Source organism: Dactylosporangium sp. NPDC050688, assembly GCF_040654515.1.
Classification (GTDB): domain Bacteria; phylum Actinomycetota; class Actinomycetes; order Mycobacteriales; family Micromonosporaceae; genus Dactylosporangium.
In genome coordinates this window covers 1-53,160 of record NZ_JBFAIC010000073.1, presented here as the reverse complement: position 1 = coordinate 53,160, position 53,160 = coordinate 1, and the positions used below count along the sequence as shown (strand labels likewise).

Annotated in this window: 50 protein-coding genes, 1 tRNA gene, 1 rRNA gene and 3 pseudogenes; 17 read left to right on the top strand and 38 right to left on the bottom strand. The window is 71.9% G+C overall.

Annotation, left to right across the window (positions count from 1 at the left end; translation table 11 throughout):
• The first annotated feature begins 352 nt into the window (after positions 1–352).
• Both AB0H83_RS43235 and AB0H83_RS43230 read left to right on the top strand, forming a co-directional pair.
• Positions 353–3,361: an NACHT domain-containing protein gene (locus AB0H83_RS43235; RefSeq protein WP_360106732.1), complete on the top strand. Its 3,009-nt coding sequence runs from the start codon at positions 353–355 to the stop codon at positions 3,359–3,361.
• Between the two features lie 181 nt (positions 3,362–3,542).
• Positions 3,543–3,767: pseudogene (locus AB0H83_RS43230) on the top strand (NAD-dependent epimerase); the annotation flags it as partial.
• A 709-nt stretch (positions 3,768–4,476) separates the two neighbouring features.
• Here AB0H83_RS43230 and AB0H83_RS43225 read toward each other — a convergent pair.
• Positions 4,477–5,697 carry a tyrosine-type recombinase/integrase gene (locus tag AB0H83_RS43225; RefSeq protein WP_360106729.1) on the bottom strand — a complete coding sequence of 407 codons (1,221 nt, stop codon included), beginning with the start codon at positions 5,695–5,697 and terminating at the stop codon, positions 4,477–4,479.
• A gap of 112 nt (positions 5,698–5,809) precedes the next feature.
• Positions 5,810–5,886, bottom strand: a tRNA-Pro gene (locus AB0H83_RS43220).
• Positions 5,887–5,981: 95 nt separating this feature from the next.
• Between AB0H83_RS43220 and AB0H83_RS43215 the strand changes: the two genes are divergently transcribed.
• Positions 5,982–6,389, top strand: coding sequence for a VOC family protein (locus AB0H83_RS43215; RefSeq protein ID WP_360106726.1), 408 nt, complete (start codon positions 5,982–5,984; stop codon positions 6,387–6,389).
• Positions 6,390–6,513: 124 nt separating this feature from the next.
• Positions 6,514–7,320 (top strand): hypothetical protein, encoded by an 807-nt coding sequence (locus tag AB0H83_RS43210; protein ID WP_360106723.1) that lies wholly within the window; start codon positions 6,514–6,516, stop codon positions 7,318–7,320.
• A 217-nt stretch (positions 7,321–7,537) separates the two neighbouring features.
• Here AB0H83_RS43210 and der read toward each other — a convergent pair whose 3' ends face one another.
• From der to AB0H83_RS43195, 3 genes are all read right to left on the bottom strand, one after another.
• Complete coding sequence (gene der, locus AB0H83_RS43205; protein WP_360106741.1) at positions 7,538–8,863, bottom strand: ribosome biogenesis GTPase Der; 1,326 nt, start codon at positions 8,861–8,863, stop codon at positions 7,538–7,540.
• A 98-nt stretch (positions 8,864–8,961) separates the two neighbouring features.
• Positions 8,962–9,633, bottom strand: coding sequence for a (d)CMP kinase (gene cmk, locus AB0H83_RS43200; protein ID WP_360106720.1), 672 nt, complete (start codon positions 9,631–9,633; stop codon positions 8,962–8,964).
• A gap of 64 nt (positions 9,634–9,697) precedes the next feature.
• Entirely contained in the window at positions 9,698–10,222 is a 525-nt protein-coding gene (locus tag AB0H83_RS43195; protein ID WP_360106717.1) for a MarR family winged helix-turn-helix transcriptional regulator, read from the bottom strand.
• Between the two features lie 92 nt (positions 10,223–10,314).
• Here AB0H83_RS43195 and AB0H83_RS43190 point away from each other — a divergent pair, with 92 nt between their 5' ends.
• On the top strand, positions 10,315–10,875 hold the full coding sequence (locus tag AB0H83_RS43190) for an NAD(P)H-dependent oxidoreductase (RefSeq protein WP_360106714.1): 561 nt from the start codon (positions 10,315–10,317) through the stop codon (positions 10,873–10,875).
• A gap of 69 nt (positions 10,876–10,944) precedes the next feature.
• Here the strand turns inward: AB0H83_RS43190 and AB0H83_RS43185 are convergent, their stop codons facing one another.
• Positions 10,945–11,916 (bottom strand): WYL domain-containing protein, encoded by a 972-nt coding sequence (locus tag AB0H83_RS43185; RefSeq protein WP_360106711.1) that lies wholly within the window; start codon positions 11,914–11,916, stop codon positions 10,945–10,947.
• Between the two features lie 64 nt (positions 11,917–11,980).
• On the opposite strand from AB0H83_RS43185, the gene AB0H83_RS43180 reads away from it, so the two are divergent.
• Positions 11,981–12,916: an ATP-binding cassette domain-containing protein gene (locus AB0H83_RS43180; RefSeq protein WP_360106708.1), complete on the top strand. Its 936-nt coding sequence runs from the start codon at positions 11,981–11,983 to the stop codon at positions 12,914–12,916.
• 85 nt (positions 12,917–13,001) lie between these two features.
• Positions 13,002–13,772: an ABC transporter permease gene (locus AB0H83_RS43175; protein ID WP_360106705.1), complete on the top strand. Its 771-nt coding sequence runs from the start codon at positions 13,002–13,004 to the stop codon at positions 13,770–13,772.
• 8 nt (positions 13,773–13,780) lie between these two features.
• Here the strand turns inward: AB0H83_RS43175 and AB0H83_RS43170 are convergent, their stop codons facing one another.
• The 4 genes from AB0H83_RS43170 to AB0H83_RS43155 all read right to left on the bottom strand — a co-directional run bounded on the left by AB0H83_RS43170 (position 13,781) and on the right by AB0H83_RS43155 (position 17,774).
• On the bottom strand, positions 13,781–14,608 hold the full coding sequence (locus AB0H83_RS43170; RefSeq protein WP_360106702.1) for a pseudouridine synthase: 828 nt from the start codon (positions 14,606–14,608) through the stop codon (positions 13,781–13,783).
• Positions 14,595–15,770 (bottom strand): SMC-Scp complex subunit ScpB, encoded by a 1,176-nt coding sequence (gene scpB, locus AB0H83_RS43165; protein ID WP_360106699.1) that lies wholly within the window; start codon positions 15,768–15,770, stop codon positions 14,595–14,597. Before scpB ends, AB0H83_RS43170 begins: the two co-directional genes overlap by 14 nt.
• On the bottom strand, positions 15,767–16,699 hold the full coding sequence (locus tag AB0H83_RS43160) for a ScpA family protein (RefSeq protein ID WP_360106738.1): 933 nt from the start codon (positions 16,697–16,699) through the stop codon (positions 15,767–15,769). The genes scpB and AB0H83_RS43160 overlap by 4 nt, the downstream gene beginning before the upstream one ends.
• A gap of 139 nt (positions 16,700–16,838) precedes the next feature.
• On the bottom strand, positions 16,839–17,774 hold the full coding sequence (locus tag AB0H83_RS43155) for a ParA family protein (protein ID WP_033359452.1): 936 nt from the start codon (positions 17,772–17,774) through the stop codon (positions 16,839–16,841).
• A gap of 169 nt (positions 17,775–17,943) precedes the next feature.
• Here AB0H83_RS43155 and AB0H83_RS43150 point away from each other — a divergent pair, with 169 nt between their 5' ends.
• The 3 genes from AB0H83_RS43150 (at position 17,944) to AB0H83_RS43140 (ending at position 21,153) form a co-directional block, all read left to right on the top strand.
• Complete coding sequence (locus AB0H83_RS43150) at positions 17,944–19,230, top strand: serine/threonine-protein kinase (protein WP_360106695.1); 1,287 nt, start codon at positions 17,944–17,946, stop codon at positions 19,228–19,230.
• Positions 19,231–19,334: 104 nt separating this feature from the next.
• A complete protein-coding gene (locus AB0H83_RS43145) occupies positions 19,335–20,018 on the top strand; it encodes a SigE family RNA polymerase sigma factor (RefSeq protein ID WP_360106693.1) in 684 nt (227 codons plus the stop codon).
• A complete protein-coding gene (locus AB0H83_RS43140; protein WP_360106690.1) occupies positions 19,948–21,153 on the top strand; it encodes a hypothetical protein in 1,206 nt (401 codons plus the stop codon). The genes AB0H83_RS43145 and AB0H83_RS43140 overlap by 71 nt, the downstream gene beginning before the upstream one ends.
• 693 nt (positions 21,154–21,846) lie before the next feature.
• Here the strand turns inward: AB0H83_RS43140 and AB0H83_RS43135 are convergent.
• Positions 21,847–22,089: a hypothetical protein gene (locus tag AB0H83_RS43135; RefSeq protein ID WP_360106687.1), complete on the bottom strand. Its 243-nt coding sequence runs from the start codon at positions 22,087–22,089 to the stop codon at positions 21,847–21,849.
• Positions 22,090–22,419: 330 nt separating this feature from the next.
• Positions 22,420–22,995, bottom strand: coding sequence for a TetR family transcriptional regulator (locus AB0H83_RS43130; RefSeq protein WP_360106684.1), 576 nt, complete (start codon positions 22,993–22,995; stop codon positions 22,420–22,422).
• 60 nt (positions 22,996–23,055) lie between these two features.
• Between AB0H83_RS43130 and AB0H83_RS43125 the strand changes: the two are divergent.
• Positions 23,056–23,262: pseudogene (locus tag AB0H83_RS43125) on the top strand (FAD-dependent oxidoreductase); the annotation flags it as partial.
• A gap of 137 nt (positions 23,263–23,399) precedes the next feature.
• On the opposite strand, the gene AB0H83_RS43120 reads toward AB0H83_RS43125, so the two are convergent.
• Positions 23,400–24,329 carry a site-specific tyrosine recombinase XerD gene (locus AB0H83_RS43120; RefSeq protein WP_360106681.1) on the bottom strand — a complete coding sequence of 310 codons (930 nt, stop codon included), beginning with the start codon at positions 24,327–24,329 and terminating at the stop codon, positions 23,400–23,402.
• Positions 24,330–24,595: 266 nt separating this feature from the next.
• Positions 24,596–25,711, bottom strand: a complete 1,116-nt coding sequence (ald, locus tag AB0H83_RS43115; protein WP_360106678.1) for an alanine dehydrogenase — start codon at positions 25,709–25,711, stop codon at positions 24,596–24,598.
• 175 nt (positions 25,712–25,886) lie between these two features.
• Between ald and AB0H83_RS43110 the strand changes: the two genes are divergently transcribed.
• Complete coding sequence (locus tag AB0H83_RS43110) at positions 25,887–26,618, top strand: RICIN domain-containing protein (protein ID WP_360106675.1); 732 nt, start codon at positions 25,887–25,889, stop codon at positions 26,616–26,618.
• A gap of 19 nt (positions 26,619–26,637) precedes the next feature.
• On the opposite strand, the gene AB0H83_RS43105 is transcribed toward AB0H83_RS43110, so the two are convergent.
• The 3 genes from AB0H83_RS43105 to arfB are packed head-to-tail and all read right to left on the bottom strand — an operon-like array spanning position 26,638 to position 28,432.
• The gene (locus tag AB0H83_RS43105; protein WP_360106672.1) at positions 26,638–27,273 is read right to left on the bottom strand and encodes an epimerase; all 636 of its coding nucleotides are present in this window, start codon (positions 27,271–27,273) and stop codon (positions 26,638–26,640) included.
• Between the two features lie 8 nt (positions 27,274–27,281).
• Positions 27,282–27,995 carry a hypothetical protein gene (locus AB0H83_RS43100; protein ID WP_360106669.1) on the bottom strand — a complete coding sequence of 238 codons (714 nt, stop codon included), beginning with the start codon at positions 27,993–27,995 and terminating at the stop codon, positions 27,282–27,284.
• A gap of 11 nt (positions 27,996–28,006) precedes the next feature.
• A complete protein-coding gene (arfB, locus tag AB0H83_RS43095; protein ID WP_360106666.1) occupies positions 28,007–28,432 on the bottom strand; it encodes an alternative ribosome rescue aminoacyl-tRNA hydrolase ArfB in 426 nt (141 codons plus the stop codon).
• A gap of 122 nt (positions 28,433–28,554) precedes the next feature.
• On the opposite strand from arfB, the gene AB0H83_RS43090 reads away from it, so the two are divergent.
• Both AB0H83_RS43090 and AB0H83_RS43085 read left to right on the top strand, forming a co-directional pair.
• The gene (locus AB0H83_RS43090) at positions 28,555–28,959 is read left to right on the top strand and encodes an ATP-binding protein (protein ID WP_360106663.1); all 405 of its coding nucleotides are present in this window, start codon (positions 28,555–28,557) and stop codon (positions 28,957–28,959) included.
• 9 nt (positions 28,960–28,968) lie between these two features.
• Positions 28,969–29,535 carry a GNAT family N-acetyltransferase gene (locus AB0H83_RS43085; protein ID WP_360106660.1) on the top strand — a complete coding sequence of 189 codons (567 nt, stop codon included), beginning with the start codon at positions 28,969–28,971 and terminating at the stop codon, positions 29,533–29,535.
• On the opposite strand, the gene AB0H83_RS43080 is transcribed toward AB0H83_RS43085, so the two are convergent.
• Both AB0H83_RS43080 and AB0H83_RS43075 read right to left on the bottom strand, forming a co-directional pair.
• Positions 29,517–29,900 (bottom strand): YchJ family protein, encoded by a 384-nt coding sequence (locus AB0H83_RS43080; RefSeq protein ID WP_360106656.1) that lies wholly within the window; start codon positions 29,898–29,900, stop codon positions 29,517–29,519. The genes AB0H83_RS43085 and AB0H83_RS43080 overlap by 19 nt on opposite strands.
• 1 nt (position 29,901) lies before the next feature.
• Positions 29,902–30,825 carry an AraC family transcriptional regulator gene (locus tag AB0H83_RS43075; RefSeq protein ID WP_360106653.1) on the bottom strand — a complete coding sequence of 308 codons (924 nt, stop codon included), beginning with the start codon at positions 30,823–30,825 and terminating at the stop codon, positions 29,902–29,904.
• A gap of 75 nt (positions 30,826–30,900) precedes the next feature.
• On the opposite strand from AB0H83_RS43075, the gene AB0H83_RS43070 reads away from it, so the two are divergent.
• Positions 30,901–31,374, top strand: coding sequence for an anthrone oxygenase family protein (locus AB0H83_RS43070; RefSeq protein WP_360106650.1), 474 nt, complete (start codon positions 30,901–30,903; stop codon positions 31,372–31,374).
• Between the two features lie 43 nt (positions 31,375–31,417).
• Here the strand turns inward: AB0H83_RS43070 and AB0H83_RS43065 are convergent, their stop codons facing one another.
• The 8 genes and pseudogenes from AB0H83_RS43065 to steA all read right to left on the bottom strand — a co-directional run bounded on the left by AB0H83_RS43065 (position 31,418) and on the right by steA (position 42,185).
• Positions 31,418–32,002: an NUDIX hydrolase gene (locus tag AB0H83_RS43065; protein ID WP_360106644.1), complete on the bottom strand. Its 585-nt coding sequence runs from the start codon at positions 32,000–32,002 to the stop codon at positions 31,418–31,420.
• 85 nt (positions 32,003–32,087) lie between these two features.
• Positions 32,088–33,797 carry a CTP synthase gene (locus AB0H83_RS43060; RefSeq protein ID WP_360106641.1) on the bottom strand — a complete coding sequence of 570 codons (1,710 nt, stop codon included), beginning with the start codon at positions 33,795–33,797 and terminating at the stop codon, positions 32,088–32,090.
• A 70-nt stretch (positions 33,798–33,867) separates the two neighbouring features.
• Complete coding sequence (locus tag AB0H83_RS43055; RefSeq protein WP_360106639.1) at positions 33,868–35,964, bottom strand: hypothetical protein; 2,097 nt, start codon at positions 35,962–35,964, stop codon at positions 33,868–33,870.
• Between the two features lie 25 nt (positions 35,965–35,989).
• Positions 35,990–37,087, bottom strand: a complete 1,098-nt coding sequence (locus tag AB0H83_RS43050) for a glycosyltransferase family 4 protein (RefSeq protein ID WP_360106636.1) — start codon at positions 37,085–37,087, stop codon at positions 35,990–35,992.
• 3 nt (positions 37,088–37,090) lie between these two features.
• Positions 37,091–38,671: a lipid II flippase MurJ gene (locus tag AB0H83_RS43045; RefSeq protein WP_360106633.1), complete on the bottom strand. Its 1,581-nt coding sequence runs from the start codon at positions 38,669–38,671 to the stop codon at positions 37,091–37,093.
• Between the two features lie 248 nt (positions 38,672–38,919).
• Positions 38,920–39,675: pseudogene (locus tag AB0H83_RS43040) on the bottom strand (hypothetical protein); the annotation flags it as partial.
• Positions 39,676–40,015: 340 nt separating this feature from the next.
• Positions 40,016–40,969, bottom strand: a complete 954-nt coding sequence (locus AB0H83_RS43035; protein WP_360106630.1) for a copper transporter — start codon at positions 40,967–40,969, stop codon at positions 40,016–40,018.
• Positions 40,970–41,012: 43 nt separating this feature from the next.
• Positions 41,013–42,185, bottom strand: a complete 1,173-nt coding sequence (steA, locus tag AB0H83_RS43030) for a putative cytokinetic ring protein SteA (RefSeq protein WP_360106627.1) — start codon at positions 42,183–42,185, stop codon at positions 41,013–41,015.
• A gap of 192 nt (positions 42,186–42,377) precedes the next feature.
• Here steA and AB0H83_RS43025 point away from each other — a divergent pair, with 192 nt between their 5' ends.
• The gene (locus AB0H83_RS43025; protein ID WP_360106624.1) at positions 42,378–42,593 is read left to right on the top strand and encodes a PASTA domain-containing protein; all 216 of its coding nucleotides are present in this window, start codon (positions 42,378–42,380) and stop codon (positions 42,591–42,593) included.
• A gap of 140 nt (positions 42,594–42,733) precedes the next feature.
• Here AB0H83_RS43025 and AB0H83_RS43020 read toward each other — a convergent pair whose 3' ends face one another.
• The 8 genes from AB0H83_RS43020 to AB0H83_RS42985 form a co-directional block, all read right to left on the bottom strand.
• Positions 42,734–43,006, bottom strand: a complete 273-nt coding sequence (locus AB0H83_RS43020; protein ID WP_360106621.1) for a hypothetical protein — start codon at positions 43,004–43,006, stop codon at positions 42,734–42,736.
• Positions 43,003–43,167 (bottom strand): hypothetical protein, encoded by a 165-nt coding sequence (locus AB0H83_RS43015; protein ID WP_360106619.1) that lies wholly within the window; start codon positions 43,165–43,167, stop codon positions 43,003–43,005. Before AB0H83_RS43015 ends, AB0H83_RS43020 begins: the two co-directional genes overlap by 4 nt.
• A 63-nt stretch (positions 43,168–43,230) precedes the next feature.
• Positions 43,231–43,410: an MOSC N-terminal beta barrel domain-containing protein gene (locus AB0H83_RS43010; protein WP_360106616.1), complete on the bottom strand. Its 180-nt coding sequence runs from the start codon at positions 43,408–43,410 to the stop codon at positions 43,231–43,233.
• A gap of 155 nt (positions 43,411–43,565) precedes the next feature.
• Positions 43,566–45,323: a DNA repair protein RecN gene (gene recN, locus AB0H83_RS43005; RefSeq protein WP_360106613.1), complete on the bottom strand. Its 1,758-nt coding sequence runs from the start codon at positions 45,321–45,323 to the stop codon at positions 43,566–43,568.
• Between the two features lie 39 nt (positions 45,324–45,362).
• Positions 45,363–46,256, bottom strand: a complete 894-nt coding sequence (locus AB0H83_RS43000; RefSeq protein WP_360106610.1) for an NAD kinase — start codon at positions 46,254–46,256, stop codon at positions 45,363–45,365.
• A 177-nt stretch (positions 46,257–46,433) separates the two neighbouring features.
• Positions 46,434–47,240 carry a TlyA family RNA methyltransferase gene (locus AB0H83_RS42995; RefSeq protein WP_360106607.1) on the bottom strand — a complete coding sequence of 269 codons (807 nt, stop codon included), beginning with the start codon at positions 47,238–47,240 and terminating at the stop codon, positions 46,434–46,436.
• On the bottom strand, positions 47,240–47,434 hold the full coding sequence (locus AB0H83_RS42990; RefSeq protein WP_360106604.1) for a hypothetical protein: 195 nt from the start codon (positions 47,432–47,434) through the stop codon (positions 47,240–47,242). Before AB0H83_RS42990 ends, AB0H83_RS42995 begins: the two co-directional genes overlap by 1 nt.
• 20 nt (positions 47,435–47,454) lie before the next feature.
• Positions 47,455–48,066, bottom strand: coding sequence for a hypothetical protein (locus AB0H83_RS42985; RefSeq protein ID WP_360106601.1), 612 nt, complete (start codon positions 48,064–48,066; stop codon positions 47,455–47,457).
• Positions 48,067–48,202: 136 nt separating this feature from the next.
• Between AB0H83_RS42985 and AB0H83_RS42980 the strand changes: the two genes are divergently transcribed.
• Positions 48,203–48,541 (top strand): SCP2 sterol-binding domain-containing protein, encoded by a 339-nt coding sequence (locus tag AB0H83_RS42980; protein WP_360106598.1) that lies wholly within the window; start codon positions 48,203–48,205, stop codon positions 48,539–48,541.
• Positions 48,542–48,698: 157 nt separating this feature from the next.
• Here the strand turns inward: AB0H83_RS42980 and AB0H83_RS42975 are convergent, their stop codons facing one another.
• The 3 genes from AB0H83_RS42975 to rrf form a co-directional block, all read right to left on the bottom strand.
• Positions 48,699–49,721 carry an HAD-IIA family hydrolase gene (locus tag AB0H83_RS42975; RefSeq protein ID WP_360106595.1) on the bottom strand — a complete coding sequence of 341 codons (1,023 nt, stop codon included), beginning with the start codon at positions 49,719–49,721 and terminating at the stop codon, positions 48,699–48,701.
• Entirely contained in the window at positions 49,714–50,778 is a 1,065-nt protein-coding gene (locus AB0H83_RS42970; RefSeq protein WP_360106735.1) for a hypothetical protein, read from the bottom strand. Before AB0H83_RS42970 ends, AB0H83_RS42975 begins: the two co-directional genes overlap by 8 nt.
• Positions 50,779–53,068: 2,290 nt before the next feature.
• Positions 53,069–53,160: ribosomal RNA gene (rrf, locus tag AB0H83_RS42965) — 5S ribosomal RNA — on the bottom strand; the annotation flags it as partial.

Genomic DNA, 53,160 nt, shown 5'->3' with positions numbered 1-53,160 from the left:
GCCGGACTTGATCTAGACACTCAAATCCTCGCAGGCCAGGTGCACCTTCTCTGCATCAACCCCCACCGATGACCAACCCGCCTGAATAGCCGAGGCCAGTGGGCGTGTCCGTCAGATAGTTGGCACCGGCCGCCGACGCAGGCTCGCCCCGCAAGACCATCGTTGCACAAGGCGCCGTCGCATCAGCCGGACTGCATCTTCCGGGTAAGAGTTATAAGCAGTGCTTACGCACTCAAATTAAACCAAATGGACATCTGGCTACTACGTCGGTTCACGATCCACCGTTGACTACTAGGAGCGCTCTAACTACAGTGCGTCACGCCGATCATTGATACCTCAGAGCGGAGATGTCATGGCAAGCCCCCCACGGTTCCTTGGCGCTCTTGCAAAGCTAGGCATGGCCGCGCTTCCACCTGCGGTGATCGGCGCATCGTTTTGGACTACCATTAAAAGTAATCCGTGGATTGCTATTCTCCTATTCCTCGCGTACGAGATCCTGGTATTGCTTTGGAGCTTCGGGTCAGAGGTCTTCGGGGAGCTTCGTAAGCGCTGGTCTCCCCTTACTGTGGACTGGGTCGATGCTACTCTCAGACAGAAACTTAGTCGGCATGAATCTAGGTATTTGAGATACCTCAAAGAAGCCAATTTCTACATGGACTTAAAGGGTTTTACGACTCGCGGCCCTTTCACGTCGACCTTGGATGGCTCCTTTGTTGATCTTACTCTACTGCCACAACCTACCAACATGGCGTCAAATGCAGTGGTAGACGCCGATGATCTCTTTCTGGGAGGAGCGCTTGAAGACAGAAATATTTCGGTCTGGGATCTTTTGCGTACTTCCGACGGGCGAACGATACCGCTGGCCATTGTAGGCCCGCCTGGCAGTGGTAAGACTACCCTACTAAAACATGTTGCCCTGACGCTTGCCCGACGGGAGAATCGGCGGGCCATTCCTGCCAAATTTCGCGACAAAATACCAGTGTTGCTTATTCTCCGCCAACATGCTGCACACATAGAAACAACTCCGAATTGCACTATAGCAGATATTACCAATTCATCCATGGCGCGCTCGGGAATCACAGAACCACAAGGTTGGCTTCTCAAACAGTTGAACGACGGTCGCTGCGTAATCCTGCTGGACGGGCTGGATGAAGTTGCTACACGTGAAGGCCGCCGAGCCGTCATAAACTGGGTTGAAGCTCAAATAGCGCGTTATCCGAATAACTATTTTGTACTTACATCCCGCCCGTACGCCTATACGCCATATCCAATCAATTCCGCAACATTCGCTAGAGTTGCACCCTTTACCGAAGGACAGATTGAACAGTTCATCAATCAGTGGTATCTCGACACAGAGCTACGCGCAAAGGCTGACGACACTCAGGGGATTCGTGACGAAGCGCTAACGGACGCGGCGGACCTTCTGCGGCGTCTTCGGAGGTCTGCTGCGCTGTACCGATTAGCGATTAACCCCTTGCTCCTAACGATGATTGCCAACGTGCATCGATACCGTGGCGCGCTGCCCGGCAGTCGGCACGAGCTATACCGTGAGATCTGTCAAGTGTTCCTTGGCAAGCGGCAAGAAGCTAAGCAGTTGGCGGTGGATTTAACTACTGACCAAAAGGAGTCAGTCCTTAGGCGGCTTGCATTTGAAATGATGAAGGGTCGCCAGCGAGATATCGAGATAACAGAGGCGGCAAGGCTTATAAAGTCACAGCTGGCTCGTGTCAGCCCTGGCGCAGGCCCAGAAGAGTTCCTAATTGAAATAGAGCAAACTTCTGGCTTGTTGTACGAACGAGAAGACGGTTTCTATAGCTTTGCCCATCTCACCTTTCAAGAGTATTTGGCCGCTGCCTACATTGCGGAGCACCACCAATCCGAAGTGCTTGCTGCTACGGTCTCGGACGACTGGTGGCGTGAAACCACGTTGATATTCGTCGCCCAGTATGGAGGAGACGAGATTGTAAGCGCGTGCTTGCGAGGAGATCGACCTTCTGCAACCGCAATTGCACTTGCGATAGACTGTGCGGCTGAAGCCCGAGAACTATCGCCAGAAATTCGCAGCTCACTTGAAAGACTTCTTGCGCGAGAAGCGATTGATGATTCGAGGCGGCGCTTGATCGCGCATGTCCTATTAATTCGCAAACTGCGAAACTCGGTCCGCGTCTCAGCCAATACGTGGTTATGCCCAGAGCCAGTTACTCAAGAAGAATTTGCCCTCTTCATTGAAGACTACAGTGGCACTATGCCCGCGAGCGACTTTACGTCTGCAACGCAGAGCGCGACCGTTCAGGTCGGCAACGCTGCCGTCGGCATGAGCAGAGAAACAGTTAGTGTGTTCGTCAACTGGTGCCGGTCAATGGTAGACGACGCCCGCCTTCCCACCACTGAGGAACTGGCCACGGTTCTGCAATCGAATGCAGCCATAGCAGGCATGAATCTTGCTTTCTGGACTACGCGCCATGGGGAGATTAGTCTCTTCAAATCACATCTAGAGCCGGTCGAAGAACTGCAGGAGTGGCTATCTGAACAACTCCTTTTAGACTGTACAAAAGTGGCAGACTGGGAGGAAAACAGCTCGGACCCAATGGTGGACAGATTGCTTCGAGAGATTCCTGGGCAATTCTCGACTCTAGCCAGCGTTGCCTTGGGCGTTGATTGCCGCAATGCACCGACCATACGCTTTACAAGTGCTCTTCGTGATGGCAATGATTTCTCCCTGTGGGAAGTTGTCACTGCCCGTGAAGTGTCAATTTCGCTAGGGTTGACGCATAACTCAAGTCAAATATTTGAAATGGAAGGGTTTGCAGAGATCGAGCAAGAACGGTTAATCAGCGACACGACCGCTTCTCTCCTTCATGGATATAACAATTTAAACGACGGCAGCCGAAACATACTTGCCAATGGTGTAGACCGCCTTCGACTACGAGAATTGGCAATTGACTTGGGTGGAGTCGATCCGCAAGTCGCCCCCTCTGCGGGACTTTGTGCAATGGTACAGGAACTAGTTGTAGTAGTTAGCGGCTTGTCAGCATCCCCGGAGAACGATAGATACTACGTGTGTGCACGTGTGGGAACCGCATGCCTCGCGCTTTCTATGCTCTACCGGCGCGCCGCGATGGAGTCGCTAGGACTCGAACTTGCTGTCTCTAGCGCCGAGGCGAAATGTTTTCTGCTACTAATCGAAATATTGGTGAACTTGGCACTACTTGAATGGCGCGCTCAAGACGACCTTCCCGCCAACGAGGCGGTAATTCTCGTAAAATCGCCTATGACGACCACGAATGCGCCTGTTCCACCACAGACTGCCCGGAATCGTAGAATCGCGCGGTCCTCTATTCTGCCAGCCAACCGTCAGTAGAGAGTGCCCGTCCTCCTCCGCAGGGGGCGTCACTGACTGGCGTGGTGTAGGAACCTCCAGATGCGCGGCCATCTCCGACACTGGTCGGCCCCCAGCGGAGGCCGGTGCTGGCGCGGTCGCACTGCTGACGGTGCGAGTCCGCTACGGAAAGGTGCGAAGCACGTCGGGCAGAATGGACCTCATGCGGCTCCTGATCCTCGGAGGAACGAGGTTCCTCGGCAGAGCGACCGCCGAGACGGCGTCTGCGGCCGGATGGGACGGCACGACATTCAACCGTGGGCGTTCGGGGTCAGACCTACCCGGCGTGCAGGCGATCCGGGGTGACCGAGGCGTGGCTGTCGACCTAGCCCGGCTCGCGGAATCGGGACCGTGGGATGCCGTTGTCGATACGTCCGGCTACGTGCCAAGGAACACGCTGGCGGTTGCACATGTCCTACGGCCGGTCGCCGACCCCCTATGCGCCGCTCGGCCGCTAACACGATCGTTCATCCACAGCGATCGGTCCCGGAAGCAGAGTCGGACACTACAAGATCATTTATATGGTGAATCCGGCCCATACAAGGTCGAACGGACGTCCATCGCTTTCAGCAGCACGGCTACGTAGCTACTGCCGCGCCGATTTCAGAAGTGCAGCATGCGCTGTCCGCCAAGCGGGCTGCCCGATCCCGAGGCAGTGCCGCTACTGAGTCGAGGTGAACCGGCGGCAGGCGGGTCACTCTCGCAGGTCCGTGGCGCGTGGGTCACGCCCTCAGCCGACCAGGCCGCCTTGAGCCAATCCTGCCGGCTGCGACTGAAGTCGTACTGATGCATGTCGCACAGTGGGGGCCTGTCCAACGGACGCCAGACGGACAAATGATCAAGGGCGCCTTCCCGAAATTCAGGAAAACGCCCTTTGACCTGGACTTATTCTCTGGAGTTGAGAGGACTCGAACCCCTGACCCCCTCGATGCGAACGAGGATGGGTTACTCGCTGACGCCGACATGAACGGCCAATTCTTCAGTCCACGCCGGCAGATCGAAAGGCTGCGACAGTTCCTGTTGCTGGTGGTGTGTGACGTGCAGTCCAGTTGGTCGTGGCCGCCGCGGACGAGGCGGCGGCCACAGTCTTCCCTCTCCTACGCCGCGCGGCGAATACGGCGGCGGGCGGCAGCCAGGCTCCGCGTGGGATGCGGGGTCGTGCCGGCTTGGCGGTTCTCAACCGGCGGTTCGGTAGAGCCGAAAATGGCCGTCTCCATCAGTTCCGCGGCCTTGCGCGCGCTCAGATCGAGCACGTGCGTGTAGACCTCGTCGGTCGTGCGCCCGCTGGCGTGACCGAGTCGGCCCTGCATGATGTGCTGCGGCACACCGGCATCGGCGCCGGCAGTAGCCGAGGTGTGTCGAGCGTCGTGCAGAGCGATCACCGGCACGCCGGCGGCAACACAAGCCCGCTCCCACTGCTGCGTCAGGTACCGCGGGTAATACGGCTGGCCATCCTCCCGGCAGAACAGGTACCGGCCATCCTCATACAGCTCCTCAGCGGCTTCCTTCTCCGCGTCCTGACGCACCAGGTGATCACGCAGCACCGCCACCGCAGCAGGCCCGATCGCCACCGAGCGCTTGCTCTTGCCCTTGGGCGCCTTCTCGATAGCACCATTGCGGGAGGTCGTCGTCCGCTGCCAGTACACCTGCACGACACCACCGTCCAGGTCCACGCGATCCCACTTCAGCCCGAGCAGCTCACCGCGGCGCAATCCACCGACGATGGCGAGCACCCACGCCGCGTACAACCGGTGTGCGGTGTGGTGGGCCAGGAACCGGCCGGCCTGCTCGGCGGTCCACACGCCCTTCCGACCGGCGGTCTCCCGCTGCTCCCGACGCGGCTTACGGACACCCTCGATCTCGATGTGCAGATCCGACAGGGCCTTCATCAACACCCGGTGCACGTTGCCCACCGTCGTGCGCGACAACGGACCGCCGCGCTTGCTCCCCCGCGTCAGCAGCGTCTTGTACAGGTCGTGGATGGCCCGCTTGTCGAGGGTGTACACCTGCCGGCTGCCCAGGTGGGGCACGATGTAGCACCGCACGATGTCGCGGTAGTTGCCGAGCGTCGTTTCCTGCACGTCCAACTCCCGCTCGCCGAGCCACTGCTCCAGCTCCGCGGCGAAGCTGCCGTCGGCGGCCAGGTCGGCGCGGGCGTAGGTCTTGCGGGCTTCGGTCTCCGCCTCGAGGGCGTCCTCCTGGCGGAGGAAGCCCTTCCGGTTCATCTGGCGACGCTTGCCGTCAGATGCCGGGGGCAGGTCGATGGTGAACTGCCAGCGCGTCTGGCCGCGGGACAGCTGGTAGCTAAAGATAGCCACGGGTCGATCTCCTCCGCTAACGGGGTGAGAACTCGACCGACTGTGCGCGATCTCCGTTAGCGGAACCGTTAGCGGAAACCAGGCAAGATCTTGAATCTTGCCTGGTCAGCCCTGGTCGGGACGGCGGGATTCGAACCCACGACCCCTTGACCCCCAGTCAAGTGCGCTACCAAGCTGCGCTACGTCCCGTGCACCCGGACGTCGTCCGGTGCAGCCGCTACAGACTAGCGCATCCCCTCCCCAGCCCGCGCACGAGTATCCCCCGTCCCGACTAGGGTGGCTTGATGCGGCTGGATCTTGTGACGATCGTGGTTGAGGAGTACGACCCGGCGATCCTCTTCTTCACCGAGGTGCTGGGTTCCGAGCTGGCCGAGGACTCGCCCTCGACGACGAACGCCGGGAAGGCCAAGCGTTGGGTCGTGGTGCGGCCGCCGGGTGGTGGCACGGGGCTGTTGCTGGCCAAGGCCGACGGTGAGCAGCAGCGCGAGGCGATCGGGGCGCAGGTCAAGGGGCGGGTCGGGTTCTTCTTGCAGGTGGACGACTTCGGTGCGGCGTTCGAGCGGATGCGGGCGGCCGGCGTCGAGTTTGTCGGGTCGCCGCGGTCCGAGGTGTACGGGCAGGTCGTCGTCTTCGTCGACATCGCCGGCAACAAGTGGGACCTGCTGGGACCGCCGGTCCAGAACGAGGGCTGAGGCCAGGACGAAGGGGTGACGCGGCACACATATCGTCCCGCACCCGTCACGGGCGCTCACGCGGCGTGACGTATCAGAGGCGTCACAGCGTGCTCTCTCTAGGTGACACCACTTGGAGGGCACCATGGGATACCTCACCCCACCGGTGGACGCTCCGCAGCGTCCCGACTCCAGCCAGGACCAGGCCGACGAGAACCTGAAGTCCCGGATCCTCTACCTGCGCTCGTTCCTGCTCATGCGCACCCTGATCGGCGTCATGGGGGTACTGCTGCCGCTGACCCTCCTGCTCGGCGACGGGTTCCTGTTCGAGGGCGGGAAACCCAGGGGGTCGCTCAGCGCGTACTACTACTCCGGCATGCGTGACATCTTCGTCAGCTGCCTCTGCGTCACCGCGTTCTTCCTGATCTTCTACAAGTTCTTCGAGCGGAACCTGGAGAACACGCTCAGCGTCGTCGCGGGTGTCGCGGCGGTGGGGGTGGCACTGTTCGCGACCGGGCGGCCCGGCGCAGGCACGGTACCGCTGTCGCCGCTGCAGGACAAGCTCGGCGAGGGCCTCGTCGAGCAGGTGCACTACGTGTGTGCCGCGACGTTCATCCTGAGCCTCGGCGTGATCAGCTACTTCTTCGGCCGCCGGGAGGGGGCCAGGTCGCAGCGCCGGGACGGGCACCGGGCGCGGTTCAGTCCGCGGTTCTGGCGGTCGTTCCACTACGCGTGCTCGGCCGGGATCGCCGGTGCGGTGGCGTACATCGCGCTGGCCAAGGTGTTCGGCTGGCCCGATGCGTACAGCCTCATCATCGGCGAGACCGTGGCGGTGTTGTGCTTCGGCGCGTCGTGGCTGGCGAAGGGGCTCGAGATCGACGTCCTGGGCAGCGCGGCGGCGGCCCGGGACCAGATCACGGCGGGTACGACCGAGGAGACGGCAGCAGCCTAGGTGCGGCCGAGAACACAGGGTGCGGCTGAGGAGACGGCGGCTGCAACCCAGGTGCGGCCGAGGTGCGCGCCTCATCCGGGGCGCGCACCGGTCGAACTCGCGGGCATGGGGCTGACCGTCTTCGCCGTGCTCGTCGTCGTGGCCGTGGCCGCCGAGGCGCTGCTGCCGCGCCGCCCCACGCCCAAGCCGCACGAAGCCCCGGACGCCCCGCAGCGGGCTACTTCTTCCCGCGGGGGCTGTTCTTCTTGCGGGGCTTCACGGTGATGTGGATGGGGGTGCCGAGGAAGTCGAACTCCTCGCGCAGCTTGCGCTCCACGAACCGGACGTAGCCGGGGTCGAGCGCGCCCGTGGTGAAGAGCACGAACTTCGGCGGTGACACCCCGGCCTGGGTGGCGAACAGCACGCGTGGGGCGCGCCCGCCGCGGACCGGGTGCGGGGTCTGCTGCACGAGCGCGGTCAGCCACTGGTTCAGCTGGCCCGTCGGTACGCGACGCTCCCAGTTCTCCAGGGCGGTGTTGAGCGCGGGGGCGAGCTTGTCGACGGCCCGGCCGGTGAGCGCGGACACGTTGACCTTGATCGCCCACGGCACGCGGCGCAGCTCGCGCTCGATCTCCTTGCCGAGCTGGTGGCGGCGGTCCTCGTCGACGAGGTCCCACTTGTTGAAGGCGATGACGAGGGCGCGGCCGGACTCGATCACCATGGTGATGATCCGCTGGTCCTGCTCGGAGATGGGTTCGCTCGCGTCGAGCAGGACGATCGCGACCTCGGACGCCTCGATCGCCGCGTTGGTGCGCAGGGAGGCGTAGTACTCGGTGCCGCTGGCGTGGGCGACGCGCTTGCGCAGCCCGGCGGTGTCGACCATGTGCCAGGTCTGGCCGCCGAAGTCGACGAGGCTGTCGACGGGGTCGACGGTGGTGCCGGCGACGGAGTCGACGACCGCCCGCTCCTCCTTGGCCAGCTTGTTGAGCAGGCTGGACTTGCCGACGTTGGGCCGGCCGACGAGCGCGATGCGGCGCGGGCCGGCCTCGCGTGGCACGGCGGGCCTCGCGGCGGGCAGCGCGGCGAGGATCTTGTCGAGCAGGTCGCCGGCGCCGCGCCCGTGCAGGGCGGAGACCGGGAACGGCTCGCCGAGGCCGAGCCCCCAGAGGCTGGAGATCTCGCTCTCGATGCGGGCGTTGTCGACCTTGTTGGCGACGAGGATCACGGGCCGGCCGCTGCGGCGCAGCATCCGCACGGCGGCCTCGTCGTCGGCGGTCGGCGGGATCGTGGCGTCGACCACGAACAGGACCACGTCGGCGGTCTGGGTGGCGATCTCCGCCTGGGTGGCGATGGCCTTGGCGCGTTCCTTGGCGTCGGGCAGCCAGCCGCCGGTGTCCACGACGGTGAAGTGCCGCCCGGTCCACTCGGCGTCATAGGCGACCCGGTCGCGGGTGACGCCGGCGACGTCCTCGACGACCGCCTGCCGGCGGCCCAGGATCCGGTTGACGAGGGTTGACTTGCCGACGTTGGGCCGGCCGACGACGGCGACGATCGGCACACTCAGCTCGACGTCATCGACAACGTCGACGCCGACCTCGGCACCTGTGGATGCCTCAGCGCTCACGGGGATCCTTTGTTCACGGCCGGGGGGCCGGCGTTCGCCTATGCGGTGACCTTGTCCAGCATCCGCTGGAGGCGCTCGACCACCTCGTCGATGCCGAGCGTGGTGGTGTCGAGCACGACCGCGTCGTCGGCTTGGCGAAGCGGATCCGCGGCGCGCGTCGAGTCAAGTTTGTCACGCCGGGCCAGGTCGGCTGCGGTCGCGGCCTGGTTGGCGGCGTTCTCGGTGCTCCGGCGCCGGGCCCGCTCGTCCGCGGAGGCGGTGAGGTAGACCTTGAGGTCGGCGTCGGGGGCGACGACGGTGCCGATGTCGCGGCCCTCGACCACGATGCGCGGCGCGCCGGCGATGATGTCCCGCTGCAGCGCCACGAGCAGCGCCCGCACCGCGGGGACGGCGGACACGGCGGACACGGCCTGGGTGACCTCCGCGCCGCGGATCTCCCGGTCGACGCCTTCACCGTCGACGCTGATGTGCGGCGCGGCGGGGTCGGTGCCGATGGCGAGCGTGACGCCGGCCGCGACCGCGTGGATCTTCTCCGCGTCGGTCAGGTCGACGTTGTTGCGCAGGACGGCCCAGGTCACGGCCCGGTACATGGCGCCGGTGTCCAGGTAACGGGCGTCGAGCGCCTGCGCCACCCGGCGCGAGATCGTGGACTTGCCGGAGCCGGACGGCCCGTCGACGGCAACCACCAGCTGGCCGCGCTGTCCTGACACGCCGACTCCTTCACCCTGACGATCCCTGCTGTTCGACAGTACTTGACCGGCCAATGGCCCTACCTCACGGGAGGACGTCGTCGCAGGAGGGTGGCACATCGCAGGGTGGACAAGCCGCACCGTCGGTGCGGTCCGCCTCGCGCAGGTGCCGCAGGACGGTGTCGTTGAGGTCGATCAGCGTGTCGACGTGTCCGGGTCCGAGCGCGTCGAAGAACCAGCGCCGCACGTGCGCGACGTGCAGCGGGGCGGCGGCGGTGATCGCCTCCCAGCCGGCCTCGGTGAGCCTGACGAACGCGCCGCGGGGGTCGTCGGGGCAGGGCTCCCGGGCCACCAGGCCCCGGCTGGCCATGCGGGTGATCTGGTGGGTCAGCCGGGTCTTCTCCCAGTCGGCGGCGACGCGCAGCTGAAACACCCGCAGCCGGCCGCCGGGCGCCTCCGACAGGCTCACCAGCACCGCGTAGTCCGCGCTGGACAGGCCCGTCTCCTGCTGGAGCTGGCGGGCGATACGGCTCCGGACGGCGGCGTTGACGGCGAGGAAGCCGCGCCACGCACGCTGCTCGCGCTCATCGAGCCAACCGGGATCCGTCACATGGGCATCCTACGTCCGTGGGTGACGCGTCACCGTAGAGCCGCGCTATCGTGTCGGTGACACGTCACCCATGACGATGAGAAGGTTGCGCGATGACCAAGATCGGAATCATCCTCGGCAGCACCCGCCCCGGCCGGAACGGTGAAGCCGTCGCCAAGTGGGTCTACGACATCGCGAGCCGCCGCTCCGACGCGGAGTACGAGCTCGTGGACCTGCTCGACTACGCCCTGCCGCACCTGGATGAGGCCATCCCGGCGTCGCAGGGGCGGTACGCCAACGAGCACACGAGGCAGTGGGCCGCGAAGGTCGCGGAGCTGGACGGCTTCGTGTTCGTGACGCCGGAGTACAACCACTCCACCAGCGGCGCGCTGAAGAACGCGATCGACTTCGTGTACGCGGAGTGGAACAACAAGGCCGCGGGCTTCGTCAGCTACGGCTCGGCCGGCGGTACCCGCGCGGTCGAGCACCTGCGCCTGATCATGGGCGAGCTCCAGGTGGCGGACGTGCGCGCGCAGGTGGCGCTGTCGCTGTTCACCGACTTCGAGAACTTCTCGTCGTTCAAGCCGGGCCCGCAGCACGAGAGCACGCTGGGCGTCGTGCTCGACCAGACGGTGCGCTGGGCGAAGGCCCTGGAGACGGTCCGCAAGGCCTGACCCGCCCGGACGTGACCGGCCCCGGCAGGCGCGCCGGGGCCGGCCACGACACGAGCGGCCGGCGGCGGGTCAGCCCGCCGCCGCCCGCGCGAACCGCCCGGCGAGGGCCGCGGTCGCCTGCCGCAGTTCCGGCGGCCCGATCAGCTCGACCTCCACGTCGAACATCCCGAACCACGCGGCCAGCCCGGTCCACGACCACGACCCGGCGCTGACCCGGCACCGGTCCGGCCCGACGTCCTCCACGATCGCCTGTCCCCTGGTCCACTCCGTGATCGCCGCCGCGGGCGCGTGCAGGATCGCCTCGCCGCGGCACGGCAGGGGGTCGTGACCCTCGAACCGCTCCGCCACGAACGCGGCCACGTCCGCCGCCGGCAGCGGCCGCGGCGTGAACCTGGGGCCGTTCGGCGTGCGCAGCGTCATCCGGTCCACCCGGTACGTGCGCCAGTCCGCCCGGTCGAGGTCGTAGCCGATGAGGTACCAGCGGCCGCCCCAGGTCACGACGTGGTGCGGCTCGACCCGGCGCCGGTCGCCGGCCTGCCCCGCCGCGATCTCCCGCACGCCGGCGTAGTCGAAGCGCAGCACCTCCCGCGCCCGCACCGCCTGGCCGATCGCCAGCAGCACCGTGGTGTCGACCCTGGACGGCTGCCAGCCGGCCTTCGCCACCCTGGTCACCTGCAGCGCGTCGACCCGCTGCCGCAGCCGGGCCGGCATCACCTGCCGCACCGTCGCCAGGGCGCGCAGCGCCGCCTCCTCGACCCCCTCGACCGACATGGTCGCCGTCTGCAGCGCCACAGCGACCGCGACCGCCTGGTCGTCGTCGAACAGCAGCGGCGGAAGCTCCGAGCCGGCGTCGAGCCGGTACCCGCCGTCCGGGCCACGGGTGGCCTGCACCGGGTACCCGAGCTCGCGGAGCCGGTCGACGTCGCGCCGCACCGTGCGCGGGCTCACCTCGAGCCGGTCGGCGAGGGTCTGGCCGGGCCAGTCGCGGCGCGCCTGCAGCAGGGACAGCAGGGCGAGGAGGCGGGCCGAGGTCTCCAACATGTTCCCCAGTATCGCCCGACGTTCAGGACAGAGGCTGTCCGCATCTGCTGGCAATGTCACCGGCATGATTCAGACCAGGGCACTGACGAAGGACTTCGTCGTCAACCGCGGCACAACGGTGCACGCGGTGCGCGGCATCAGCTTGGACATCGGCCCCGGTGAGCTCGTCGCCGTCCTCGGCCCCAACGGCGCCGGCAAGACCACCACGCTGCGGATGCTCACCACCCTGATCGCCCCGACCAGCGGCACGGCCACGGTCGCCGGGCACGACGTGACGGCGCAGTCCGCGCAGGTCCGGCGGCAGATCGGGTACGTCGGGCAGGGCAACGGCGCGGGGCACATCCACCGCGTCGGTGACGAGCTGCGCACCCAGGGCCGCATCTACGGCCTGGACCGGGCGGCCGCGGCCCGGCGCACCGGCGAGCTGCTCGAGGCCCTCGATCTCACCGAGCTGCGCGACCGGAAGGTCTCCGACCTGTCCGGCGGCCAGCGGCGCCGCCTCGACGTGGCGATCGGCCTGGTGCACGCGCCGCGGCTGCTGTTCCTCGACGAGCCGTCCACCGGTCTCGACCCGCAGAACCGGGCGAACCTGTGGCAGCACATCCTGCGCATGCGCGAGGAGCACCGGATGACGATCGTGCTCACCACGCACTACCTCGACGAGGCCGACACCATGGCCGAGCGGGTCGTGGTCGTCGACCACGGCGAGGTGATCGCCGACGACACCGCCGCCGCGCTCAAGGCCAAGCTCGCCGGTGACCGGCTCGTCCTCACCGGCGACCTGCCGCTCATCGCGAAGGCCGCGGCGGCACTGGCCGGCGCCCGCGACATGTCCGAAAAATCCGGCGTGCTGGAGCTGCGCGTCAACGACGGGCCGGCCGCGCTGCCAGAGCTGATCGCCGCCGTCCCGGGCGGTGTGCGTACCGCTGAAATCCAACGACCCACGCTCGACGACGTCTTCCTGTCCCTGACCGGCCGCAACCTCCGGGAGAACTCATGAGTGGCCAGCAGCGCAGCGGAGGAGCCGCTCATCATGGGCTCAGTTTCAGCTCAGGGCGGCGCCGGAGCGCAGCGGAGGTGACGTCATGAGCACCTTGGCAATGCGCGACGTCGGCATCGTCGCGGCCCGCGAGCTGCGGCCGCTGCTGCGCTCGCCGTTCTCGCTGATCTTCGGGATGATCCAGCCGCTGGTCTTCCTCGCCCTGTTCGGGCCGCTGCTCGCCGGCTCCCTGCGCGGGCAGCAGGGCGGCCTCGGCGGCGACGTGTGGCAGTGGTTCGTCCCCGCGATCCTCGTGATGACCACGCTGTTCGGCACGTCCACGGTCGGCGCGAACCTGCTCGGCGAGTTCCTCACCGGCGCCCACGAGCGGATGCTCGTCACGCCGCTCGCCCGGCACGCGCTGCTCGTCGGCCGCGCCCTGAAGGAGATGGTGCCGCTCGCCGGGCAGGCGGTCGTCATCGTGCTGGTCATGCTGCCGTTCGGCTTCGACCTGCACCTCACCGGCGCGCTGCTCGGCCTCGCGCTGCTCACCGTCTTCGGCGTCGGCCTCGGCTCACTCAGCTACGCGCTCGCGGTCGCCGTACGCCGCAACGACTGGATGTTCTGGGTGGTCCACCAGACGCTGCTGTTCCCGCTCATGATCCTGTCCGGGATGCTGCTGCCCCTGGAGACCGGGCCGGGCTGGATGCGGGCACTGTCGCACTTCAACCCGCTCGCCCACATGGTCACCGCGGAACGTCTGCTGTTCGCCGGTACGGTCAGCGACCGCGCCGTCCTGTGGGGGGCGATCGCCGCGGGCGCGACGGCGGTCGTCGGGCTGACCGTCGGCATCCGGGCGATGCGCCGCTCCACCTGAGGCCCGGGCTACTCCCCCACGGCCTTGAACAACGCGCCGATCTCCGCCTGGGACAGGTGTCGCGTCCTGCCCGGGCGGAGATCGCCGAGCCGGATCGGGCCGATCTGCGTACGGATCAGCCGCTGCACCGGGAACCCGACCGCGTCGAACATCCGCCGCACGATGTGGTTACGCCCCTCGTGCAGGACCACCTCGACGAGCGCGACCTTGCCGTACGCGTCGACGACCCGGAACGAGTCGACCTTCGCCGGCCCGTCGTCGAGCTGGACGCCGGCCTTCAGCTCGCGGCCCATCGCCCGGGGCACCGGCCCGGCGATCTCCACCTGGTAGGTCTTGGCCACCTCGTACGAGGGATGCATGAGCTTGTGCGCGAGCCCGCCGTCGTTCATGAGCAGCAGCAGGCCCTCGCTGTCCAGGTCGAGCCGGCCGACGTGGAAGACCCGGGTGGTGAGGTTGGGCACGTAGTCGGCGAGCGCCTCGCGGCCCTTCTCGTCGTCCATCGTGGACACCACCCCGCGCGGCTTGTTCAGCGCGAGGTACACCAGCCGGGTGTCGGTGACCAGGCGCGAACCGTCGACGTGGATGACGTCGCGGGTCGCGTCGGCCTTGTCGCCGAGGGTCGCCTCCTTGCCGTTGACCGTGACGCGGCCCTCGTCGATCATCCGCTCGCAGGTGCGCCGCGACCCGAGCCCGGCCGCGGCCAGGATCTTCTGCAGCCGCTCCTCGTGCCGGGGCGCGACCGCGTCCGGCGGCGCGTCGAACGCGGAGCCCTCGAAGGTCAGCGGCGGGTCCTCGAACCGGTCGCCGGAATGGGTGGACGGGTCAACGCTGGGCATCGGCGATCTCATCAATGTCGTCGGGAAGGAACGGGGCGAGCGGCGGCAGCTGGTCCACGCTGTCCAGGCCGAGTTTCTCCAGGAACAGCGACGTCGTCCGGTACAGGAATGCCCCGCTTTCGGGCTCGCTGCCGGTCTCCTCGATCAGACCCCGCGTCACCAGCGTACGGACCACGCCGTCGCAGTTGACACCGCGGATGGCCGAGATGCGCGATCTGGTCACGGGCTGCTTGTAGGCGACCACGGCGAGTGTCTCCAGGGCCGCCTGCGTGAGCCGGATCTGCTGGCCGTCGAGGACGAACTTCTCCACGTACGACGCGTACTCCGCCCTCGTGTACAGCCGCCACCCGCCGGCGACCCGGCGCAGGTCGAACCCGAGCCCGAGCGCCGTGTACTGCCGGGCGATGTCCTCCAGGACCGCGCGGATGCGGTCGACGGGCTGGTCGAGCACCTGGGCGAGGCTGATCTCGGTGGCCGGCTCGTCGACGATGAGCAGGATCGCCTCGACGGCGCCGCGCAGCTCCGCGTCGGACATGACCGGGGCGGGCGGCTCGGCGGGCGCGGTCTCGGCGGCGGGGGCCACGGCCTGCGCGGGCACGTCGAACAGCGCCTCGTCACCGGCCGCGGGCTCCTCCACCGGCGCCTCGGCCGCGGGCTCGGGCTGCGCTTCGGGCTCGGGCTCGCCTTCTGCCGCGGGCTCGGCGTCGGAGTCCGCCTCGGGCCCGATCTCCGTCACAGCCTCGGCTTCCGCAACCAGCTCGGCTACCGCGACCGGCTCGGCTTCCGCGACCGACCCGGCTTCCGCGACCGGCTCGGCTTCCGCGACCGACCCGGGCACAGCTTCCACCACGGGCTCGGCGACCGGCTCGGGCTCAGGCTCCGCGACCGGCTCGGGCTCCGCCTCAGGTTGGGCCTCGGCGACCGGCTCGGGCTCGGGCTCCGCGACCGGCTCGGGCTCCGCCTCGGGCTGGGCCTCGGCGACCGGCTCAACCTCAGCGGCCGGCTCGGGCTCGGGCTCCGCGACCGGCTCCGCGACCGGCTCCGGCTCCGCGGCTGGCTCGGGCTCCGCGACCGGCTCGGCCGGTGGCTGGGGGCGAGCCCAGGGCGGGACCCAGTTCGCCGCCTGGTCGGCGAGCGACCTCGACTGGTCGTCCTGGCTCACTGGTCCACCTCGCTGTCCTGACCATTCTGCTCGCGTACGTCCGACTCGTCCTCATCCTGGTCCGCGGCGTCCGGCGAGGGCGCCGGGGCCGGTGCCGCCGCGGGGTCCGGCGGCGGGGCGGGCATGCCCTCGTACTCCTCGACCTCGATCACGGCGGCCGTCGCGTCGTCCGGCCCCGTCCACCGCACGAGCAGCTCGCCGAGCGCCTGGACCTGCTCGAAGGAGACCAGGTCCTCCCGGTACAGCTCCAGCAGGGCCAGGAAGCGGGCGACGACCTCCAAGGTCGACTCGCAGTCGATGCACAGCGCGCTGAACGTGGCCTCGCGCTGCTCGATGAGCCGGTCACGGACGATGTTGGCGTGTTCGCGGACGCTGACGCGGACCATGTGGATGTGGGCGATCGACACGACCGGCGGGCCGGCCTTCGGGGTGAACGCCTTCAGCGCCAGCTTCAGCAGCCGGGCCGGGCCGACGCCGAGGACCAGGTCGGGCAGAGCCTCGGCGTACTGCGGCTCGAGGGACACGGAGCGGGGGTAGCGGCGCGAGCCGACCGCTTCGAGGCCGGCGATGTACGCGGCGGCCTCCTTGAACGCCTTGTACTGCAGCAGCCGCGCGAAGAGCAGGTCGCGGGCCTCGAGCAGGGCCAGGTCCTCCTCGTTCTCCACGGTGGCCGACGGCAGCAGCCGGGCCGCCTTCAGGTCGAGCAGGGTGGCGGCGACGACCAGGAACTCCGATGCTTCGTCGAGGTCCCAGTCGTCGCCCATGGCGCGGATGTACGCGATGAAGTCGTCGGTGACCGTGTGCAGCGCGACCTCGGTCACGTCCAGTTTGTGCTTGCCGATGAGCTGCAGCAGCAGGTCGAACGGGCCGGTGAAGTTGGCCAGCTTCACCTGGAAGCCCACCGGCGCGGCGTCGGGGACACCCGGCACCGGCGCTGCGCCGGGTGACGGCGTGGCGGGGTCGGCGGCAGGCGCCGGGACGGCATCCGCGGTGGCGGGCGCCGACGCGGCGTCCACGGTGGCGGGGTCGGTCACCGGAAGACCGTAGCGCAGAAGGACCGGATTGCCGCTACAGGCGCCGCTCGGCCTGCTGGGCGATGACCTCGCGGGCCAACTGCCGGTAGTTGCGGGCGCCGGACGACGACGGGTCGAGGGTGGTGATCGGCGCGCCGGCGACCGTCGACTCCGGGAACTTCACGGTCTTGGTGATCACGGTCTGGTACACCTTGTCGCCGAACGCCTCCACGACCCGCTGCAGCACCTGGCGGCAGTGGGTGGTGCGGCTGTCGTACATGGTGGCGAGGATGCCCTCGAGCTCCAGGTCGAAGTTGAGCCGCTCGCGGACCTTGTCGATCGTGTCGAGCAGCAGCGCCACACCACGAAGTGAGAAGAACTCACATTCCAGCGGGATCATGACGCCGTGCGCGACGGTGAGCGCGTTGATCGCCAGCAGGCCCAGCGAGGGCTGGCAGTCGATCAGGATGTAGTCGTACTCCTTGAGCACGGGGCGCAGCACCCGGGCCAGGGCCATCTCGCGGGCGACCTCGGTGACCAGCTGGATCTCCGCGGCCGACAGGTCGATGTTGGCCGGCAGCAGGTGCAGGCCCGCGATGTCGGTCTTGATCCGGATGTCTTCGACGGTCACGTCGGAGTCCATCAGGATGTTGTAGATCGTCAGGTCGAGGTTGTGCGGGTTGACGCCGAGGCCGACCGACAGGGCACCCTGCGGGTCGAAGTCGACGAGCAGGACCCGCCGCCCGTACTCGGCGAGGGCCGCGCCCAGGTTGATGGTCGACGTGGTCTTGCCCACGCCGCCCTTCTGGTTGGCCATCGCGATGATCCGCGCCGGGCCGTGCCGGTCCATCGGCATCGGCTCGGGGATCGGCTTGCGCATCGTGTAGGCCGTCGGATCCGCCGGCCCGAGCTCCGCGCCGAGGTCAAGCGATGCCTGCTCGGCGCGCATCGTGGTCGTCCACGACTCCGCCTGGTCGCCCATGCCTGTCATCGAAACTCTTCGCCCCTCCCGGCGGCTCATCTCCACCCGGGGCCGATTCGTCGTCGGCGATCTGGGGAAGCGGGACGGCCGTTGCCCGACTGTACGTCACTGCAGGGTACATACCCCACTCTGCACGCCCGGCGTGTCGCGGATGCCTTCGTTGGGTACGGTCATCGTCGTGTTGGGACCAGGGGACGTGCTCGGCGACAGGTACCGCCTCGATGAGTTCGTCGCCAGCGGCGGCATGGGGCAGGTCTTCCGCGCCACCGACCAGACGCTCAACCGCACGGTCGCCGTGAAGGTGCTGCTGCCGGGCCTGACCCGCGACGCCGAGTTCGGCAGCCGGTTCCGGGCCGAGGCGCGGATCATGGCGTCCATCGGGCACCCCGGCGTGGTCGGCGTCTACGACTACGGCGAGAGCCCCGAGGGCACGATGTTCCTGGTCATGGCGTTCGTGGAGGGCCGGCCGCTGGGCGAGCGGATCATCCGCGAGGGCGGGCTGCCGGTGGCCGACACCATGGCGATCGTGGCCCAGGCCGCCGATGCGCTGCACGCCGCGCACAGCAACGGCATCATCCACCGCGACGTGAAGCCCAACAATCTGCTGGTCAGCAACGATGGGGCGGTGACGCTCGTCGATTTCGGCGTGGCCCGCTCGTCCAATGTGACGTCCGTCACGAAGGTCAACGCTGTGATCGGCACCGCGCTGTACATGTCGCCCGAGCAGGCGTCGGGCAAGCCGATCTCGCCGGCGACCGACATCTACGCCCTCGGCGCGGTCGCGTACCACTGCCTGACGGGCGCCCCGCCGTTCACCGGCAACTCGCCGCTCGAGATCGCGATCAAGCACCTGCAGGACGAGCCGCCACCGCTGCCGCCCGAGCTGCCGGGCAGCGTCCGGGCACTGGTCGAGCGGGCCATGGCCAAGGATCCGCAGGACCGCTTCCCGACGGCCGCCGCGCTCGCCGCCGCCGCCCGCGCCGCCCAGGACCCGACGTTGCAGGATGCGGCCACGGTACCGGTGGCGACACCGCGACGTTCCGTGACCACGCCGCGCGCGGCGGTCCCCGTGCCCCCGGACGGCACCGGCAGCCGGCGGGGCCGGCCGGCCTGGATCCCCGTCGCGATCGGGACGGCCCTGCTCGCGGTGGCCGGTGGCCTGGTGCTCGCGATCCTCGCGCTGACCGGCGACAACGGCCGCAACGAGCCTCCTGGCGGGCCGGGCGCCTCGCCGTCCACCGCCGTCGTCACGTCCGGCCCGGCACCGGGTGGCGAAGGCGCCACCCGTACCTCGGCAGCACCGTCGGAAAGCGCGTCCGCGTCCGCGTCGCCCAGCACCGAGACGACCACCGCCGCGCCGCCGCCCGCGACGAGCGAGCCGCCCCCGCCGGTGACGACCGCGCCGCCCGAGCCGACCACCGGCGGCCCGACCCCGCCTGTCGACGCCTCGGTCCCGCCCGCGTAGCCGGTCGGGCACATCCCGCGACGCGGGTGAGTTTTTGTCACACCCGCGTGCAACCCTTTCGTGCCGGGGCCCCGTCTACCCCGCGACGAAGGGAGCCCGAACGGGTGAACGAAGACGACGAAGCGCAGTTCCGGGAGTTCGTCGCCGCACGGTTCGACGGACTGCGTTCGCTCGCCTACCTGACGTGCGGGGACTGGCACACGGCCGAGGACGCCGTGGCCTCGTCCCTGGCGAAGCTCTACGTGCACTGGCACCGCGTCGACACACCCCTGGCCTACGTGCGGCGGGCGGTCGTGCACGCGCTGGTCGACGAGAGCCGCCGGCCGTGGCGGCGCAGGGAGCGCTCGGCGGGCTACAGCCTGCCCGAGCTGCCCGGCCCGGACCACGCCGACCAGGTCGACGAGCGGATCCGGATCCGCGCCGCACTCGCCCGGATGGCCCCCGGCCAGCGCGCCGTGCTGGTCCTGCGGTACTACGAGGGGCTGAGCGTTGAGGAGACCGCCGAGGTGCTCGGCCGGCAGCCGGGCACCGTCAAGAGCCAGACCGCCCGCGGGCTCACCGCCCTCCGCGCGCTGCTCGGCGCGGAGCCGCGCGACGACGACGACCAGGGCGTCCCAGGTCCCGGATCCAAGCTCACCCCAGGGCCCGGTGCTGAACCGGGCCGGCACGCACGGCCGCAGACCGGCGCTCACGAGATGGCGGACAGGAGGGAAGGGCATGGAGCACGACCTGCACAGTCTGCTGGCGGCGGCCAGGGACGACGCGCCGCCACCGCGACTCAGTATTGACGACATCACCTCCGCCGGCCGCCGGCTCGCCCGCCGTCGCCGCCGCACCATCCTGCTCTCCTCGGTCGCCGGCGGGGTCGCCGCGGTGATCGCCGGCGCGACCGCCGCGGTCGTGCTGCTCGCCCCGCCCGCCGTCACCCCGATCGTCAACCCCAACGGCAACCCCGGCCTCGCCGTCGTGAGCCAGTCCCCGGCCCGCACGGCCGAGTTCACCGCGGCCGGCGCCTTCCAGACGAACTTCTCCGGATACACCTCAGGCCGGTACGTCGTCGGCGACCCCGACCTCGTCACCACCGGCTACCAGCAGGCCGGCATCGACCTCAACGCCGCCACGCCGTCCGTCTCGGCCTCCTCGATGGCCGCGGACACCACCGCTCCCAGCGGCCAGCCGGGCGGCCGCGGCGAGGCGGCGCCCAGCGAGGGCCGCCTCGTCGTGTACAGCGCCGGTGCCTTCGACACACGCGCGTTCGCCAAGGCCGAGAAGCTCCAGGTCGCCGGCCGGACCGCCCTGCTGTACCTCGACGGCAACCCGTCGGCCCCGGCGACCCCCCTCGGCGGCGGCAAGTTCGCCTGCTGCCTGCCGCCGACCGTGCCGACGCTCGCCTGGCAGTACCTGCCCGACTCGTGGGCGGTCATCTACTGGTCCACCCCGGACACCGTGCCGACCCGCGCCGAGCTCATCGCCCTCGCCGAGGACATGCCCCCCGCCGAGCCCCGCGCCTTCCCCGCCGCCATCCACCTGAAGGACGTCCCGAAGGGGTACCGGCTGATCGCCGTCAGCACCCGCACGTCGTCCTACGACCGGACGAACCTGTCGGTGGTGCGGCTCGCCCTGAAACCGCTGGCCCTGCCGTTGACCGCCCCGCCCGACCTCGACGCCCACCAGTCGATCGTGCTCACCCTGGGCGTCTCCGACCCCGAGACGAGCGCCGCCATCGCCAAGGCGTCCTGCCGGCCGGGCGCCACCGCCTGCGCCCTGCTCCTGCCCGACGAGCAGTTCTTCCTGCAGGTGGAGAGCTCCGGCGAGCGCCCGCTGAGCACGGCGGAGCTGTCCCAGCTGCTCAAGTCGATGACCGTGGACGATCCCGAGGACCCGTCCACCTGGCCGGCGGCGACGGAGCACTTCACGTACTGACCGCCGCGGCCGCTTTCCCCGGCGCCGCTGCTCGGTGCGTCGCCGGGCGAGCGGCCGCCCCTGCCGGCCGCTCGGACGCTTCGATCGGGACGGCGGGTTGCTCCGCCCCGCGCAGGCCGGTCACGGTCAGCGGGAACGGTGACAGCCGGCGGGGACGCGCGGGTCACGGCGGGCTCGGGCCGGCCACAGCCGGCGGGGACGCGCGGGTCACGGCGGGCTCGGGCCGGCCACAGCCGACGGGCACGCGCCGGTCACGGCGGGCTCGGGCCGGTTACAGCCGACGGGCACGTGCCGGTTCACGGCCGGCGGGGCGCGCCGGTCACGGTCAGCGCGGGCCGTCCGCCTCGGGGGCCGGGCCGGCGAGCACGCGACAACGGCCGATGGCGGCGGCTGCAGATGCAGATGCGGCGCGCGGCGGCACGCCCGGAAGCGAACCTCGCTGGACGGCTCCCGCCGCCGGTAGCATCCGCCGCCGGTGGCGTCCTCAGCCGGTGGCGTCCGGGGCACCGCGGATCCCCCGCCTCGCCGCGAGGGATTCCTGATCGCGGCACACAACGCCCGCAACGCCGTGGGGCGGCCGGCAGGTCACCGCGCGGGCGCCCGATGACACCCAGTGGCATCAGCCGACGCCGTCGAGCGGCACGGCGAAAGCCGCGGGGCGCCTGCCTCGTGAAGGCGCCCCGCGGGGGTGGGTCACTTGTGCCGGTTGTACATGCGGGGCGTTTTGGCCTTGGCGCCCTTGCCGCCGGCGCCCTTGCCGCCGCCGTGCTGCTGCACGCCCGGGGGCAGGGACCGGTTGGCCTGGGCCCGGCGGATCGCCTCGAGCGGGTTCCGCGGGGGCCCCTCGGCCTCGGGTTCGGCGCCCTGGGCGGCGGTCTGGGCGGGCTCGGTGGCCTCGGTGTCGTCGGGGTGGTTGTCTGCGGTAGCGGCAGGCATGGCGTCTCCTTCGCGGATGACTTACGCGGGCGAGGTGCTCGGACCGGACAGCGCGAGCGACGTGCTCGGACCGGACAGTGCGGGCAGATGCGCGGGCCGGAGGGCTCGGACGTTGCCGGCGCCGGCGGCTCGTGCGACGTGAACGGTTCCGCGCGGTGGCGTGCGGACGACCCCGCGGGAACGGGACATGGACAGGCGTCAGCCGCACGGTGCGAAGCGGGAGTCAGCGAAAACCCACAACGGGGGCCGCTGGCAGACCCTGGGTCAGGGGTGCGGCGGCACGCGCGGCGTCAATGGGCTCAGAAACGCATGCGCCTACGGTAACACGCCTCACAAGGGTCCGGTGAGGTACCGCTGCAGCGTCGCCCCCACCTGGACGACAAGCGTCTCAGGGGTGGCGCCGGCGACCGGGGGCAGCCGCAGGATGTGGCGGCACAGGGCGAGGCCGAGCATCTGGGTGGCGACCAGGCCGGCCCGCAGCGCGGCCTCGGCGGGGTCGGCGCTGACCCGCAGGGCGACCGGGGCGACCTGCTCGCGGAACACGCCGCGCAGCCGCTCGGCGGCGTCCTCGTCGGTGGCGGCGGAGCGCAGCAGGGTCAGCAACGCGTCGTCGGTCGGGTCGCCCTCCCAGCGCTGGATGAAGTGGGCGACGAGGGTCTCGCCGAGCCGGTCGCGGGGGATGCCGTCCACGTCCGGCAGGCGCAGGTCGGCGTCGACGGCGGCGGCGAACAGCTGGGCCTTGTTGCCGTAGTACCGCATGACCATGGAGGGGTCGATGCCGGCGTCGGCGGCGATGGCGCGGATCGTGGCGCGCTGGTAGCCGCCGGCGGCGAACCTGGCCCGCGCGGCCCGCAGGATCTCGGCGCGGGTGGTGTCGGAGCGTCGCGGCGGCTGCGACTCGTTCATGCCCACAACCGTAGGCCAACGGCCGTTGACACTCCAGTCAACACGTGTTGGCATTGACGGGTGTACGACGTCATCGTGGTCGGCGCGCGACCGGCCGGCGCCGCGACCGCCATGCTGCTGGCCCGGCGCGGGCTGAAGGTCCTGGTGGTCGACCGGGCCCGGTTCCCCAGCGACACCCTGTCGACCCATCAGGTGCAGCCGGCGGGGATCGACCGCCTGTGCCGCTGGGGCCTGCTCGGCCGGCTGCTGGCCGCCGGCACCCCGGCCACCGACCGGGTCCGCTTCGACGTCGGCGGCACCGAGCAGTTCCTCGGCGTGTTCGCCGGCACCGTGCCGGTGCGGACCTTCCGCCGCCCGGCCAACGTGGCGCGGATCCTGCTGCAGCGCGCCCGCCGGTGAGCGGTTCAGCGCGCCCGCGGGTGAGCCGTCGCGTACACCTCGCGCAGCTTGTCGACGGTGACCAGGGTGTACACCTGGGTCGTGGTCACGGAGGCGTGCCCGAGCAGCTCCTGCACGACCCGGATGTCGGCGCCGCCGTCGAGCAGGTGCGTGGCGAAGGAGTGCCGCAGCGTGTGCGGTGACACGCCGTGCGGACCGTCGACGGGCAGCCCGGCCCGGACGGCCGCCTTGCGCAGGATCGTCCACGCGCTCTGCCGCGACAGCGCGCCGCCGCGGGCGTTGAGGAACACCGTCGGCACGCCGGTGCCGTTGGCGACGAGGGTCGGGCGGGCGCGGACCAGGTACACGTCCATCGCGGTGCGCGCGTAGCTGCCCATCGGCACCAGGCGGGTCTTGCCGCCCTTGCCGCGCAGCAGCACCATGCCGTGCGTGCCGGTGAGGTCGAGGTCGTCCACGGCGATGCCGACGGCCTCGGAGATGCGGGCGCCGGTGCCGTACAGGAACTCCAGCAGCGCCTGGTCGCGCAGGCCGAGCGGCCCGGCGTCGGCGGCGGTGGCGAGCAGCCGCGACACCTGGTCGACGTCGAGGGCCTTGGGCAGCCGTTTCGGCAGCGACGGCGGTTTCACGTCCCGCGACGGGTCGGTCGGGGCGAGCCCTTCCAGGAGCAGGAACCGGTGCAGCCCCCGCACCGCGCTGGCGGCCCGTGCCGCCGAGGACGCCGACAGCGCCGGGTGCTCCTCGTCGCCGGCCCGCAGCGCCGCGACGTGCCCCGCGATGTCGCGCGGGCCGACGTCGGCGAGGTCGCCGATGCCGCCGGCCGCGAGCCAGTCCACGTAGCGGTCGAGGTCGCGCCGGTACGACGCCAGGGTGTTCTCGGCGAGCGCCCGCTCGACGGTCAGGTGGTCCAGGTACACGTCGACGGCCTTGCGCAGCACCGCGGCACAGGCCGCGGCCGACGCTGCGGCCCCCGGCGAAGCGGCAGGCGCCGACCCCGAAACGGCAGGCGACGGCGAAGCGGCAAGCGCCGACCCCGAAACGGCAGGCGACGGCGAAGCGGCAAGCGCCGACCTCGAAGCGGCAGGCGACGGCTCCGAAGCGACCGACGCGGACGCCCCCGAAACGGCCGGCGCCGGCACGCCGGCGGCCGCCGTGGCCCGGTCGGGGGCCACGGCGGTGTCCGCCGGGTCGAGGTGCACCGTCGCTAGGCCAGCACGTCCGCCAGCGGCAGGTGGCTCATGCCGTGCGCGTCGGCGACCGGCCCGTAGGTCACGTGCCCGTCGTGGGTGTTGAGGCCGAGCGCGAGCGCCGGGTCGCGGCGCAGCGCTTCGCGCCAGCCCCGGTTCGCCAGCTCCAGCGCGTAGGGCAGGGTCACGTTGGTGAGGGCGTACGTGCTGGTGTGCGGCACCGCGCCGGGCATGTTCGCCACGCAGTAGAAGATCGAGTCGTGGACCTTGTAGGTCGGCTCGGCGTGCGTGGTGGGGCGGGAGTCCTCGAAGCAGCCACCCTGGTCGATGGAGATGTCGACGAGGACGCTGCCGGGCTTCATCCGCTTCACCAGGTCGTTGGTGATGAGCTTCGGGGCCTTCGCGCCGGGCACGAGGACCGCGCCGATGACGAGGTCGGCGTCGAGCACGGCACGCTCGATCTCGTAGCTGTTGGACGCGACGGTCTGCAGGTGCCCCTGGTAGATCGCGTCGGCGCCGCGCAGCCGGGAGATGTTCTTGTCCAGCAGCAGCACCTCGGCCTGCATGCCGAGCGCGATCGCGGCGGCGTTGAGGCCGGAGACGCCGGCGCCGATGACGACGACCTTCGCGGCATAGACGCCGGACACGCCGCCGAGCAGCACGCCGCGCCCGCCGCCGGCCCGCATCAGGTGGTACGCGCCGACCTGCGGGGCGAGCCGCCCGGCGACCTCCGACATGGGGGCGAGCAGCGGCAGGGAACGGTCGGGGAGCTCCACGGTCTCGTACGCGATGCCGGTGACCTTGCGCTCGACGAGCGCGTCGGTGCACGCCTTCGACGCGGCCAGGTGCAGGTAGGTGAACAGGACCTGCCCGGCCCGCATGCGGTGGTACTCCTCGGCGATCGGCTCCTTGACCTTCAGGACCAGGTCGCCGGCGGCCCAGGTGTCGTCGGCGGTCGGCAGGATCTGCGCACCCGCCTCGCGGTACTCCTGGTCCGTGATCGACGAGCCCTCGCCGGCGCCGGCCTCGATGAAGACCTCGTGCCCGTTCGCGGCGAGCTCGTGGACTCCGGCGGGGGTGATCGCCACCCGGTACTCGTGGTTCTTGACCTCGCGCGGAACTGCGACCTTCACGTTTCGTGACCCCTCTCCACCAGCGACCGTGACGCTGCGTGTACAAGCGGCAGTCTATGGCCCCGCAACGACCCGCGAAGGCAGCACAGTGTGAACTCCTCCGCTGGCAGATTGACACAGTGTTGCCTGCTGGTCGGCAACGGCCGCCCGAACGGCTGATCTATGCTGTGCGGCCATGACCGTGTACGGCGGACCCCGCCCGACGCCGCCCGGCGCACCGCCTGGCGCACCGCGTGGTGCCCCCGGTGGTGCATGGCCGCGCATCACCCAGGATCCGCTGCTGTTCGGCGCGTTCGGGTTCCTGGTGGTCGCGGTCGTCGCCGGTCTGATCTTCGCATTCCAGGGTGGCGGGGGCGGCAAGGGCGGCCCGAGCCTCGCCGAGCAGCAGACTGCGGCGCCGGCCGGGCCGGCCCCGTCGCAGGCCGCCTCCAGCGCCGCGCCGCCGCCGTCGAGCGCGGCGCCGTCACCGACCCCGCCGCAGGGGCTGCTGCCGGCGAAGCCGACGCTGCTGCGCGCCTCGCACTCCGGGCTGTGCCTGCAGGCCGCTGAGGGCAACGGCGGCGAGGCCACCCAGATGCCGTGCGACAACAACCCGACGCAGGTGTGGATGCCGCAGTCGGTGTCCGGCGCCCAGAACGTGTACCGGTTCGTCAACACGAAGGACAACCGCTGCCTGGACGTCAACGGCGCGTCGAAGGACAACGGCGCCCAGATCGTGCAGTGGGACTGCCACGGCGGGGCCAACCAGCAGTGGCGGCTGCAGCGCGACGGCGACGGTTTCCGGTTCGTCAGCCTCAACAGCGGCCGCTGCATCGGCGTCGACTCCGGCAGCCCCGCCCCGGGTGCGGCGGTCCGCCAGTGGGACTGCGACAACTCCGGCAACCAGCGCTGGCAGGTGCCGAAGTAGGGGTTCCCGAAGTGGAGGTTCAGAGGGCGGCGATGTCGCGGGACTCCAGGATCCGTTTCGGCGCGCCCTCCCGGGCGACCCGCAGCATCGCCAGGCCGATCTGCTCGGTGGTGGTGGCGATGCCGGGCGCGAAGCGGACCAGCGGGGCGGTGACCGGGCGCAGCAGGGTGTACAGCACGCGGAACAGCCGGACCTTCGACACCGCGCCGTGCCTCGGCTGGATGAACCCGGGCCGGAACATGTAGGCCCGCAGGTCCATGCCGAGCAGCGCGTCCTCGGTGGCGCCCTTCACCTGGGCCCACCGGGCGCGGCGGGTGGTGCCGGTGCCGGCCCCGGACACGTAGACGAACGTGCTGCCCGGTGACACGGCCCGCGCGGCGGCGAGGGTGTAGTCGAACGTGATCCGCCGGTACAGCTCCGGTGACATGCCGACGGAGCTGACGCCGAGGCAGAAGAAGCACGCGTCGTAGCCGGCGAGGCCGACGCCGGTGAAGTCGGTGAAGTCGGTGTGCGTGACCTCGCGCAGCTTCGGGTGCCGCTGCCCGGTCGAGGCCCGGCCGACGACGAGGACCTCGGTGACGTCGTCGGCGAGCAGGCACTCGCGCAGCACACCCTTGCCGACCATGCCGGTGGCGCCGAAGACGATGACCCTCACGCCTTTCATCATGCCCGCAGCACGGACAGGGTGGCGCCCTCGAGGGTCGTGTACAGGTCCGAGTCGGTGAATCCGGGGCCGGTCTCCTCGCCGATATAGACGTCGACGTGCTTCGAGCCGCCCAGGCCGGGGGTGAACTCGTCGACGATCGTCCAGGTCGGCGCCTTGAGCCGGGCGCAGACGGCGGCGGTGACCTCGGCGGTGCCGCACCGCAGGACGCTGAAGCGGGTGCCGGCGGGCAGCACGTCACCGTCGGCAGCGGCGGACACCCACGGGACCAGGGGGCGGCCGGCGGTGTCGCGCGGCGCGGTGTCCATCCAGTACCCGGTGTCGTAGGACCAGTTGAGGTACTGCCCGTCGGCGGTCCGCCCCGTCCCCTCGTCCTTGACGGCCTTGACGAACGACGCCGGGAACGTGCCGAGGTCCCGCTGGTCGCGGCCCTTCCGGCAGTCGATCGTCGGGCAGCCGGTGACCTGCTGCGACGCGCCGCCGTGCAGCGTGGCGACGGCGGTGTAGTAGACGGTGACCTCCCAGCCGGTCGACGGCACGGGGCTGCGGCCAGCGGCGGGCGGCGGCACGCCGGAGATGCCGGGCAGGGCACCGGTCTGCGGCGGGTGCCCGGGGGTCTTCTCGCCCGGCGCCGTCCCGCCGGGCGACGGCGTGCCGGACGTGCACGCCGCGAGCAGGGTCACCGCGAGGAGGAGGACCGCACGTCGTACCACATCCTGATCTTCTAATCCTGGGGGCGGCGGCGCTCCTGTTTGCGCAGCGCGGTGCGGCGCTTGTCGGTGAGCCGCCGCTCGATTGCGCCCTTGGAGGGTTTCGTCCGTTTCCGCGGCCTCGGTGGCGGGGCGATCGCCTGCGCGATCACGGACACCAGGCGCTCCTCGGCCGCGCGCCGGTTCTGCAGCTGCGAGCGGTGCTCGGACGCGACGATCGACAGCACCCCGTCGACGAGCCGGTTGCCCAGGCGCAGCAGTGCCCGCTCCTTCAGCGGCTCCGGCAGCGCCTGGGTCGCGGCCAGGTCGAAGCGCAGCTCGACGCGGGAGTCGGTGGTGTTCACCGACTGCCCGCCGGGCCCGCCGGAGCGGCTGAACCGCCACCCGAGCTCGGCGCGCGGCAGTGCAATGTCATCGGTGACCCGCAAGTCGTCGTCCACGTGGTCAAGGATGCGGGTTCCGGTCTGCATCTTGCACTGCAGGGTGACTTCCGCGCGTGTTCCGTGCCGGCTCGGGGTACTCTCGGCTCGTCGCAGCGGAGACGCAGCGGAAAGGTGACACCGTGGCCGAGGCCGTCGAGACGGCACTGTTCGTCGAGGAGTTCGACGCTGAGCAGATCACCCCGGTGCGGCACGCCGTGAGCCGCGCCGCCGCGGCCGTCGGGCTGCTCGGCCAGCGCCTCGAGGACTACGTCCTGGCCGTCAACGAGATCGTCACCAACGCGGTGCGCCACGCCGGCGGGCGCGGCGCGGTGCGGCTGTGGACGGCCGGCGGCGTGCTGCTGTGCGAGGTCACCGACAAGGGCTCCGGCATCCCCGCGGAGCGGCTGGACGGCAGGTCGCTGCCGCCGAGCCACGCGGTCAGCGGCCGCGGCCTGTGGCTGGCCCGGCACCTGGTCGACGAGGTCACGGTGCAGTCGACGCCCGCGGGCACAATTGTCACGCTGCGCAGCTCACTGGCGGGTTAGCATCCTGACGTGCTCCGCCCCTCCTACCCCATCCGGACCGCCCGCCTGGCACTGCGCCCGTTCGCCGAGCGCGACTTCGACGACCTGCACGCCCTCACCGGCAACCCCGACGTGGTGCGCTACCTCTACTGGGAGGTCCACGACGAGGAGATGACCCGGGCGTCGCTGAAGAACCGCATCGCGCAGAACGCGCTCACCGCCGAGGGGCAGTGGCTGGTCCTGGCGATGGACCTCGGCGGCCGGGTCATCGGCCAGGTCGTGCTGAAGTGGGAGAGCGCGCTGAGCCGCCAGGGCGAGCTCGGCTTCGTCGTGCACCCCGACTTCCACGGCAAGGGCTACGCCTTGGAGGCGTCCGAGGCGATGCTGCGCCTGGGCTTCGAGGAGCTCGGCCTGCACCGCATCTGCGGCAAGTGCGACACCCGCAACGTGCCGTCGTGGCAGCTGCTGTCCCGGCTCGGGATGCGCCGCGAGGCGCACTTCGTGGAGGACGAGCTGTTCAAGGGCGAGTTCGGCGACCAGTACGTCTACGCGATGCTCGACCGCGAGTGGCGGGCCCGTCACACCTCGTCGACGTAGTACCACACGCCGTCGGTCTTCACGAACCGGCTGGTGTCGTGCATGACCCCGGGCTTGCCGTCGGCCTCGTAGCGGGCCTTGAACTCCACGGTGCCCTCGGTGTCGAACAGCCCGCCGCCGGTGCGCTGCAGGATGTACAGGCCCTGCCAGTGCTGGCCGTCCTCGACCGTCAGCATCCGCGGCCGGGTCTTGTCGTGCCAGGTGCGCAGCAGGAAGTCGCGGTCGCCGACCACGTACGCGCTGTACCGGGCGCGCATCAGCAGCTCCGCGCTCGGCGGCGTCTCGGCCCCCCGGTGGAAGCGGCCGCAGCAGTCGTCGTAGGGCTCGCCGAGCCCGCACGGGCAGAGTGACATGTCACGTGACATGTCAGGATTGTCCACGATGGTGCTGCGGGCTCACGCCGCGGACCCGCTTGAACGCCGCGCTCAGCGCGAAAGCACCCCCGTAGCCCACCCGCCGGGCCACCGCGCCGAGGGTCGCGCCGGGCTCCAGCAGCAGGTCGGCGGCGAGGGCGAGGCGCCAGCCGGTCAGGTACGCCATCGGCGGCTCCCCCACGACGTCGGCGAACCGCCGCGCGAGCAGCGCCCGGGACACCCCGACCTTCGCGGCCAGGGTGGCGACCGTCCACGGGTACGCCGGGTTGTGGTGCAGCAGCGCGAGGGCCGGCCCGACGACCGGGTCGGCCTGCGCCCGGTACCAGCCGGGGGCGCCCGCCTCGGGCCGGTCGAGCCAGCCGCGCAGCGCGGAGATGAGCATCAGGTCCAGCAGCCGGTCCAGGACCGCCTCCTGCCCGGCGCGGTCCTTGGCGATCTCCTGCGCCAGCAGCGCGACGAGCGGCCCCTCCTCGCGCACCACGAGCGCGTCGGGCAGGGCGGTGAGCAGGCGCCGGCCGACCTCGCCGGCCAGCTCGTAGGCGCCGGTGATGACGAGGGTCGGGCCGTCGGCGTCGGTGCCCCAGGTGCGGACCCCGAGGTGCATCTCCTCGGCGAGGTCCCGGCCGTCGGGCGTGGTGCACCGCTGCCCGGGGTGGATGACGACCTGCGGCTCGGTGCCCGGCGGGTCGGCCACCGTGTAGTGCCCCGGCCCGCGCACGACCATCACGTCGCCCGGCCCGATCGTGCGGGCGGTGCCGTGGTCGGGGACGTACGTGGCCCGGCCCCGCACCATCGCGACGAGCGCCAGGGGCGCCTCGTCACGGATCCGCAGCGACCACGGCGGGGTCAGCACCGAGCGCAGCAGGAACGCCCCGCGCGCCCGCGGCCCGTCCAGCAGCGCCGTCAACGCGTCCACACCGTAGACGATGACACATGCATCGGCGATGCTCGACCATGGCCCGTCTGCGCCGCAGCGGATTGACTGGTCCGCATGGAACAGTTGCGCAGCGCCGTCCTCGCCGCGGCGACCCTCTTCGCCGGCCTGTCCGCGGGCGTCTTCTTCGCCTACTCCACCTCGGTCATGCTCGCCCTGCGCAAGGTCGACGACCGCACGTTCGTCGACGTCATGCAGAGGATCAACGCCGCGATCCTCAACGGCTGGTTCCTCACCGCGTACGTCGGTGCCCTGCTCGCCGCGGTCGCCGCGGTCCTGCTGCACCTCGGCGGCGGGCACCGGGCGACGCTGCCGTGGCTGGTCGCGGCGGCGCTGCTCTACGCCGTCGTCTTCGTCGTCACCGCGGCGGTGAACGTGCCGCTGAACAACCAGCTCGACGCCGCCGGCCTGACCGACCCCGCGGCGGCGCGGGCCGCGTTCGAGGCGTCGTGGAACCGGTGGAACACAGTCCGCACGGTGTCCTCGGCCGGCGCGCTGCTCACCCTCGCCGTCGCGCTGCTGCGGCACTGACGGGCACCGGCCCGGGGCAGCCCCCGGGCCGGTAGGTGGCGGGTCAGGTGGCGGAGGCGGCGGGGCGCAGCGTCTTCCAGCCGCGGTCGCGGGCGTGCGCGGCGCCCAGCACGCCGACCATGCAGGCCGCGTTGGTGATCTCGCCGCTGAGCGCCATGCCGACGGCCGCGTCGAGGTCGATCCAGTGCAGTTCCATCTCCGCTTCCTCGTGGGTACGGGCATGCCGCTGGTCCTCGGGCACCGGCGTGATGTCCCGCGCGAGGAACAGGCGGATCTTCTCGTTGGAGCAGCCCGGCGACGGGTGGACCTCGGCCAGCAGGTCCCAGGTGGCGGCGGTGAGGTCGACCTCCTCGGCGAGCTCCCGGGCGGCCGCGTCGACGAGCGGCTCGCCCTCGACGTCGACGAGCCCGGCGGGCAACTCCCACAGCACCTGCCGGACGGCCGGCCGGTACTGGCGCACCAGCGCGACCCGCCCGTCGGTGTCCACGGCGACGACGCCGACCGCGCCGACGTGCACCATGTAGTCACGCTTGACGGTGTCGCCGCCGGGCATGACGACGTCGTCGGTGAAGATCGCGAAGACCCTGTTGCGCAGCCGCTCCGTGTGCGACAAGACCTCGTAGGTCATGCCGTCCCCTCCGCTGCGCTCCGGCGCCGGCCTGACCTCCACCCTGAGCTGCTGATTCGCGGCCCTCCGCTGCGCTCCGGCCCGCTCATGCGTCCACGGTTTCCAGCTCGACCGGGAGGCGGTCGGCGGCGTTGTACGCGACGGCTGCGCCGACGAACGCCGCGAACAGCGGGTGCGCCCGGGTCGGGCGGCTCTTGAGCTCCGGGTGCGCCTGGGTGGCGACGAAGAACGGGTGCCGCTCCCGGTCCAGCTCGACGAACTCGACCAGGCGCCCGTCCGGCGACGTGCCGGAGATCAGCAGGCCGGCGCCGGTCATCGCGTCGCGGTAGGCGTTGTTCACCTCGTACCGGTGGCGGTGCCGCTCGGAGACCTCGGGCACGCCGTACGCCTCCGCGGTCAGCGTGCCGGGGGCCAGAACCGCCGGGTACGCGCCGAGCCGCATCGTGCCGCCCAGGTCACCCTTGCCGGCGACGATGTCCTCCTGGTCCGCCATGGTCGAGATGACCGGGTCGGTGACGTCGCTGTCGAACTCCAGGGAGTTGGCGCCGGCGATGCCGGCCACGTTGCGCAGCACCTCGATCGTCATGCACTGCAGGCCGAGGCACAGCCCGAGGGTCGGGATGCCGTGCTCGCGGGTGTACTGGGCGGCGCCGATCTTGCCCTCGATGCCGCGCACGCCGAAGCCGCCGGGGATGACGACGCCGTCGACGCCGGCGAGGGCCTGGGCGGCGCCGGCCGGGGTGGTGCAGGTGTCGCTGGGCACCCAGCGGATCTCGACCCGGGCGCGGTGCGCGAACCCGGCGGCCCGCACGGCCTCGGTGACCGACAGGTACGCGTCGGGCAGGTCGACGTACTTGCCGACGATCGCGACGGTGACCGTCTGCCGCGGGTGGTGGACCCGCTCCAGCAGGTCGTCCCACTTCTTCCAGGCCACGTCCCGGAAGGACAGGCCGAGGCGGCGCACCACGTACGCGTCGAGGCCCTCCTCGTGCAGCACCCGCGGGATGTCGTAGATGCTCGGCGCGTCCGGCGCGGACACGACCGCCTCGGTGTCGACGTCGCAGTAGAGGGCGAGCTTGTTCTTCGTCTTCTCCGGGATCTGCCGGTCGGAGCGGCACACCAGCGCGTCGGGCTGGATGCCGATGCTGCGCAGGGCGGCGACGGAGTGCTGGGTCGGCTTGGTCTTGAGCTCGCCGCTCGGGGCGAGGTACGGCACCAGCGACACGTGCAGGAAGAAGCAGTTGTCGCGGCCGATGTCGTGGCGCACCTGGCGGATCGCCTCGAGGAACGGCAGGGACTCGATGTCGCCGACGGTGCCGCCGACCTCGGTGATGACGACGTCGGGGGCCACCCCGTCGGCGTCGGGCGCCGACATGGCCCGGATCCGGGCCTTGATCTCGTTGGTGACGTGCGGGATGACCTGCACGGTGTCGCCGAGGTACTCCCCGCGGCGCTCCTTGGCGATGACCGCCGAGTAGATCTGGCCGGTGGTGACGTTGGCGTTGCGGGACAGGTCCTGGTCGAGGAACCGCTCGTAGTGACCGATGTCGAGGTCGGTCTCGGCGCCGTCCTCGGTGACGAACACCTCGCCGTGCTGGAACGGGTTCATGGTCCCGGGGTCGACGTTGAGATACGGGTCCAGCTTCTGCATGACGACCCGCAGACCGCGGGCGCTGAGCAGACTGCCGAGGCTGGAGCCGGTCAGACCCTTGCCGAGTGAGGAGGCGACGCCCCCGGTGACGAAGATGTGCTTAGCCTGCCGGCTCGCACCGGTCCGTGTCGAAGAGCGATCCACGGGAGTTCAGCCTAACAGCAGGTGAACGGCATCGCTCCGGACACTCCGGCCTGCTCAGCCGTTGGGACGATCACCGGGTGCGGTCGTCGGCATGGTCCAGCACGCGCAGGCACGCCAGGACCGTCAGCGGCGCGGCGGTGGCGAGGGCGGCGCCGAGGACGTTGAGCGACACCCCTTCCACGACCCCGGCGAGCAGGCTGGCCAGCACCAACCCGGCGAGCGCGCCGCGCATCGGCGGGAACACCCCGAGCAGCCGGCGGAACCCGCCCCAGTCGCGCTGCAGCACGAACGTCACGTACAGCACGGTGCCGATCACCAGGATGGTCAGCGGGCTGGTGACCGTTGTCACGACGTTCGCCTCGGCGATGCGCCGGGCGATGTACCCGGCGGTGCCGTCCTGGGTGCGCACGAGCAGCCGGCCGACGCTGCTGCGCTGGTCCTCGGGGCGGAACAGGTCCAGCACGCCGATGCCGGCGGTGACGGTGAGCGCCGCGGCGACCGCCCAGATCAGGCGGGTGATCGTCAGCCAGCCGCCGACGGCCATCGCCGCGGCCACGCACACCCCGGCGGTCAGCGCGACCGCGCCGGAGGCGTCCGCACCCAGGTACGGGCTGCCGATGACGACCAGCCCGGCGGCGCCGACGACGGACATGACGAACGGCCGCCACCGCCGCTCGAAGCGCTGCGCGAGGCTGGCGCCGCCGAGCAGCACCCCGGTGACGAGCAGCCCGAGGCCGATCACGCCGACCCCGGCGTAGCGGCCGCCGACCGCGGCGGAGTACCCGGCGACGCCGTTGAGCTGCAGCCGCGCCCCGGTGAGCACGTCGAGCGCGACGGCGAGCGCGCCGACGGCCGCGACCCCGCCGAGCGGTGCGTTGGCCCGGCTCCGCGACGACGTCCACGCGATGATCAGCGTCGCGACGGCGAGCGCGGCGAGGGTCACCCCGGCGAACCCGAGGCCCGGCGACGACCAGCGCCACCACGGCAGCAGGTCCGCGACGAGCGCCGCCGGCACCGCCAGCGACGCCGCGATGAGCAGCACCTCCGCGGCGCGCACGACGACCCGCGGCGCGGGCGGGTGCGCGACCGGGCCGGCGGGCCGCCGGGCCCACCGCAGCAGCGGCACCACCAGCACGAACAGCGCCAGCTCGGCGACCACGAGCAGGGTGAAGAAGGTCGAGCCGACCCGTTGCTGGACGCTGGCCTCCCGGTCGGCGTCGGCGAGGCGTTCGACGGCCCGCTCGACGGAGCCGGGCCGCCCGTCGCTCATGGTGGCGGCGCCGCCGGCGAAGAGCTTGCCGGGGATCGGCCGATCCAGGGCGGCGAGGGCGGTCGGGGCGAGGTCGACGACCTGCACGTACCCGGGCCGCGACGTCGACGGCGAGGTGAGCCAGCCGCCGGTGTACCCGGGGCCCTGCGCGATCGCCACGTGCAGGCGGGTGCCGGCCTCCAGATCGGACAGGCCGGCGAGCACGACCACGGCCCGCTCCGGCCGGTCGGCGATGACCCTGGCCAGGGCGGCGTCGGCGCGGCGGGCGTCGCCGGCGCGGGTCGCGGCGTCGGTCCCGGTGATCTCGCCGAGGTCGATGAGGGTCAGCGCGCACGCCGACAGCAGGTTCTCGTCGACGGTGGTGGCGTACCGGTCGACCCGCCCGTACGGCCGGGCGGCGGCGACGGCGGCGCCCGGCCCGACGGCGGTGGTGCACCGCACGCCCTCGGCCAGGGCACCCGGCTGGGCGCCCCAGTGCAGGGCCCGGTTCTTCGCCACGACCCCGCCGTGGTCGGGCAGCGACGCGCCGGTCGTCGTCCCGTCCGGCGAGATGGACACCGCCAGCGGCGGGCATTGCGAGGTGACCGGGCCGGTGGTGAACGTCGCGTAGTTGCCGGCGCCGAGCGTGAGCCAGCCGTCGCCGGCGCAGGTGACCCGCCGCGCGGAGCGCACCGACAGCGCGCCGATCGCGCCGTCCTGCGCCAGCTGCCACATCGTCGGGGTGTCGGTCGGGTTGACGTCGTCCCAGCGCAGCCCGGCGACCCCGACGATGATCACGTAGTCGGCGGACGGCGCGACCGTGTCCGACGCGGGCCGCGGGATGAGGGCGAGCAGGGCGACGACGCCCACCAGCAGCGCGAGCAGCGCCGGGGTGAAGCGGTGCAGCCAGTGCCGCATCAGCGGGCCCCGCGGGTGCGGCGGGTCACGCCCTTCCGGCAGCTCCCGGCAGCTGCGCGTACACCGCCTCGACCTGCTCCAGGGTGTCGCGCTCGGTCGGCCAGGTCGCCGCCCGGGCCAGTCCTCGCCGCCGCAGGTCCTGCAGTGCGGCCGGGTCGGCGAGCAGCTCCTCGGCGGCGGCGGTGAACCCTTCCACGTCGTGCGGCTCCACCAGCCGCGCCGCGTCGCCGACGACCTCGGGGATCCCGCCGACGGCGGTGGCGAGCAGCGGCACCCCGGCGGCGAGGGTCTCCTGCACGAACAGCGGCTGGCCCTCCCACACGCTGGTGACGACGACGAGGTCGGCGGCGGCGAGCAGGTCGGGCACGTCGTCGCGGTAGCCGAGCAGGTGCACCGGCGCGTGCTCGGCGGAGATGCGCTGGGCGAGGGTCATGTACGACGGCCCGCTGCCGGCGATCGCGACGAACGGCTGCGGCTTGGTCCACTTCGCCGCGACCAGGGTCTCGAACCCCTTCTGCGGGTGCAGCCGGCCAACGGCGAGCACGAGGGGCCGGCCGGGCTCCACGCCGAGCTCCTCGCGGACCTCGTCGCGGCCGCGGGCGGCGGGCGGGCGCACCGGGGCGGGCACGAGCGCGAGCCGCACGTCGCGGCCGCCGAGCTCGCGGACCCGCGCGACGAGGTCGCTGGACACGCCGAGGGTCACGTCGGCGGCGCGGGCCACCCGCCGCTCGAGCGGGTGGTAGAGCTTCGCCCGCAGGCCCTGCGCCAGGACCAGGTTGTGCCAGGTGACGACGAGCGGGGTGCCGGCGGGGCGGGCGAGCGCGGCGACGAACCCGGCGCGCAGCCCGTGCGCGTGCACGACGCCGGCGCCTTTGAGCCGGCTGCTGAGCGAGCGGCGCAGCGCCCGCACGGCGAGCAGGTCGCCCGGCTGGGGGCTGGCGGGGATCTCGACCGGCACGAAGGTCGCGCCCCGGTCGCTGAAGCCGAACTGGGCGTCGGTCGCGGCCGGGCCGTGCACGCTGACCTCGCTGCCGTGCCGGACCAGGCCTTCGGCGAGCATGCCGACGTGCCGGCCGACGCCGCCGGTGCTCGACGCCAGGACCAACGCGATGCGGGCGCCCACCCCTCAGCCCTTCCTGTGTATGAGCCCCTGCAGGCTCCCCCGGTCCGTGGCCGCCACCCCGGCGAGGAAGACCACCGCCACCACGACCCCGCACAGCATGCCCTGTGCGCTCGCCCCGAGGACATCTGGGGTCCCGCCGCCCCACAGCAGACGCCTGAGTGCCGATGCGACGACCGCCGCGACGACCGCCGATGCGACGGCGGCGGCAGCGGTACGCCCTGAGCCCGCGACCGTCGCGGCACCGGCGCTGCGGCGCACGGCCACCAGCAGCGCCGCCGCGAGCACGAGCATGCCGACGGAGTTGGCCGCCGCGAGCGCCGGGACCCGCTGCTGCAGGGGCAGGGCGGCGGCGAGGGGCACGGCGGTGGCCGCGGCGACCGCCCAGCCCACCGCGGTCGCCCAGGCCGCCCGGTACGCGTCGCCGTTCGCGTACAGGGCCCGCGACAGCAGCGCGAACAGCCCGTAGCCGAGCAGCCCCGGCGCGAACCAGGCGATCCCGCCGGCGAGCTGCCCGATGTCCGGCGGCCTGGAGGACAGCTCGGCGAGCACCACCGCGACCGGCTCGGCGAGCACCACGAGCGCGGCCGCGCCGAGGCAGGTCAGCACCACCACGGTGCGCAGCGCGGGGGCGAGCACACCGGCGAAGCCGTCCCGGTCGCCGGCGGCGCCGGCCTCGGCCAGCCCCGGGTACGCGGTCGTGGCGACGGGCACGGCGAGCACCGCCCACGGCAGCAGGAAGATCGTCTGGGCGAGGCTGTACACGACGACGGCGCCCTCCCCCGCGTACCCGCTCAGCGCGATCGCGAGCCCGAGCACCAGCTGCTGCCCGCCGACGGTCACGACGCCGGCGACGACGAGCGGCCGCAGCGTGCGCACCTCGCCCACGTCGAACCGCAGCCCTGGGCGGATCCTCAGGTCGAGGCGGCGCAGCGGCACGAGCAGGCTCAGCGTCAGCACCGCCACCGCGAGCGTGGTGCCGCCGGACAGCAGCCACAGCTCGGCGTCGTCCACCCGGCCGAGGTCCGCGCCGCGCCCGGCGAGGGCGCCGAACGTCACGTACACCGTCATCACCGTCAGGCTCGACAGCAGCGGCGCGATCACCGGCCAGGCGAAGCGCCGGTACGACTGCAGCGTGCCGGTCAGCACGATCCCGATCCCGTACAGCGGCAGCTGCGGCGCGAACACCCGCAGCATGTCCGCGCCCGCGTCGACGGCCGCGGCGGGCTGGCCGGGCATCAGCAGCCCGACGAGCGGCCGGGCGAGCAGCGCCACGAGCACCGCCAGGGGCACGAGCAGCACGAACACCCAGCCGAGCAGGGCCCCCACGGTCCTGGCGACGGCCTGCCGGTCCTGCCGGGCGACCGTCCCGGCGAGCAGCGGCACCACGAGACTGGCGAGGGCACCGCCGGCGACGAGCTCGAAGATGATGTTCGGGATGGTGTTGGCCGCGGTGTACGCGTTGCCGAGGTACGTCGGCCCGACGGACCAGTTGAACACCAGAATGCGCGCAAATCCGGCAATCCGGCTCAGCATGGTGAGCGCCGCGACCACCGCCGCGGCTCCGATCAGCCGCTTTCCGGTCACCCGTCGCGACGCGGTCTCGGCGACGGCCTCGGCTTGTGCCGCGCTGCGGTGCCCTGGGGCGGCTCGCTTTCGGCTCCGGTTGCTCCGGTTCCGGTTCCGGTTCCGGTTCCGGCTTCGGCTTCGGTTCCGGCGTCTGCGGGCGCGTGGGTGTCGACGTGGCCGGTGGCGGTCTCGTCCGCGGGTGACTGGGCCGCGGGCTCCTGGGCGGCGGGCGGCGCGGCCATGACCGGCGGGGTGGTGGGCTGCAGCCGGCCGAGCCGGTCGATCGCTCGCAGCGCCGGGGTCTTCTCGATGACCTGGGTGAAGCTGACCTTCTCGCTCGCCGCGGTCAGCGCGACGAGCCCGGCGAGCGCGGCGAGCCGCCCGAACGTGCCGGTCCTGGCGACGTACGCCGTGCCGAGCACCGCCCCGAGCGCGTTCGCCCCCGCGTCACCGAGCATGATCTCCTCGCCGAGGTCCGCCGCGAGCAGCGCCCCGGCCGCGCCGAGCGCCCCGGCCGCGGCTCCGCCGCCCCGGCCGGCCGCGAGCGGCGTCCCGACCATGATGCCGGCCTTGATCGCCCGCCCGGGCCGCAGGTCGAGCAGGTTGAACAGGTTCGCCGCCCCCGCGATGACCCCGGCCCCGAGCAGCACGTCGACCTTCCGCCGCCCCGGCAGCATGGCCGCCGCGACGAGACCCGCCGCCCCGACCCCGGCGATCTTCACCAGGCCGCTGGTGACCCGTCCTTCCTTCAGCGCCCCGAGGTGCCCGCGGAACCCTTTCGCCGCGTGCTCGGGCCGCCCGCCGACCAGGTCGTCGTAGAGCCCCACGGCGCCGGCCCCGAGCCCGGCGACCGCCACGGCCCCCATGACCCGCGGCCCCCGCCCGCTCCTGTCCACCGCACGCATTCCACGACCCGCCACACCACGACCCGCCGCACCACGACCCGCCGCACCACGGCCTGGCGCACCGCGGCCCGCTGCGGCGCGGCCGGCAACGGCGCGCCCGGCCCGACCCAGCTCCACCGGGCCGAGCGCGGTCCCTTCCCGGTGGCCGGTCGCCGCCTGGCCGGTCGCGGATCCGTGCCCCGCGACCCGGTCTTCAGGCGTCGTTGCGAGCAGCGCATCACCGGCCGTCACCTTGCGCTTCGCCGGCACGGCGCGCCGGCCCCGCGTGGCGTCGGCCCTGGCGGACCGGCCGGCGGCGCCGAGGAACGCGCCCACGGCGGCGCCCGCGGCGAGGGCCGGGCCGCCGGCGAGGGAGACCGTGCGGCCGCGGAAGTTGGTGCGGTCGAGCGCCGGCAGGCCGTGCAGCTCGCGCAGCACGGCCCGGGCGGTGGCCGCCCCCGCGGCGGCGGCGAGCAGTTTACGAACCACTGGCCACGCTCGCCGTCTTGGGCAGCAGGCTGGTCGCGCCGCTGCCGATGCCGTAGTGGCCGGTCTTGCCGCCGAGCCGTTCGACGAGGGCCATGACGGCGGCGACCTGGCCGTACGCGGTGACGGCGTTGTCGACGGTCGACACGTCCTTGGCGATGGAGGCGTCGTCGCGGACCGAGGACACCAGACTGTTGGCGGACAGGCCGGCCACGACGACGTCACCGGCGAGCGCGACGTCGAGGCGGCTCACGACGGTCAGCGCGGCGGCGTTGCGCTCCTTGGCGTCCTTGCCGCTGGCCGGCGCGCCGGCGACGACGATGACCACGTCGGCGGGGGTCTTCAGGTCCCCGTCGAGGCCGATGTACCCATCTGACTGGTACGCCGACAGCACCGTCCGGGCCCCGTCGACCTGCGGGGTGCCCGGCTTGTCGGCGACGAGGACCGCGGCGAGCAGCGCGGCGGAGGTCTCCTGGCCCTTGCCGTTGTTGGGCAGGGCACCGCTGATCGCCGGCGGCGCCGAGGATTCGGCGAGGTCCAGCAGCGTGCTGTCGCTGGCCGGGGCGGTGAACTTCTCCTTGATCGTGACGGTGCCGGTGAGCTTGGCACCGGCGGTCCGCAGCATGGCGGCGATGCCGTCGGTGGCGGTGTCGACGTCCTTGTCGCTGCCGTCGATCTTCACCAGCAGGGCGGTGCGGCCGGTGAGCTTGCCGTTGATCAGCATCGGGGCGACCTCGGTGGCGAAGTCCGAGTTCTTCTTCAGCTCCGCCCGCGACTGGTCCAAGTCGTCGCGCAGCTGCTCCTTCTCGTCAGTGATCTTGTTGACCTGATCGTTGAGGTTCTCGGCGAGCGGCCCGTTGGCCGCCGCGGTCCCCACGACGAGGCCGATGGCGAGCGCCAGGAACACGGCGGCCAGCGATACCACGTGGTACCGGAAGTTGATCACAGGAAACGGTCCCGTCCAGGAGAAACAGCGCCGGACAACAGCACTAGGAGAACAGCGTGAAGATCAGGTTGTCCCACCACTCGGCGATGACGCTCAGGTAGGCCCGGCCGATCGTGGTCACGGCCAGGGCCGCGGCCATCGCGGCGATCGCCGAGGCCAGCAGCAGCACCAGCGACGAGCCCGACAGGCTCTGCCGGTAGAGCCGGCTGACGCCCTTGGCGTCGACCAGTTTGCCACCGAGCTTGAGCCGGGTGAGGAAGGTGGAGGCCATGCCGCCGCGGCCCTTGTCGAGGAACTCGATGAGGGTGTTGTGGGTGCCGACGGCCACGAGCAGCGATGCGCCCTTCTCGTCGGCGAGCAGCATCGCGATGTCCTCGCTGGTCGCGGCCGCCGGGAACGTGATCGCCTCGACGCCGAGCCGCTGCACGCGGGCCAGCCCCGGCGCCCGCCCGTCGGGATACGCGTGCACGACCACCTCGGCGCCGCAGCGCAGCACGTCGTCGGAGACCGAGTCCATGTCACCGATGATCATGTCCGGGGTGTAGCCGGCCTCGACGAGCGCGTCGGCGCCGCCGTCGACCCCGATGAGCACGGGCTTGTACTCACGGATGTAGGGCCGCAGCACGTCGATGTCGGCCTTGTAGTCGTAGCCGCGGACCACGATCAGGCAGTGCCGCCCGGCGATCTCGGTCTGGATCTCGGGCACGCCGACACCGTCGAGCAGCAGCGCGCGCTCCTGCTTCAGGTACTCCATCGTGTTGGCGGCGAACGCCTCCAGCTGCACCGACAGGCCCTCCCGGGCGTCGGCCATCGACAGCGCGACCGTCTCGGCGTCCTGTCGCTGCCCCTTGGCGACCGCGTCCTCACCGACATAGACGCTGTCGCCCTCGATGCGCACCGTGTCGCCCTCGCGGAGCCGCTCGAACAGCTCCTCGCCCAGGTCGTCGACGAGCGGGATCCCGGCCTTGATGAGGCCCTCGGGCCCCAGGTTCGGGTAGCGGCCGGACACCGACGGCTTCGCGTTGAGCACCGCCGCGACCCCGGCCGCGACGAGCGAGTCGGCCGCGACACGGTCGAGGTCGACGTGGTCGATGACCGCGATCTCACCCGGGCGCAGCCGCCCCACCAAGCGTTTGGTCCGCCGATCCAGCCGCACGACGCCACCGATGACACCCGGCTCGGCGGGCCGGGTGCGGCGCAAGGTTGGAAGTCGCATCCCAACCATCCTGGCATGACCCCCCGACAAAAGCCGCGCGCGACATGTTCACCAGCAGGTGGAACGACACCTATCGGGCAGAGGGTGACCCCCGTCACCTTCTGCGAGTGTCGGCCAGGCGACACATTCCGCGCGTATTCACGACGGCTCCCGGTGCCTCTTGTCGGTGGACCAATCGGAAGGAGCGCCGCAGTGAACCTCTCCTCGATCAGCCTGACCCTCGTGCCCAACCTCACCGGCAAGTCGCCCACCGAGGCCGCGACGGAGCTGCGCGCCGCCGGTCTCGAGCTCGGCGTCATCCGCGAGGTCGGCCCCAGCGGCAGCATGATCGTGCTGGAGCAGTCGACCCTCCCGCTCACCGTCGCGCCCCGGGGGACCAGGGTGAACCTCCTCGTCGGCGTCGCGTGACGGCATCCGCCTGAGCACCTCGGCGAGCACGAGCAGCACCGCGGCGGCGGCGTAGGCGAGCAGCAGCGCCTGCCAGGGCCGCCCGTCCAGGAAGCGCCCGCTCGTGTACCCGATGAGCCCGGCCGTGCCTGCCCACACGCTCACCCCGAGGGCCGTCCAGGCCTGGAAGCGCCGGGCCGGTAGCCGACCACGCCGGCCGCGAGCGCCGAGGCGGACCGGCCGCCGGGCAGGTACCTCGCGAACACGAGCACCTGCCCGCCACGGCTGGTCCGGGTGCGGTGGGCGAAGGCGTACACCCGCAGCCCCCGCCGCCTCGTCCGCAGCCGCCGCAGCACGCCGGCCCCGGCCCGGACCCCGATCCGGAACGACACGAGGTCCCCCGCGTACGCGCCGGCCGCCGCCGCGACGATCACCAGCCAGATCGCCGGCCGCCCGTCTGCGCCGACACCACCGCCACCGCGATCAGCGTCGACTCGCTCGGCGACAACGGCACGACCGCGTCCAGCGCGGCCACGACGAACACGACCAGCACTACCCACGGCGTCGCCGCGACCGACTCCACGAGGTCCCGCATCGCCCGACTGTCCCGCGACGGTCCGAACACCGACCGTCGCCCGGGCGACCGCCACCCGTCGATTCAGCTACGTCCAGACTGTCCGGCTTCGATGCGTCCCGGCTGCTCGACGGCCGCGTACCAGCCGAAGTCCCCCACCGGCATCCGGTCCCCCACCAGACCGTCCGCGGTGACCTCGGCAGCGTCGAGCCGCTCGCCTCCCGCGGACTTCATCGGGTACCGCCACAGCTCCACCACCCGCACGGCCTTCCCCCGTTCTGCGGCCGGACACGCCGGCGGCCCCTCGCCTGCGGCAGGGCTCCCGCGGCGAAAGGCCGACAAGCTCAGACACCCCGACACCGGTCAGCCGCAGCGCCGCGCCCCGGCAAGCAGCGCCGCGGGCGTCAGGCGACACCTCGTCAGGGGTGCGACTTCTCCCGGTCGGCGACCGACAGCAGCTCCTCCGCGTGCGCGATGCCGAGGTCCGAGTCCGGCAGGCCGGCCAGCATCCGGGCGAGCTCGCGGGCCCGGTCCGTGTGCTCGACGACCCGCACCCCGCTGGTCGTGACCGCGCCGCCCGTGTCCTTGGCGACCACGAGGTGCCGGTCGGCGAACGCGGCCACCTGCGGCAGGTGCGTCACGACGAGGACCTGGTGGTCGCGGGCGAGCCGGGCGAGCCGCTTGCCGATCTCGACCGCGGCGGTGCCGCCGACGCCGGCGTCGACCTCGTCGAAAACCAGCGTGGGCGGACCGCCGACGCCGGCGAACACGACCTCGATGGCCAGCATGACCCGGGACAGCTCGCCGCCGGACGCGCCCTTCTGCAGGGGCTGGGCGGGGGCGCCGGGGTGCGGCAGCAGCCGCAGCTCGATGTCGTCGGCGCCGTCGGGGCCGACGCCGGCCTCGGCGCCGTCGGCGGTGGGGACGGTCGGGCCGCCACCGGCGGGCTTCGGGACGACGACGACGTGGATGCGGGCGTGCGGCATGGCCAGACCGGCCAGCTCGACGGTCACGTCGGCGGCGAACCTGCCCGCCGCCTCCTGCCGGGCCGCGGACAGCGCCGCAGCCAGCTCGGCGACCTCGCCGTGCAGGCGGCGCCGCTCCTTGTCGAGCTCCTCGAGCAGCTCGTCGGACGTGTCGAGCTGCTCGAGCTTGGCCCGGGCCCGGTCGGCCCAGGCGACGACGCCGTCGACGTCCTCGGCGTATTTGCGGGTGAGGGCGCGCAGTGCGGCCCGGCGCTCATACACCTCCTGGAGGCGACCCGGGTCGGCGTCCAGCGAGGCGAGGTAGGTGCCGAGCTCGGTCGACACGTCACCGGCGAGCGTGGCGACCTCGTCGAGGCGGGCGGCGAGCTCGCCGAGGACCCGGTCGACGCCCGTCTGCGCCTCGAGGGTGCGCCGGGCCGTCGACAGCAGGCTCAGCACGTCGGCGACGTCGTCGCCGTCGCCGGTGCCGGTCAGCGACACGTGCGCCAGCTGGGCGGCGCTGCGCAGGCCCTCGACGTGCTCGAGCCGCTGGGCCTCCTCGCGCAGCAGCTCGTCCTCGCCCGGCTGCGGGTCGACGCGGCTGATCTCGTCGAGGCCGAGCCGCAGCAGGTCGGCCTCCTGGCTGCGCTGCCTGGCGTTGGCGCGGCGGTCGGCGAGGTCGTCCTCGACGGCGCGCCAGCGGGAATACAGCTCCGCGAACCGCCCGAGCTGCTTCTCGTGCTCCGGGCCCGCGTAGCGGTCCAGGGCGGCGCGCTGCTCGGCGGGGCGCAGCAGCCGCAACTGGTCGGACTGGCCGTGCAGCGCGAACACCCGCTCGCCGACCTCGGCGAGGACCGCGACGGGCACGGTCCGGCCGCCGACGTGCGCCCGGGAACGGCCCTCGACCGTCACGGTGCGGCTCATCAGCAGGGTGCCGTCGTCGTCGACCTCGGCGCCGGCGTCCACGATGCGGCTCTCGACCGCGGCCCGCAGGTGCGCGGGCAGCGTGAGCCGGCCGTCGACGGTGGCCCGGCCCGGGTCGGCGCGGACCCGGCCCGCGTCGGCGCGACCGCCGAACAGCAGACCGAGACTGGTCACGACCATGGTCTTACCCGCGCCTGTCTCGCCCGTGATGACGGTCAGGCCCGGGCCAAGGGGCAGTGTGGCGTCTTCGATCACGCCGAGTCCGGTGATGCGGAGTTCCTCCAGCACAGTCAGAGACACTAGCCGCGGGGTGCGACACTTCTCCACTCAGCCGTGCCGTTTGTTGTGTCTCCAACCATCGACCGGCAGCCCGAACTTCGCCACGAGGCGGTCGGTGAAGGGCCGCTCACGCAGACGGACCACCCGAACGGGGAGCGCGCCGCGCCGCACGGTGACCGTCGATCCGGGGGCGAGATCCATGACCCGCCGGCCGTCGCAGGACAGCAGCGCGAAGCTGGTGAACGGCTCGACGTTGACCGTGATCGTCGACGACGGCGCGATCACCAGGGGCCGGCTGAACAGGGCGTGCGCGCTGATCGGCACCAGCAGCAGCGCCTCCAGCTCCGGCCAGACCACCGGCCCGCCGGCGGAGAACGCGTACGCCGTCGAACCCGTCGGCGTGGCGCACACGACACCGTCGCAGCCGTACCGGGACAGGGGCCGCCCGTCGACCTCGACGAGCAGCTCCAGCATCTTCTCCCGGGCGCCCTTCTCGACCGTGGCCTCGTTGAGCGCCCAGGACGAGCCGACGGGCTGGCCGTCGTGCTCGGCGAACACGTCGACGGTGAGCCGCTCGTCGACGGTGTAGGTGCCCTCGACGACCTCCCGGACGGCCTTGTCGACGTCGCCGATCTCGGCCTCTGCGAGGAACCCGACCTTGCCGAGATTGATGCCGAGCAGCGGCGCCATCGCCGGCCTGGCCAGCTCCGCCGCGCGCAGCAGCGTGCCGTCGCCGCCGAGGGCGAACACGATCTCCACGCCCTGCGCCGCGGCCTCCCCGCTCACCGGTACGGCCTGCGGCATGTCCAGCTCGCCGGCCTCCTCGGCGAGCACCCGGACGGTGAACCCGGCCGCGAGCAGGTCGGCGGCGACGGTCCGGGCGTGCTCGTTGTTGCTGCGCTTGCCCGTGTGCGTGACGAGCAGCGCCTCACGATCGCTCACGCCGTCACCTCCGCTGCGCTCCGGCGCCGCCGCGAGCCCACAACACTGAGCCCATGGTTCGCGGCTCCTCCGCTACGCTCCGGCCCGCTCACGACGTCACCTCCGCTGCGCTCCGGCGCCGCCGCGAGCCAAGACTGAGCCCATGGTTCGCGGCCCCTCCGCTACGCTCCGGACCGCTCACGCCACGAACCCTTCAACAGCGGCGGCCGCGTACACCGCGTCGGGTGACACCGGCGGCGCGTCGCGGCGCAGCCAGAGGAAGAACTCGACGTTGCCGGACGGGCCGGGCAGCGGGCTGACCGTCACCCCGGCGACACCGAGGCCGAGCTGCGCGGCGGCGGCCGCCACGTCCAGCACCGTCTCCGCCCGCAGCGCCGGGTCCCGCACGACGCCGCCGTCACCGACCCGCTCACGGCCGACCTCGAACTGCGGCTTCACCATCGGTACCAGGTCACCGTCGGGGGACGTGCAGGCGGCGAGCGCGGCCAGTACCAGCCGCAAAGAGATGAACGACAGGTCGGCCACGGTCAGGTCGGCCGGCCCGCCGATCAGGTCCGGCGTGAGGGTGCGCACGTTGGTCCGCTCGATCACCGTCACCCGTTCGTCGGTGCGCAGCGACCAGGCGATCTGGCCGTAGCCGACGTCGACCGCCGCCACGGACGCGGCGCCGCGGCGCAGCAGCACGTCGGTGAAGCCGCCCGTGGACGCCCCCGCGTCAAGACACCGCCGCCCCTGTACGGCCAGCGCCCCGAACGCCGTCAACGCCCCGGCGAGCTTGTGCCCGCCCCTGGACACGTACTCGTCGCCGGCGGGCTCGCCCAGGACGCGGACCGCGTCGGCCGGGTCGACCTGGGCGGCGGCCTTCCCGGCCGGGACGCCCCGCACCTCGACGCGCCCCTCGGCGATCAACGCCGCCGCCTGCTCCCTCGAACGGGCCAGGCCGCGGCGCACCAGCTCGGCATCGAGTCGTGTCCGCCGCGCCATCACCGTTCCTCGATCGTGCCCAACGTCTCCTGCAGGGTGCGGTGGGCTTCGGCGTACACCGAGACCTGCCGCTGCAACGGCAGCGACGCTACCCCGTTGAGGGCCTCGACCGCCGCCTCGACCCGCCCGAGCGCCGCGGCACCCGGCGGGCCGGGCAGCGGCCCCGGCTGCGGACCGGCCTGAGGACCAGGCACGGGACCAGCAGTGGTGCTCATCAGGACGACGCCCGCTTCCTCGGCGTGGCCTTCTTCACAGGCGCCACGTCGGACGCCTCGGCGATCTTCTCGACCGCGGCCTTCGTCGCCGCCTTCTTCGCCGGGCCGCTGCGCTTGACCGGCAGGACGGGTGCCGGCTCGGGGGCCGCCTTCTTCGCCACGGTCTTCTTCGCCACCGTCTTCTTGGCGACCGTCTTCTTCGCCGCGGTCACCGCCGGCGACGCGGTGTCCTCCGGCTCGACGACCTCGGCGCCGACCGGCAGTGCCGGCTCCGGCTCGACCGCCGGGATCTTCGCGGCCGCCGCCGCGGAGGCGGCCTTGAGCTGCGCCTCGAGCTCGTGCACGCGGCTGGTCAGCGCCGCGACCTCCTCGGCCGTGGCGAGTCCGACGGCGCCGAGGGCACGGTCCAGCTCGTACCGCACGAGCTTGGTCACCGCCTCCCGGTTGGCGGTGCCGGCCTTCACCAGGTCCTCGGCCATCGCCTGCAGCTGCTCGGCCGTCGCACCGCTGCGCCCGACCAGCTGGCGGACGGTCTTGGTCGCCTTCTTGGTCGTCGCCTCGGTCATGCCGTAGGCCAGTTCCAGGTATGCCCGCCAGGCTTCCTGCGCCATGTTGCGCCTCTCCTCCAAGTGGTGTACCGCTGTTCACGCTACCGGGCGTTCCGTGACGCCGTACGGTACGGTCACAATCCAAGTGTCCGCATTGGACATTTGGCTGCACATTTGGCTGCACGGAAGCGGGGGGAACATGGCCACGGTTGACGAGTGCCGCGCGGCGCTGCAGAAGCTCGCGACGCGCCTCGCCGAGAACGCGGCGGCGGCCCGGGAGAAGCTGGACTTCGACCGTTCCCTCGCGTGCCGGGTCACGGACCTCGACGTGGCGTTCCACGGCCAGCTGCAGGGTGGGCAGATCTCCGGCCTGACCGACGGCGACGACCCCCGCGCGAAGATCAAGCTCACGTCGACGAGCGACGACCTGGTCGCGCTGGTCAACGGCGAGCTGAACGTGATGCAGGCCTGGACCAGCGGCCGGATCAAGATCGACGCCGGGGTCTTCGACCTGCTGAAACTGCGCAAACTGCTGTAGTCGCAGCGGTTGATCGGGCGCCACGGCCCCACGTGTGATCCTGCCCTGTTGATCGAAGCCGTGTCGTGGCCGCCCAGGACGACCTGGACGCGACTTGGATCACCACGGCAGGGACCTCGTTGCCGGGGCCGGTGTCAGCGGATCCGGCCCCGCGCCGTTACAGCTTCATCCAGCTCAGTGCGGCCTCCGCCGCCTCGCCCGTCGCCGTGACCGGGCGGACCTCACCGGCCGCCCACGCCACCGCGCACAGCGCCTTGAGGGCGTCGACGCGCCGGCCGTCGCCGGCCAGCTCCCAGCCGTCGCCGGCCAGCTCCCAGCCGTCGCCGTGGTCGTCGACCCGCCACCGGTTCGTCCCCGCCGCCGGCGGCACCTCGAACAGCCCGCCGAGGTCCTCGGCGACGAACGTCGGCCGCCGCTCGACGGGCGCGGCGAGCAGCTCGGCGGCGTCGCTGACCCCGGTGAGGACGAGCAGGCTGTCCATGCCGGCCCGGTACGCGCCCTCGATGTCCGTGTCGAGCCGGTCACCGACCACGATCGGGTGCGTGGCCGCCCGCTCCCGCGCCGCCTCGAGGAACAGCGTCGGGTCGGGCTTGCCCACGATCGTGTCCGGCTGCCGCCCCAGCGCCGTGGCCAGCGCCACGACCAGGGAACCGTTGCCTGGCAGCGGACCGCGCGGCGACGGCAGCGTCTTGTCGGCGTTCGTCGCGATCCACGTCGCGCCGGCCCGGATCGCCACCGACGCGTCGGCGAGGTCCCGCATGGCGACGTCGGGCCCGTACCCCTGCACGACCACCTCGGCCTCCTCGGCCGCCGTGACCGGTCGCAGCCCGACGGCCCTGACCTCCTCCTGCAGCGCGGGCGCACCGAGGATCAGCACGGGCGTGCCCGCCGCGAACCGCTCGGCCAGCAGCAACGCCGTCGCGTGCGCCGACGTGACGACCTCCCCCACGTCGGCGGGGATGCCGATCCTGGTCAGCAGCGCCGCCACGTCCCCGGGCAGCCGCGAGGCGTTGTTGGTCGCGTACGCGCTCGGGATTCCCCGTTCGCGCAGCTGCGCACACGCCTCCGCGGCGCCCGGGATGACCTGGTCGACCAGGTACAGCACCCCGTCGAGGTCGAAGATGACCAGGTCGTAGTGGCTGACGAGGTCACCGGACGACCCGGTTCCCGGGTCAGCCACGTGCGGGCCCGTCGCTGTCGCCGTCCTCGTCGCGGCGGGGGCCGGCCGGGGGGTTGACGTCGCCGTCGCGGTCGTCGTCGGGTTCGTCGTCGTCGCGGGTACGGCCACCGCCGGCCACCTGCTCGTCGCCCTCAACGGCGGCGGGCGCGTCGCCGTCACGGTCGTCGTCGGCCTGGTCGTCGTCTACGTCGTCGTAGTCGTCGTCCTCGCCGTCTTCGTCGTCGCCACGATCGTCGTCCTGGTCGTCTACGTCGTCGTCCGCATCGTCGTCGTAGTCGTCCTCGTCGTCGTAGTCGTCCGCGTCCTCGTCGCCTTCGTCCTCGTCGCCTTCGACATCGGCGTCGTCGGCGTCATCGGCTTCGTCGTCGTAGTCGCCGTCCGCGTCGTCGTCGAGGTCGGCGTCGTCCTCGTCGCCGGCGGCGCGGGGCTCGTCGAACTCCTCGTCGTCCTCGTCGCCGTCCAGGACGATGCCGTCGAGCTCCAGGAGCCGCTCGGCCGCGTCGGTGGTGAGGTCCTCGTCCAGGTCGGCGGCGCGCGCGAACCACTCACGCGCCTCCTCCCGCCGGCCGGCGCGCAGGAGGGCGTCGGCGTACGCGTACCGCAGCCGCGCCGCCCACACCGCCTCGGGTGCCGAGGTCAGCTCACGCACCTGCAGCATCGCCACGGCCGCGTCGTGCTGTCCCATGTCGCCCCGCGCCCCCGCGGCGACGATGAGCAGTTCGACGATCTCCTCGGCGGTCAGCTTCTCCCGGTCCGCGGTGCGGAACAGGTCGATCGCCTTCTCCGGCCGCCCGAGGGCCCGCTCGCAGTCGGCGATGACGGCGATGTGCGTCTGGCGTCCCGTCATCCGGTGGTACGTCCGCAGCTCGCCGAGCGCCGTCTGCCACTCCCCGGCGTGGTACGCGGCCAGCCCAGCCGCCTCCCGTACCACGGCGATGCGCGACGCCTTCCGCCGCGCCACGAGCGCGTGCGCCAGCGCCAGCTCCGGGTCGTCGTCAATCAGCTGCCCGGTCGCGACGAGCCGCCGAGCGACCTCCTCCGCGACGGGCCGCGCCAGCGAGCTCAGTTCGCTGCGCACCTCACGGTCCAGCTCCGACGGGTCGATGTCGTCGGCGAGCACGGGGTCGGCGACCCGGCTGACCGTCTCCTCGCCCTCGACCTCTTCCGCCACGAACCCGGGGTCGCTCTGCCGCGGCCGGTACCCCCCGGCGTCGTCGCGCCGCAACCCCTCGGGCCGCTGGAACCCTGCACCCCGCCCGCCGGCGTCCCGGTCACGGAACCCGCCGGCCCGGTCGCCACGGTCGCGGTACCCGGGCCGGTCGCCACCGGGGCGGTCGCCACGGTCGCGGAAGCCGGGCCGGTCGTCGCGGCCCCGGAAGCCACCCTGGCGATCGCCGGTCGGCCGGTCGCCACGGGGTCCACCATCGCGGTCACGGAAGCCACTGGGACGGTCGCCACGGGGGCCGCCGTCACGGTCACGGAAGCCGCTCGGCCGGTCGCTGCGGGGACCGCCGTCACGGTCGCGGAAGCCACTGGGACGATCGCCGCCGGTGCGGAACCCGGGCCGGTCACCACGCGCACCGCCGTCACGCCCGCCGCCATCACGCCCGCCGCCATCACGCCCGCCGCCGTCACGACCGCCGAAACGGTCGCCGGTCGGGCGGTCACCACGGTCGCGGTACGCCGGCCGGTCACCACCGTCACGGTCACGGAACCCGCCACGGGGCCCACCGTCACGGAACCCACCCTCGCGCGGGCCGCCCTCCCGGTCGCGGAACCCACCCTGGCGCGGGCCACCGTCCCGGTCACGGAACCCGCCGCCGCTGGGCCGGTCGCCACGCGGAGCGCCGTCACGGAACCCGGGCCGGTCGCCACGGTCTGACCCGCCACGGAACCCGGGACGGTCTCCGCGGGAAGCGTTGTCGCGGAACGGCGGCCGGTCACCGCGCGGCCCGCCGTCCCGGTCGCGGAAGCCACCGGCCCCGCCGTCGCGGAACCCGCCGGAGCCACCGGGCCGGTCACCACGGTCGCCGCGCGGGCCACCGTCACGGTCGCGGAACCCGCCACTGGGCCGGTCACCACGCGAGCCACCGTCACGGAACCCGCCGGAACGCTCACCGTCACGGAACCCGGGACGGTCACCGCGGGAAGCATTGTCACGGAACGGCGGCCGGTCACCCCGCGGCCCGCCGTCACGGTCGCGGAAGCCGCCGCCGCTGCCGTCGCGGCCGCGGAACCCGCCGGAGCCACCGGGCCGGTCGCCACGGTCGCCGCGCTGGCCACCGTCACGGTCACGGAACCCACCGGAACCACCGCTGCGGAACCCACCCGAGCCGCCAGCGCGAGATCCGCCGCCGTCACGATCGCGGAACCCGCCACTGGGCCGGTCGCCCCGCGGCCCGCCGTCGCGGTCACGGAACCCACCAGCCCCGCCGTCGCGGAACCCAGGCCGGTCACCACGGTCGCCGCGCGGGCCACCGTCACGGTCGCGGAACCCGCCACTGGGCCGGTCACCACGCGAGCCACCGTCACGGAACCCGCCGGAACGCTCACCGTCACGGAGCCCAGGACGGTCACCACCGGAGCGGTACCCACCGCCGGCGCCACCTGGCCGGAACCCGCCCTGCCGGTCGCCCCGGTCGCCGCGTGGCCCGCCGTCGCGCGAACCACCGTCGCGGTCACGGAACCCGCCACCGCCGGCGTCCCGGCCGCGGAAGCCACCTGCGCCGCCGTCACGGTCCCGGAAGCCGCCGGGACGGTCGCCACCCTCACGCGGACGGTAACCGCCGGCGGGACGGTCGCCACCCTCACGCGGACGGTAACCGCCGGCGGGACGGTCGCCACCCTCACGCGGACGGTAGCCACCACCGGAGCGGTCGCCACCTTCACGCGGCCGGTAGCCGCCGACGCCGCCAGAGCGGTCGCCGCCGTCGCGGTAGCCGGGACGGTCGCCCGACCCGGAGCCACCCGAACGCGACCCGCCGGAACGGTCGCCGCCGGTCGTCCGGTCGCCGGAACGGTACCCGCCACCGGTCCCACCGGTGCGTGGTCCGCCGTCGCGGTCGCGGTACCCGCCGGAGCGGTCACCGCCGCCCGCCCGGGGCGCGCCGTCGCGGGGGGCTCGGGAGCTCGAAGACGATCCGCGGTCGCGGTCGGCACCGGTCCAACGGGGCTTGCGGTCGCCGGAGCCGGCGCGCTCGCCGCGGTCCTGGCCGCCCTGGTTGTCGCGGTCGTGGGGTCCTGCAGTCACGACTTCATCCTTCCCGACCGGGGTGCGCTGCATGCACTCGACCCCGGTAAACGAATTAAGGGCCGCCCCATGAAGGGCGGCCCTTAATCGAAAATTTGTCCGGCGGCGTCCTACTCTCCCACACTCTCTCGGGTGCAGTACCATCGGCGCTGGAGGGCTTAGCTTCCGGGTTCGGAATGGGACCGGGCG

Coding starts and splice junctions, on each gene's coding strand:
- AB0H83_RS43190 (WP_360106714.1), top strand. CDS start 10,315: ATGACCAAGATCGGAATCATCCTCGGCAGCACCCGCCCCGGCCGGAAC.
- AB0H83_RS43065 (WP_360106644.1), bottom strand. CDS start 32,002: ATGACCTACGAGGTCTTGTCGCACACGGAGCGGCTGCGCAACAGGGTC.
- steA (WP_360106627.1), bottom strand. CDS start 42,185: ATGCGACTTCCAACCTTGCGCCGCACCCGGCCCGCCGAGCCGGGTGTC.
- AB0H83_RS43070 (WP_360106650.1), top strand. CDS start 30,901: ATGGAACAGTTGCGCAGCGCCGTCCTCGCCGCGGCGACCCTCTTCGCC.
- AB0H83_RS43130 (WP_360106684.1), bottom strand. CDS start 22,995: ATGAACGAGTCGCAGCCGCCGCGACGCTCCGACACCACCCGCGCCGAG.
- AB0H83_RS43235 (WP_360106732.1), top strand. CDS start 353: ATGGCAAGCCCCCCACGGTTCCTTGGCGCTCTTGCAAAGCTAGGCATG.
- AB0H83_RS43180 (WP_360106708.1), top strand. CDS start 11,981: ATGATTCAGACCAGGGCACTGACGAAGGACTTCGTCGTCAACCGCGGC.
- AB0H83_RS43015 (WP_360106619.1), bottom strand. CDS start 43,167: ATGCGGGACCTCGTGGAGTCGGTCGCGGCGACGCCGTGGGTAGTGCTG.
- AB0H83_RS43215 (WP_360106726.1), top strand. CDS start 5,982: ATGCGGCTGGATCTTGTGACGATCGTGGTTGAGGAGTACGACCCGGCG.
- AB0H83_RS43185 (WP_360106711.1), bottom strand. CDS start 11,916: ATGTTGGAGACCTCGGCCCGCCTCCTCGCCCTGCTGTCCCTGCTGCAG.
- AB0H83_RS42985 (WP_360106601.1), bottom strand. CDS start 48,066: ATGGCGCAGGAAGCCTGGCGGGCATACCTGGAACTGGCCTACGGCATG.
- AB0H83_RS43080 (WP_360106656.1), bottom strand. CDS start 29,900: ATGTCACGTGACATGTCACTCTGCCCGTGCGGGCTCGGCGAGCCCTAC.
- AB0H83_RS43055 (WP_360106639.1), bottom strand. CDS start 35,964: ATGCGGCACTGGCTGCACCGCTTCACCCCGGCGCTGCTCGCGCTGCTG.
- AB0H83_RS43135 (WP_360106687.1), bottom strand. CDS start 22,089: ATGCCTGCCGCTACCGCAGACAACCACCCCGACGACACCGAGGCCACC.
- AB0H83_RS43175 (WP_360106705.1), top strand. CDS start 13,002: ATGAGCACCTTGGCAATGCGCGACGTCGGCATCGTCGCGGCCCGCGAG.
- AB0H83_RS43170 (WP_360106702.1), bottom strand. CDS start 14,608: ATGCCCAGCGTTGACCCGTCCACCCATTCCGGCGACCGGTTCGAGGAC.
- AB0H83_RS43210 (WP_360106723.1), top strand. CDS start 6,514: ATGGGATACCTCACCCCACCGGTGGACGCTCCGCAGCGTCCCGACTCC.
- AB0H83_RS42980 (WP_360106598.1), top strand. CDS start 48,203: ATGGCCACGGTTGACGAGTGCCGCGCGGCGCTGCAGAAGCTCGCGACG.
- AB0H83_RS43110 (WP_360106675.1), top strand. CDS start 25,887: ATGACCGTGTACGGCGGACCCCGCCCGACGCCGCCCGGCGCACCGCCT.
- AB0H83_RS43140 (WP_360106690.1), top strand. CDS start 19,948: ATGGAGCACGACCTGCACAGTCTGCTGGCGGCGGCCAGGGACGACGCG.
- AB0H83_RS43155 (WP_033359452.1), bottom strand. CDS start 17,774: ATGACAGGCATGGGCGACCAGGCGGAGTCGTGGACGACCACGATGCGC.
- AB0H83_RS42995 (WP_360106607.1), bottom strand. CDS start 47,240: ATGGCGCGGCGGACACGACTCGATGCCGAGCTGGTGCGCCGCGGCCTG.